Source organism: Bosea vaviloviae, from assembly GCF_001741865.1.
In the GTDB taxonomy this organism is placed as follows: Bacteria; Pseudomonadota; Alphaproteobacteria; order Rhizobiales; family Beijerinckiaceae; genus Allobosea; species Allobosea vaviloviae.
This window is the reverse complement of sequence record NZ_CP017147.1, coordinates 3,462,007-3,519,677: the sequence shown is the minus strand read 5'-3', so window position 1 is coordinate 3,519,677 and position 57,671 is coordinate 3,462,007. Positions and strand designations below refer to the sequence as shown.

Here is a 57,671-nt window from a genome sequence, read left to right as displayed (position 1 = left end):
GCGAAGGACTACTTTTTAGCGAGCGGCCGCTGGGACAATGTCGTGCTGGTGATCGATCTCGACAAAGCGATCGACCCCGCCAATGACGGCACGCCGAAGGCGGTGGTGAACCGCTTGCGCGTCACGCCCGATATCGTGGTCGATGGCAAGACGGTGATTTCGAGCGGCCAGCCTATCTCCATCGCGATCGCGCCCGACAACAAGCGCGCCTATGTCGTCAACCATTCCGGCCGCTCGACGCCCGCAGCTGCGGCCGCCTTCCAGCACGGCCACGCCGGGACGGTGACCGTCATCGACCTGATCAAAGGGCTCGATCCGGCCAGCAACGGCACGCTCGCCGCCGTCGCGGGCTATATCGAAACGGAAGGCTTCGGGCCGACCGGCTTCGCGATAGCGGCGGACGGCAAGCACGCGGTGCTTGCCCATGCCGAGCGCGAAGGCGACGAGGATGGCGGCCGGCATCTCAGCATCGTCGACCTCGCCACCAACACGGTGATCCGTAGGGTCGAGCAGGCCTATGGCAAGCCCGGCTTCCCCTGCCCGCCCGATCCGGTGCCGCATCGCGCGCCGGACCCGAAATTCGGCTGCTTCCCCGACACCAATGGCGTGACGATCAGCCCGCTCGGCGGCGGCACGATCTTCGGGGCCAATGGCGGCACCGACGACATCACGGTGATGAGCCTGCAGAAAGCGATCACTGGTGCGGCCGGCGCGGAGCTTGCGCGCATCCCGGTGCAGGCCGGCGGCTTTGGCATTTCGGTGAGCCCGGACGGCAAGCTGGTCGCCCACGCCTCCCGCGAAAGCGCCCAGACCGACATCCCAGGCAACACGGTCTCGATCATCGATGTCGAGAAAGCCTTGTCCGACCCCGCCAAGGCCGAGGTCGCGCGCGTCCTGGTCGGCACCGACGACAAGGCCACGCCGACCCGGCCGTTCGTGGCCGCCTTCCTGCCGGACGGAAAGCGCATCCTCTCGACGCATTTCCGCGCCAACAACATCGACATCATCGATGTCGCCAAGGCGATCGCGGGTGTGCCCGCGACGATCCGGCGGATCGAACTGAAGACGCCGGGCGGCGAGCCCTCGCGCCCGCGCGGCATCGCGATCACGCCCGACGGCAAATACGCCGCGATCACAGGCGCACCCAAGGGCAAACCGAACTCCAGCATCGTCTGGATCGTCGATCTCGCAAGCTATGAGGTGAAGGGCCGTGTCACCGAAATCGGCAATGAAAGCTACATGATCGGCGCGTTCCAGGCGCCGTAGCCCCTGGTTTCCTAGCTCTTTTCGACGCCTGGACAGGCGGGGCGCGACCGATCGCGCCTTTGCGCTTGCCGTCTTCTGCGATCCCGGCCACATGTCAGAGGCTTCATCCACCAGAGCGCCTCATGCTGGCTCCGCACGCCCCCTACGGTTTCCTGGAGAATGGCGGCGAGATCGGCGCGCTCATCCGGCAATTCGACTGGTCGCGGACGCCGTTGGGGCCGATCGAGAGCTGGCCGCAGAGCCTGCGCACCACGACGGCGCTGGCGCTCAGCTCGCCGCTGCCGGTCATGATGCTGTGGGGGCCAGACGGTACGCTGATCTACAATGACGGCTATGCCGCCTTTGCCGGCGAACGACACCCTGCCCTGCTCGGTGCCAAGGTGCAGGAGGGCTGGCCGGAAGCGGCCGAACTCAACGCCCGCGTGCTCGACACCGTGCTCGCCGGCGGCACGCTCTCGCTGCGCGAGCAGCGCCTCGCCATGAACCGCCGCGGCGTGCCGGAGGATTGCTGGCTCGACCTCGACTACATGCCGATCCTCGGCGAGGACGGCAGCCCGGCCGGCGTCTTCGCCGTGGTCATCGAGATCACCGAGCGGGTCCGCACCGAACAGCGGCTCAAGATCGCGCAGGAGGCCGGCGGCGTCGGCGTCTTCGAATGGTATCCCGAAAGCGGCCTGCTCGACGTCTCCGACGAATATCGTCGCATCTGGGGCATGCCGCCGGATGTCCAAGTCACCGACGATCTGCTCGTCAGCCTGCTGCATCCCGATGATCGCGCCTTGTCGGGGCCGGAGCGCCTGACCGAGGCCAATCCCCTCGCCTATACGGAATATCGCCGCTTCGACCCCGCCACCGGCGAGACCCGCTGGATCGCGCGACAGGGCGAGGCGGTCTCGACGCCCGAGAGCGGGCAGCGCCGTTTCGTCGGCGTCTGCTTCGACATCACGCCGCGCAAGGCGGCCGAGGAGGCGCTGCGCGCCAGCGAGGCGCGCTGGCGCAATCTGTTCGAGCAGATGCAGGAGGGGTTCTTCATCGCCGAGGCGGTGCGCGACGCCGCCGGGACGATGGTCGATTTCCGCTTCGTCGAGATGAATCCCGCCTTCGAGGCGCGCACCGACGTCAGGATGGTCGATGCGATCGGCCGCAATGTCAGCGAGATCATCCCGAACCTGCCGCCGGAGCTGATCACGACCTATGCCATCGTGCTCGAGACCGGCAAGCCGGCGCGCTACGAGATCAATGTTCCGTCGATGAAGCATCGCTGGTTCGAGGCGCGGGCAAGGCGCATCGGGCCGGACCGCTTCTCGGTGCTGTTCCTCGACATCACCGGGCGCAAGCAGGCGGAAGCCGCACTCAGGGAAAGCGAGGCGCGCTTCCGCACGCTCTCGCAATCCATGCCGAACCATGTCTGGACCGCCAGGCCCGATGGACAGCTCGACTGGTTCAACGAGCGCATCTACGCCTTCACCGGAGCGGCCCCGGGCACGCTCGACGGCGAAGCCTGGATGGCGGTGGTCCATCCCGAGGATGCGGCGAGCGCCGCCGCCTCATGGGAGAATGCGCGGCGCGACGGTATTCCCTACGAGACAGAATTCAGGCTTCGCCGCCAGGACGGCACATTCCGCTGGCACATCGCTCGCGCCGTGCCCGCCCATGACGAGCGCGGCGCGATCACGCGCTGGGTCGGCACCAACACCGACATCGACGCGCAGAAGACGGCGGAAGCCGCGCTCGCGGACCTCGCCGATACGCTGGAGGAGCGCGTCGCCGCCCGCACCGCAGAACTCGCCAAGGCCGAGGAGGCGCTGCGCCACAGCCAGAAGATGGAAGCCATCGGCAACCTGACCGGCGGCATCGCCCACGACTTCAACAATCTGCTGCAGGTCATCAGCGGCAACCTGCAATTGCTGTCGCGGGAAATCGCCGGCGACGAGAAGGCCGAAAAACGCGTCGACAACGCCATGGCGGGCGTCGCGCGCGGCTCCAAGCTCGCAGCTCAGCTGCTCGCCTTCGGCCGCCGCCAGCCGCTGGAGCCCAAGGTCGTCAATGTCGGCCGCCTGATCCGGGACATGGACGACCTGCTGCGGCGCACGCTGGGCGACGCGATCGAGATCGAGAGCATCGTCGCCGGCGGGCTGTGGCACACGCTGGTCGACCCGGCCAATGTCGAGAATGCCATCCTCAACCTCGCGATCAACTCGCGCGACGCCATGGATGGCCAGGGCCGATTGACGATCGAGGCCGGCAACGCCTCCCTCGACGACGCCTATAGCGGCGCCCATCGCGACGTCACGGCGGGGCAATATGTCCAGATCTCGGTCTCCGACACCGGCTCTGGCATGAGCCGCGAGGTGATGGACCAGATCTTCGAGCCGTTCTTCTCGACCAAGCCGCAGGGCAAGGGCACCGGGCTCGGGCTGTCCATGGTCTATGGCTTCGTCAAGCAGTCCGGCGGCCATGTGAAGGTCTATAGCGAGCCCGGCCAGGGCACGACGATCAAGCTCTATCTGCCGCGCTCGCTCCAGGCCGAGGACATGCTGGTCGAGAAGGAGGCCGGCCCGGTCACCGGCGGCAGCGAGACCATCCTCGTCGTCGAGGATGACGAGGCGGTGCGCGAGACCGTGATCGCGCTGCTGGGCGAGCTCGGCTATCGCGTGCTGAAGGCGCCCGACGCCCAGAGTGCGCTCGCGGTCATAGAGAGCGGGGTCGCGATCGACCTGCTCTTCACCGATGTGGTCATGCCCGGCCCGCTGAAGAGCCCGGAGCTGGCGCGCAAGGCCAAGGAGCGGCTGCCCCAGCTCAGCGTCCTGTTCACCTCCGGCTATACCGAGAACTCGATCGTCCATGGCGGTCGGCTGGACGAGGGCGTCAGCCTGCTCTCGAAGCCCTATGGGCGCGAGGCGCTGGCGCGGAAGATCCGCCAGGTCCTGGTGCAGGACGGCAAGACCCCGTCCTATGAGACCGTCCGGCCCCAGCCGAAAAGCGCGGCGCAGAAGGCGGCTTTGCAGGCTGCGGCCGCCCCGGTGCCCGAACCGGCGCGGCGGAGCAACCTGACCGTGCTCGTCTGCGAGGACGACGCCATCATCCGCATGGACACCGCCGATATGGTCCAGGATCTCGGCCATGTCGCCATCGAGGCGGAGAACGGGCTGAAGGCGCTCGAGATCGCGACGGGTCGCAACGTCGACATCCTGCTTACGGATATCGGCCTGCCCGATATTTCGGGCAGTGAACTGGCGCACCGCCTGCGCGCCTTGAAGCCCGAGCTCGCCATCATCTTCGCCACCGGCCGCGATCAGGTCGAGGGTTTCGAGGGCGCGGCCCGCACCGCGCTGCTGAGAAAGCCCTATCGGCTGCACGCGCTGGAGAAGATCCTCGGCTCGATCCTGGATTGAGAAGCGCCTTCCGGGCCGGGCGGTCGCTTGCGTTTGCAGCGCCCGTCGCGTGCAGGCTTGCGCATGGCCAGGCATGCTGCGCTGCGGCTAGACTTGGCGGAGACGCAAACGGACTCTGCTCCATTCCAAGCCCTGCTCCATTCAAGGCGACCCCACCACGATGAGCCAGCTCTTCAGCCCCTACACGCTCGGCGAACTCACCCTCGCCAACCGCATCGTCATTGCCCCGATGTGCCAGTATTCTGCCGAGGACGGCCGCGCGACCGACTGGCACATCATCCATCTCGGCCATCTCGCTCTGTCGGGCGCCGGGCTGCTCTTTCTCGAAGCGACGGCAGTCGAGCCGGAAGGACGGATCAGCCCGTTCGATCTCGGCCTCTGGTCGGATGAGACCGAAGCCGCCCTGGCGAAGGCGCTCGCCGCCGTGCGCGCGCATTCCGACATGCCGATCGGCATCCAGCTCGGCCATGCCGGCCGCAAGGCCTCGGTGGCGCAGCCATGGGCCGGCGGTGGCCAGCTCGGCCTCGACCAGGGCGGCTGGCAGACGCTCGCCCCCTCGGCCGTGGCTTTTGAGGGCCACGCCCGGGCTCCCCACGCCCTGACAGCCGATGAGATCGCCCGGCTCGTCGAGAGCTTCGCGCTTGCCGCCAAGCGCTCGGTCAGGCTCGGCCTCGATGCAATCGAGCTGCACGGGGCCCATGGCTATCTGCTGCACCAGTTCCTGTCGCCGCTCTCCAACCGGCGCGAGGACGCCTATGGCGGCTCGCTGGAGAACCGCATGCGCTTCCCGCTCGCGGTGTTCGAGGCGGTCAAGGCGGCGGTGCCGTCTTCCTTTCCCGTCGGGATCCGCGTCTCCGGCACGGATTGGGTCGAGGGCGGCTGGGATATCGAACAGACGCTCACCTTCGCCTCCGCCTTGCAGGCGCGCGGCTGCAGCTTCATCGACGTCTCCGGCGGCGGCCTCTCGGCCGCGCAGAAAATCCCACTCGGCCCGAGCTACCAGGTGCCGATGGCGCGCGCCGTGAAGCAGGCGACCGGCCTGCCGACCATGGCGGTCGGGCTGATCACGGAAGCCGACCAGGCCGAGGCGATCATCGGCACGGGCGACGCCGACTTCGTCGCTTTGGCGCGCGGCATGCTCTACGACCCGCGCTGGCCTTGGCACGCCGCCGCCCAGCTCGGCGCAACCGTGAAGCCGCCCTCGCAATATCTGCGCTCGCAGCCGCGCCAACTCCGCAACCTGTTCGGCTGAGCGCATCCGCCTTTCTCGAGAGAACTCCCCAATGACCGCCTATTCCGAGCTTGCCAATCATTTCGGCCGCGTCGCCGCATTGTCCAACGCCATCGGCATCCTGAGCTGGGACAATGCCGCGATGATGCCGACCGGGGCAGCGGCGACGCGGGCCGAGAGCATGGCGCTGCTCGACGTGCTGCGCCATGGCATGGCGGTCGAGCCGCGCATCGGGGACTGGCTGGGCGCTGCCGAGGCCGATGACGGCCTCGGCCCCTGGGAGCGCGCCAATCTGCGCGAGATCCGGCGGCTCTGGACGGTTCAGACCGCGCTTCCCGCCGATCTGGTGGAGGCGTCGAGCAAGGCGATCTCGGTCTGCGAGATGCGTTGGCGGCAGGCGCGCACGGATTCCGATTTCGCCGGGCTTCTGCCGTTCCTGAGCGAGGTCTTGAACCTGCAGCGCCAGATCGGCCAGGCGAAGGGCGAAAAGCTCGGTCTTTCCCCCTATGACGCGCTCTTGAACGACTACGAGCCCGGCGGGCGCTCGGAGAAGATCGACGCCTTGTTCGACGATCTCGCCACCTTCCTGCCCGGCTTCACGCAGGAGGTCCTGGCGCTCCAGGCCCGCCGGCCCAAAACGCCGGAGCCGCAGGGCCCTTTCGCGATCGAGAAGCAGCGGGCGCTCGGCCTCAAGATGATGGCGGCGCTGGGCTATGATTTCGAGCGCGGCCGGCTCGACGTCTCCACGCACCCGTTCTGCGGCGGGGCCGACAACGATGTCCGCATCACCACGCGCTATGACGAGAGCGATTTCGCCAAGGCCTTGATGGGCGTGCTGCACGAGACCGGCCATGCGCTCTACGAGCAGGGCCGGCCGCAAGCCTATATGAGCCAGCCTGTCGGTCAGGCGCGCGGCATGAGCCTGCATGAAAGCCAGTCGCTCCTGGTCGAGATGCAGGCCTGCCGCTCCGCCGCGTTCATCCGCTTCGCCGCGCCCTTGATGCGCGAGGCTTTTGGCGGCTCAGGCCTGGCCTGGGAGCAGGAGGCCTTGCTGGCGCGCTACACCAGGGTCGAGGCCGGCTTCATCCGCGTCGATGCCGACGAGGTGACCTATCCGGCCCATGTCATCCTGCGCTACCGGCTGGAGAAGGCGCTGATCGCCGACGAGATGCCGCTCTCGGAACTGCCCTTCGCCTGGAACGCCGGCATGAAGGCGCTGCTCGGCGTGACGCCGCCCGACGACCGGCGCGGCTGCCTGCAGGACGTGCATTGGCCCAGCGGCGGCTGGGGCTATTTCCCGACCTATACGCTGGGCGCGATGACGGCGGCGCAGATTTTCGAGGCCGCCTGCAAGGCCGAGCCCGAGATCCTGCCCTCGATCGGGCGCGGCGACTTCTCGCCCCTGGTCGGCTGGCTGCGCAGCCACATCCATAGCCAGGCCAGCCTCTACGAGACCGACGAACTGCTGACCCACGCCACCGGCCGCCCGCTCGACGCCGGCGTGTTCAAGGCGCATCTGCGCCGGCGCTATGGCGGCGAAGGCTAGCCTTCGCTCAAGCAGCAACACCGCGTCATCCTGGACAAGCGGCGAAGCCGCGCAGCTCCGGGATCCATCGGAGGGCACTGCGCTCTCCGATGGATCCCTGAGACGAGCTTCGCTCGCCCAGGATGACGCAGCGGTTCCGAGAACAGACAGGCTGCGTTAGCCCTCATCTCCCGACAGCACCGGCATCGGAAAGCCGCCGAACGCCTGCTCATAGGCCGCCCCCAGCGCCAGCAGGCGATCGTCGCTGCCTTGCGGCCCGATCAGCTGGAAGCCGATCGGCATGCCGTCCCGGTCCGGCTTGCCCGGCAAGGTCAGCCCCGGCAGGCCCAGCGCATTGGCGAAGGCGGTGAAGACCGCGTGGCCGCGCGGACCGACCAATTGACCGTCGATTACATCGGGGTGCGTCTGGCCGACCGGCCAGGGTTGCGCCGCCGTCGCCGGCATCAGCAGCAGGTCGAAGCGGGAGAAGAGCGCGTCGAACGCCTCGCCGGCCGCCTCGAGCGTCCGCAGCATGCCGAGATAATCGCTGGCCGAATGGCCACGGCCGCGTTCGGCCATGGCGGCAATCCCGGGCTGTACGGGTGCGTCCCGCCCGAGCCCGAGATGTGCGTCGAGCAACCAGGCCACGCCGGTTTCGCTGACGATCGACCAGATCGCGTTGACCGGCTCGACCAGGGTGTAATCGTCCAGGCGCTCGACGGCATGGCCGAGTCCGGCGAAGCGCTCGGCCGCTTCAGCGACGCTCGCAGCGATCGCCGGATCGACCGGCGCCTCGCCAAAGCGTGGAATGAAGGCTATCCGTTTTGCGGTGGGCGGCGCAGCCGCCGCCTCTGCGCCGGCGATGATGCGCAGCATCGCGCGGACATCGCCGACGCAGCGCCCGATCGGCCCCACCACCTCGAAATTGTCGAGGATCGCGGGAAAGCCATGCCGGCGCGGCACCAGCCCGCGCGAGGGCTTGAGGCCGACCAGCCCCGCATGCGCCGCCGGCCGGCGGATCGAGCCGCCGCCATCGGTGCACAGCGCCAGCGGCCCGATGCCCGACGCCACGGCCGCAACCGCCCCGCCGCTCGACCCGCCAGGCGTCAGGCCCGGGTTCCACGGGTTGCGCGTCGGGCCGAAGAGCGCGTTGTCGGTGACGCCCTGCACGGTGAACTCAGGCACATTGGTCTTGCCGAGGATGACGGCGCCGGCCGCGCGCAGACGAGCGACCGGCGTCTCGTCGAGCTCCGGCACGAAATCGGCATAGCAGGCGCTGCCCCAGGTGCTGCGCAGCCCGGCAGTCAGGATGTTGTCCTTGATCGTCAGCGGAACGCCGTCGAGCAGCCCGAGCGCCTCGCCGCGCGCCCAGCGACCGGCGCTGGCCTGCGCCGCCACCTGCGCGCCCGCCCGGTCGAGCGTGACGACAGCGTTGAGACGCGGATTGACCGCGTCATGGCGCGCCAGGACCGCTTCCAACGCCTGGACCGGCGTGGCGCTACCCGCCGCGAAAGCCTGCGCGAGTTGCCCGGCGGTCAGGGCCCAGAGTGGCTGGTCGTTCATTGGAAACGCACTCCGTGATCATCATGCCCGCATGGCGCGCCCCAACTGGGAAACGCCGTCATTCCAACCGCTAAGCCATGGCTGCTCATCCGACAACGGGGCTTGAAACGGGGCGCAATTAGGATTTGAATCAAGTTCCCGCTCTGGGCCATGCTAGGGAGAACGCAATGCTGAGGACTTTGATAGTCGCATCTGCTTCCGCCATCGCCGTCGCAGCCGTCTTCGCCACGCCGGCCTCGGCGCTGACGATGAAGGAATGCAGCACGAAGTATCAGGATGCCAAGAAGGCCAATACGCTGAAGGGCCAGAAGTGGAACGATTTCCGCAAGGCCCAATGCGGCGACGACGACGCCTCCGACAACGATGCCGCAGCAGCCGTGACGGACCCCGCACCGGCGCCGGCGGCCACGCCCGCCGCAACGGCGCCTGGGCAGAAGCCGGCGGCAGCGCCCGCCCGCGCCAAGGCTGCGGTCTTCCCCAGGGCCGTCGCGCCGAAATACTCCGAGGAATCGCCCGGCAAGGCCCGGTTGAAGACCTGCGTCGACCAGTACAACGCCAACAAGACGGCCAATGCCAATGGCGAGCTGAAATGGATCGAGAAGGGCGGCGGCTACTGGAGCCAGTGCAACACCAAGCTCAAGAGCTGAACAGAGCCATCACGCGAAACAGCTCGGCCCCGGATCCTGTCCGGGGCCGATTTTTATGCCAATGCGCCAGGCATCCGGCGCTCACACCTATTGAGTCGCGTAGATCCGTTCGCCCACGCGGATGAAATGGGTGGGATCGCTGGGCTCGCCATTGATGCGCGTCTCGTAATGCAGATGCGGGCCCGTCGAGCGCCCGGTGCTGCCGACCAGCCCGACCACCGTGCCGAGCGCGACGGGCTGGCCCACAGTGACGTTGATCGCCGACAAATGGCCGTAGCGTGTGGTGATGCCGTTGCCATGGTCGATGACGACGAGATTGCCGTAGCCGCCGCCGATGCCCGCCGTCTGCACGACGCCTGATCCACCGGCATGGACGGGAACGCCGATCGGCGAACGGAAATCCGTACCGGCATGGAAACGCGCCTCACCGGTGAACGGATCGGAGCGCGAGCCATAGGAGCTGGTCATCAACCCGGCGCTGCCCGCGATCGGCCGGAAGAACGGTACCGCGTTCGCAGCCGTCCTGAGCCGGCCCAGGACTGAAAGCGTGCGCCTGATCTGCGCGACATTGCTCTCGAAGGGACCGCCGCCGAAATCCTTGGTCTCCGGCAGCAGATTGGCGACCTGCCCGCGCACGAGCGCTGCGGTCGGCACGAATTTCTCGGCGTCGAGCCCGACCTCGGAGAAGGCCGAGCGCAATTGCAGCAGGGTCGATTGCGAGCGCTGCGTCAGGCCGTTGAGCGAACCCAGCTGCACCTTCTCGAAACGGTCGATCGCATGTTCGAGATAGGTCACGCGCTCGGGTGCGGGATAGCTCGGATCGAGGATGGTGAAGGTCGATCGCGGCGCGGCGCGCTGCACCGAGGCCGCCTTGATCGGCGCCCCGCCGGCCTCGCCGAACTTCACCGGGCTCGCGCCGTCGGGCACGCGGGTCTGGTCGGCCAGCGCGGTCAGCATCGCCTGGCGCGCCTCCAGCGCCGCCTGGCGCAGCATCAGGTCGGCGATACGCCCCTCGACGCCGTCACGCTCCAATCGGGTCTGCCGGGCGAACCGGTCGAGCTGGGTGCGGAAGACCACGAGCTTCTGCTCATAGGCAAACTGCATGTCGCTCTGCTGTGCGACGAGGCGGGCCGAGAGCTTGTCGCCGAAGATCAGGGCGCTGGTCGCGATCGCACCCCAGCCGGCCAGCAGGGCGAAGGCGACGAGGACAAGCGCGATCGTCGCCGGCCCAACCGTCATGGTCCAGCGCGGACGGCCCGGTCGCGAGAGCTTTACCGCCTTGTCGCGCTTGCCGGCCTTGTCCGTTTTGCCGTCGCCCTCGGTCGCGGGTTCGGCCTTGCGCAGCTGCGCCTGGGCCTTCGCCTCGGCGGCAGCAGCCTTCGCCTCGGCGGCAGCTCTTGCCTCCGCGGCCTTTGCCGCCTTCATCCGGGCAGCAACGCGCTCGGCCGCTGTCTGCGGTTTGGACGGGGCGGAACTCAAGGCCGGGCTCCTCCAAGCATGTCCTGGAATCCAAGCAAGTCCTGGAAAACGGCGCGCGCGATTCTCTGCCGAGCCGGGCGAAAGTCAACGCTGCAACGACGCTTCAGGCCGGGCGCCCCACCACCTACCGAAAGGGAGGTGCGGCCTAGTTCCTTACACAGAATGATCTTTGACTTCACGCAACGCAAAGGCAATCTGCCGCAATAGCCTCGCCGAGATATCGACGATTGTCGATTCGGGGCGCGAATTGTCAATCAATTACGTAATTGACATGACAGGCGTCCCGTTGAAACACTCGAAGCCAGCAATCTTTCTCTGGAGCAGGATGCGAAAAGTGGGAACCGGCTTTTCACATCGATCCTGCTCTCTTTGATGAGAGTCAGCCTTGTCATCACCTTGCGACATCACCGTGATCCCCCGGCATGCGAGGCGGCCCGGAGCGGCATGATCCGGCGCCGGGGATTAAGGACCAAGTCACGTGCAACGCCGAGAGGCACGTCAGATATGCGAATGAATTCAGGGCACTACAGGAGAAAAACCTCTGAATGGACCTAGAATCTCTTGGCCTCTCATCGCCTTCCGCCGCAAGGAGCCCTGCCATGACCTCGACCCTGCCTCCCGAACAATCCGCCCTCGACCGCGAGATCCTCGACGCGTTGTTCGAGATCGTGCCTGACGAATGGGACGCTTTCCTGCTTTCGGTCGAGCCGCGCAAGCTCGATGGCGATGGGCAGATCGTGACCATCGTCAACCCGGACGTCGCGGGGGCAGAAATCCCCGCGACAGAGGCGATCCGCGTCTGCGTCGCCAAGCTCGCGGCCTTTTTCGCCCGCGAAAAGCGCGGCTGGGAGCGCCTGACCTATGCCGCTTTCGCCGACGAGGCCGGCACCTGGCGCGTCAAGATCACGGCGCCGCTGCCGCCCCCCACAGCACCGGCCGCATGAGCGCACTGGGACTAGCCGTGGTCAAGATTAGGCACGCGGCGCTTTCGTGCTTGTTCCGCCCCGTTGCGCCACGTTACGATGCGTGAGCGTGGCTGAAACAAAGTTTGCCGGCTGCGTGACGAAGCGGGATGCGCCGCTTACGCCTTGATCTGGAATCATGACGATGGCTCGAAGGCTCGGCGATGTCTTGGAACAGTAAGGTCGTCTGGGGCGAAGGACTTTTTCTGCGGCCGCATCATCTGCAGCAGGCGGACCGCTATCTCGAAAACCTCGTCGATGCGCGCACGCGCTTCATCACGCCTTACCCCTGGGGCTTTTCGACCCTGGAAATCGACCGCGACCTCGCCCAGCAGAGCCGCTTCGGCCTGCGTCGCGCCTCGGGCATCCTGCCCGACGGCACGCCCTTCGACATTCCCGCCCACAGCCCCCTGCCCGCGCCCATCGACGTGCCGGATGCCGCCGCCAAGCAATTGCTCTGGCTGACCATGCCGGTCGCGGCGGCCAATACGCGCGAGGTCGACGAGCCGACGAGCGCCACCGCCAGTCGCTATGTCACCGCCAGCGAGACGCTGATCGACTCGACTGCCGCCATGCGCGTCGAGGAGGAGATCGACGTCGCCTATCCCCGGCTCGGCTTCGATCTGCGCAAGACCGCCAAGCCCGGCTATGTCAGCATGCCGATCGCTCGCATCGTCGAGGTGCGCGACAAGACCATCGTCTTCGACGACAAGTTCGTCCCACCGGTGCTGATCACCTCGGCCTATCCCGCGATCGACGGCTGGATCGACCGCGCCATCGGCTGGATCGAGGCCAAGCTCGAGGAGTTGGCGCGCTATGCGGCGGACCCGACCGCCGGCGGCGGCCTGCAGAGCGCCGACTTCTTCGTGCTGCAGCTGCTCAACCGGCACCTGCCGGTGCTGCAGCATTTCCGGCATTCGCGCTATATCCATCCCGAGCGGCTCTATGAGGAGTTCGTGCGGATGGTCGGTGAACTCGCGACCTTCGCCACGCCGGAGCGCCGGACGCGGACCTATCCGCGCTACGACCACGACAATCTCGAGCTCGTCTTCGAGCCGATCCTGCGCGACCTGCAGGATTTCCTCAGCGCCAGGCTCGGCCGCCGCGCCATCCGGCTCGAACTGATCGAGCGCGCGCCCAACGCCTTCGTCTCGACGATCCGCGACCGCAGCCTGTTCCGCAACGCCAATTTCGTGCTGGAAGTCGCGGCGCGCCGGCCCCTGATCGAGATCCAGCTGCAATTCCCGCAGCTCTTCAAGATCGGCCCGAATACGAAGATGAACGACATCGTCAACGCCCATCTGCCGGGCGTCGGGCTCAATCACATTCCGACCCCGCCGTCGCAGATCCGCGCGGTCGCGGACCATGTCTACTTCCTGCTGGACAAGAACTCTCCACTCTGGCCTGAATTCAGCACGGCAAACGCGATCGGCCTGCATTTCTCGGGCGACTGGCCGGAACTGCAGCTCGATCTCTGGGCGATCCTCGGAGACAGGCGATGACCGAGCCCAAAGACCCGTTCGAACCTGCCTACAACCCCAATGAGCGCACGGTCGTGCGGCCCAATCCCGGTGGCAGGCGCCCGCTCGCGCCGAGCCCGCCGACCCAGCAACCCGAGCAGCCGGGCCCGTTCACGCCGTCAGCCTATCCGCCTCCCCCCGCCTCCTATCATCCGGCCTCGGGCTACCAGCCGCCGCCGAGCTATCCGCAGGCAGACCCCAACGCCGCCGCGCAGGACGCCTGGGCCGATGCGCCGGGCCAGAGCTATCCGCAGCCGGCCCCGCCGCCCTACCAGCCGCCCCCGGCGCAGAGCTACGCTCCCCCGCCCCAGCCCGTGCCGCAGCCGCAAGCACCGGGCTCCGTGCCCCAGGTCGCGCCGCGCGAGATGCCGGTGGCGCCCAATGACAATCCGATCATGAGCGCGGCCGCGCCGATCCTCTCGATCCTCGGACGCCTGCGCGTGGCCCTGGCCTATGCCTCGTTCAGCCAGTTGATGGACCAGGTCGCCGGCGCGATCCAGCGCTTCGAGGCCGACGTCACCGGCGCCGGCATCGGCCAGGACCAGGCCAAGCAGGCGAAGTACACGCTCTGCGCCACTGCCGACGACATCGTCCAGAACATCCCGGCGCAGGATCGCCAGCTCTGGACGCAGTACAGCATGCTGAGCCGCTTCTTCGGCGAGCGCACCGGCGGCATCCGCTTCTTCGAGGAGCTCGACCGGGCCAAGCAAGACCCGATCCTGAACTACAATGTGCTGGAGCTGCAGCATGCCTGCCTGGCGCTGGGTTTCCAGGGCGTGCACCGGACCTCGGCCGGCGGCCCGGCGACCTTGCAGACGATCCAGCGCAATCTCTACGAGACGCTGCGGCGCGTGAAGCAGCGCGTCAATCAGGAGCTCTCGCCGCGCTGGCAGGGCCAGGACATGACGGCACGCGGCACGACCGTGCGCATCCCGTTCTGGGCGATGGCCTCGCTTGCGGGCGTCCTGCTGCTCGCGATGTACCTGACCCTGCGTTCGCTTTTGAGCTCCGGCAGCGACGCGGTGATCGACGATGTCGGCCGCATCTTCCCGACGACCGACGTCTCGATCGAGCGGCGCGTCGTCCAGCCGGTGAAGCCCACGCCTCCGCCGCCGATCAAGACAACCCAGCTCGAACGCATCCGCGCGGCGCTGGCGACCGAGATCGGCGAGCAGAAGCTGGCGGTGGATTCCGTCTCGACCGGCATCATCGTGCGCGTCAACAGCTTCGCCTCCTTCGAGCCCGGCAAGGCGACGGTGATCGACGCCTTCCGCCCGCTCGCCAAGCGCATCGCACAGACGCTGGAGAAGGAGCCCGGCCAGATCAAGGTCACCGGCCATTCCGACAACACGCCGATCAAGACGGTGCGCTTCGCCAACAACTACGAATTGTCGGTCGAGCGCGCCAAAGCCGTCGGGGCCCTCCTCACCGAGGATCTCAGCGACAAGAAGCGTATCCTCGCCGACGGCAAGGGCGACACCGCCCCGATCGCCTCGAACGATACGATCGAAGGTCGCGCGCGCAACCGGCGCGTCGACGTGCAGATCCCGCATGAACGCTGACCTGAGGCGGAGGCGCTCGTGACCCTGGCAATCTGGTTGCGCATCATCATCAGTCTGATCGGGCTGGCCGCCTTCGGCGCGCTGGTCTGGTTCGCCAGCCCGTTGATCTCGGTCGCCGGGATCTATCCGTTCGATTCCGAATGGGTGCGCTTCGCCATCATCGCGGTGGTCTCGCTCGTCGTGTTCGGCCTGCTGGTCTGGGGCATCATCCGGCGCAGGCGCGAGGCTGCGGCGCTCGAGCAGGGCCTGGCCGATGCCGCCATCGACGAAGGCGATGGCGACGTGCTCGGCGAGCGCATGGCCGACGCGCTGCTGACGCTGAAGAAATCCGCGGGCTCGAGCGCGACTTATCTCTACGAGCTGCCCTGGTATGTGCTGATCGGCCCGCCGGGCTCCGGCAAGACCACGGCCCTGGTCAATTCGGGGCTGAAGTTCCCGCTCGCCAAGGGCGGCGCGCCCTCCGCCGTCGCCGGCGTCGGCGGCACCCGCTATTGCGACTGGTGGTTCACCGACGACGCCGTGCTGATCGACACGGCCGGCCGCTACACCACGCAGGATTCCGACGCCTCGGCCGACCGCAAGAGCTGGCTCTCCTTCCTCGACCTGCTCAAGAAGAACCGGCCGAACCAGCCGATCAACGGCGTCATGCTGGCGATCAGCATCGAGGATGTGCTGACCGCGTCGCCGGCCGAACTCAACGCCCATTCCGATGCGATCCGGGCGCGATTGACCGAGTTGCACGACAATCTCAAGGTCGATTTCCCGGTCTATGCGCTGTTCACCAAGATGGACCTCGTCTCCGGGTTCATGGAGTATTTCCAGCATCTGAACGAGGCCTCGCGGCGCGTGGTCTGGGGCCATACCTTCCAGACCGACGACAAGACGCTGAACATGATCAGCGAGGTGCCCGACGAGTTCGACGCGCTGGTGGAGCGCCTCAACTCCGAATTGCCCGACCGGCTCCAGGAAGAGCCCACGCCCAGCGCCCGCGTGCAGATCTTCGGCTTCCCGACCCAGATGGCGGCGGTGAAGAACCCGATCATCGAGTTCCTCAACCGCATCTTCGAACCGACGCGCTATCATTCGCGCGCGACCTTGCGCGGCTTCTATTTCACCTCGGGCACGCAGCAGGGCACGCCGATCGACCAGCTGATCGGCGCGATGGCGCGCAATTTCGGCGCGAACCAGGTCGCGGCCGCGGCGATGTCGGGCTCGGGCAAGAGCTTCTTCCTCACCGATCTGATCACCAAGGTGGTGATCGGCGAATCCGCCTGGGTCTCGACCGATCGCAGGGCGGTGCGGCGCGCCTTCGCCTTGAAGGCGGCCGCCTATAGCGTGCTCGCTCTGGTGACGCTGGGTGGGGCGGCGGCGTGGTGGACGAGCTACAACCGCAATGTCGATCTGATTGCCGACACCAACGACCAGACCAAGACCTTCGTAGCGACCGCGGCCCCGATCATCCAGGAGCCGACCGTCGCCGACCGCGACCTGGAGAAGGTCGTGCCGCTGCTCGACGCGCTGCGCGCCCTGCCAGCCGGCTATGCGCAGACGGGCGTCTCGCCGCCCATGCGGGCGACTTTCGGCCTGAGCCAATGGGACCGGATCGGCTCGTCCTCGGAGGCGGTCTACAAGACCGGGCTGGAGCGCCTGCTGCGCTCGCGCCTGATCTTCCGCATGGAAGAGCTGATCGAGGCCAACCGCTCGCGGCCCGATTTCATCTACGAGGCGCTCAAGGTCTATCTCATCCTCGGCGGCCGTCAGAAGATGGACGAGGATCTGATCCTGCTGTGGATGCGGCGCGACTGGGTCGACAACCTCTATCAGGGCGCCGCCAATGCGCGCCTGCGCGAGGAGCTCAGCCAGCACCTGACGGCGATGCTGCGCCTGCCCGATTCCGGCGGCGCCGGCACGCTGACGCTCAACGAGCCGTTGATCGAGGAGGCGCAGAAGACGCTGGCCCGGTTGAGCCTGGCCGAGCGCGCCTATCAATTGCTGCGCGTCCAGGCGCGCGCCTCGCCAGGCAAGCCCGACTGGACGGCGGCCACCAAGGGCGGCGCCGATGCCAAGCTCGTCTTCGAAGGGCCCCGCGGCGGCGAGCTCGAGAATGTCCGCGTCCCGTTCTTCTATACCTATGCCGGCTTCCATGAAGGCTTCATCGGCCGCCTGCGCGACGTCGCCAAGCAGATCGAGGAGGAGCGCTGGGTGCTGGGCACGGCTGGCGACCAGACCGCCGTCTCGGATCAGTACGAGGCGCTGCCGCGCGCCTTGCTGGAGCTCTACGCCAAGGATTTCATCGCCTCCTGGCAGGGCACGATGGCGGCGCTGCGCTTCCGGCCGCTGCTTGCCAACAAGCCGCAATATCCGGCGCTGAGCGCGGCCTCGGCCGTCACCTCGCCCCTGAAGCAGGTGCTGGAATCGATCCGCGACGAGACCAAGCTCACCCGCGAGCGCCCGGCCCCGGCCGGGCAGGCCGCCACGCAATCGGCGGCCGGCTCCTTGAGCCAGGCCCAGCAGGCGCAGAACCTGGCGCAACGGCTCGGCGTCAGCACGGGCAGCTCCTCGACGACGCTCTCGCGCATGGATATCGCGCTCAAGGCGATGGAGAAGCCCAACACCGCCAGCGGCGAACAGGCCCCGGGCGCGACCATCGAGGCGGCCTTCAAGCCGTTCCACCAATTATTCGAGGGCGAGCAGGGCCGCCGGCCGATCGACCAGGTGCTGCTCGCCTTCTCCGAGGTGAACCAGAATCTGCGCCTGCTCGCGACCAACCCGGCGCTGGCGCCGCAGGTCAACGCCACCTTGCCCGCGCAGATCCAGACTTTGCGCAACAGCGCCAACCTGATCCCGCAGCCCTTCTCCAACCTGATCCAGACCGCCGCCACGAGCTTCGAGAATGAATTGACCGGCAGTTCCGTCTCGCAGCTCCTGCAGGATCTGCGCTCGCAGGTCACCGCGACCTGCAACCTGATCGTCACCAACCGCTACCCCTTCGCGCGCGGCAGCGACCGCGACGTGCCGCTGGCCGATTTCGGCCGGCTCTTCGGCACGGGCGGCATCATGGACAAGTTCTACACCACCAATCTCGCGCCGCTGGTCGATACGTCCAAGCCCGAATGGGCCTTCAAGCAGAACATCAGCGTGGCGCGCTCGCTGCCGCCCGCCGCGCTCAAGGAGTTCCAGCGCGCCACCGACATCAAGGACGCGTTCTTCGGCACCGGCGGCAACATGCCGTCCTTCACCATGGCGATCACGCCGCAGCCGGCGGCGAGTTCCGGCTCCGCGCCGACGATCAAGCTCGACATCAGCGGCGTCGCCGTGGTGGCGCAGGCCGGCGGCGGGCCGACGCCAGTGGTCTGGCCAGGCCCCGCCGGGCTCGACCGCACGGTGATTTCGAGCCAGACGACGAGCACGGGGCTGTTTGGCGGCGTGACCAGCAGCCCACCCGTCTTCGGGCCGGAAAAGCGCGGCCCCTGGGCCTTCTTCCGCTTCCTCGATCTCGGCTCGGTGACGAAGCGCGGCGAAGCCCTGGTCGCCAGCTACTCCGTCGGCGGCCAGTCGATTTCCTACCAGATCAATGTATCGTCCCTGAAGAACCCGCTGACATTGCCGGCCCTGCGGGAATTCAGATGTCCGGGAGGCTGAGGCAGGATGCACTGCGCCCTTTTCGGCAAGCTACCGGCCAAGCGCGATTTCATCGCGGTGAACATGCCGCGCGAACTCCTGCGCTTCTGGGAGATCTGGCTGCAGGGCGGCATGGCGGCCAGCATCCAGGCGCTCGGGCCGGGCTGGAAGGAGGCCTATCTCAGCGCGCCGATCTGGCGCTTCTGGCTCGGCCGCTCGCATCTCGGCAGCGAGGTACTCGGCGCCTTCATGCCTTCGCTCGACGGCGTCGGCCGCTATTTTCCGCTCGCTGTGCTGGCGATGGCGCCGGAAGGGCAGGCCTTCGCCGCGCCGACCGAGAACGCGCAGGCCGCCTGGTTCGAGAGCGCGGAAGCCTTCCTGCTCGATACGCTGGAGCCCGACGCCGTCTATGAGACGACACTGGCCGCGCTCGAAAGCCTGCCCTTGCCCGAGAGCGTCGCGCGCGACACGCTGCCTGCGATCGTCGCCTCCAATCGGGGGCTGCTCGGCGTGAGCGACGACGCCACGACCGAGATTCCGGCCTTGCTGGCGCGGCTCGAACGGTCGGACAAAGCCGCCCGCCAAGCTGCCGGCTCCTGGTGGTGGAGCATCGGCGGCGATCGGTTTCCGGCGCTTGCGCTCTGTGCCGAGCGGCTGCCGGAGGCGCAGCAATTCACGTTGCTGCTGACGGGGCCGGCCGTCAGTCCGGAAAGCGGCGGCGCTGACGAGAGCGCACAACCGGCCAGGATCGGAGTCGAGCCCTGATGGACAGCACCCTTCCGCCCCCGTCCATGCGCGCGAGCAACGATCCGCTCGCCATGCTTGCCGGCGCGCTCGACCAGCAGGCGAGCTTCCGCTTCGAGACCGGAGCGACCACCGATGTCGGCAAGGTGCGCAGCGAGAACGAGGACAGCTACATCGTTCACGCCGATGCCGGCCTCTGGTGCGTCGCCGACGGCATGGGCGGCTATGAGGCCGGCAAGCTCGCCTCCTCCACCGTCGTCGAGGCGCTGCGCACGATCGGCCAGGCGGCCTCGCCGGCGGACCTTCTCGCGCGGTTCCAGGACCGGGTGCTGCAGGCCAATATCGGCCTGCGCAAGGCCGGCGAGGAACGCGGCCTCACGACCTTCGGCACCACCGTCGTCGCGCTCCTGATCTATGAGCGCTTCTTCGCCTGCTGCTGGGCCGGCGACAGCCGGACCTACCGCGTCAGGCAAGGCAGGCTGTCGCAGGTCTCGCGCGACCATACCGAGGTGCAGGACCTCGTCGACCAGGGCCAGTTGACCCCGGAGGAAGCCAAGCGCTGGCCGGGGCGCAACATCATCACCCGTGCCATCGGCGTGAGCGACCTCCCCGATCTCGACCTGATTCAGGGCGTGGTGGAAGATGGGGACGTTTTCGTGCTATGCAGCGATGGCCTGACCGGCCATGTCTCGGATGCCGAAATCCTGGCCGGCGTGGCCGGGCGCGCACCGCAGGCGGCCTGCGACCATCTGGTCCAGCTCACTCTTGCGCGCGGCGCGAGCGACAACGTCACGGTGATCGTCGTGGCCTGCGAGCCGAAGGACGCGGAAGCGCCAGTCTCCCCCTCGCCGGCCAGAAGCGACGCCGACGGGCGCGGGGCCTGAAGCGATGCGGCGGCATGAAACAGGGATGACGGAGACGTGGCGGCCTTGCCGTCGCCTTGTCCGCGCCCTGTCGGCCGCCGGCTCCGGCGAAGGCCGCGCGCCATGAGCGACAACGGCGCCACCGTCATCATTCCGCGCGCCCGCGTCGCCGTCGGGACGACGCTGAACGGGATCTATCGGATCGACCACCCCATCGCCGCCGGCGGCATGGGCGAGATCTACAAGGGCTACGCCATCCAGACCGGCGATGCGGTGGCGATCAAGATGATCCGCTCCGATCTCGCCGAGAACGAAAGCGCGCTCGCTTTGTTCCGCAAGGAAGCCTCCTCGCTGCACAACCTGCAGCACGAGGCGATCGTCCGTTATTATCTGTTCTCGATCGATCCGCAGCTCGGCCGCGCCTATCTGGCGATGGAGTTTGTCGACGGCACCTCGCTGAAGGACCATCTCGTCCGCGGACCATTGTCCTTCGAGGACACCTGCATCCTGCAGCAGCGGATCGCGTCCGGCCTGCATTCGGCCCACAAGCTCGGCATCATCCATCGCGACGTCGCCCCCGACAACGTCATCCTGCCCGGGGCCGATGTGGCCTTGGCCAAGATCCTCGATTTCGGCATCGCGCGCTCGACGCGGGCCGGCGAGCAGACGATCATCGGCAGCGGCTTCGCCGGCAAGTACAACTATGTCTCGCCCGAGCAGCTTGGCCTGTTCGGCGGTGACGTCACCCCGAAATCGGACATCTACAGCTTCGGCCTGGTCCTGGCGGAGTGCCTCCAGGGCCGCCCCATCGACATGAACGGCTCGCAGGTCGAGGTGATCGACAAACGCCGTGTCGTGCCCGACCTGTCGAAGATCGATCCGCGCTTCCGGCCGCTGCTCGAAAAGATGCTGCAGCCCCTGCCGGAGAACCGCCCGGCGACGATGGCGGAGGTCGCGGCCTGGCAACCTGCTGTCGGCAAGCCGGCCAAGGCCAAAGCCACGACGGCAGGTGGCGGCAGCGGCAAGACGGGCATGGCGATCGCGGCCGGCCTCGGTGCCGTCGCGCTGCTCGGCGGCGGGCTCTATTTCGGCACCGACCTGCTGAAGGGCGGCGGCACCCCGGCCCAGATCGCCAGTACCGGCCCGGCGCGCCTGGCCGATGAGGAGGCGCTTGCCGCCCAGGCGGCGCGGCGCGCCAGCGAGGATGCGCGCGCCCGGCAGATCCAGGAGCGCGCCGAGCAGGAGCAGCGTGCAGCGCAAGAGCGTGCCCAGCAGGAGAAGGCGGCGAGCGAGAAGCTGGCGCGCGAGCTCGAAGAGACGCGTCGCCAGGCCGAGGCCAGAGCTGCCGCCGACAAGGCTGCCGACGACGCCCGCAAACTGGCGGAAGCCAGGGCGGCCGAGGAGGCGCGCCGGGTCACTGAGGCCAAAGCCGCCGAAGAGCGCCGTGTCGCGGAGGCCAAAGCCGCTGACGATGCGCGCAAGCTCGCCGAGGCGAAGGCGGCGGAAGATGCGCGCCGTGCGGCGGAAGCCAAGGCCGCCGAAGAGCGCCGCGTCGCGGATGCCAAAGCCGCTGACGATGCGCGCAAGCTCGCAGAGGCGAAGGCGGCGGACGATGCGCGCCGTGCGGCAGAAGCGAAGGCCGCAGAAGAGCGTCGCGTCGCGGAGGCCAAAGCCGCTGACGATGCGCGCAAGCTCGCCGAGGCGAAGGCGGCCGAGGACGCGCGCCGCGTCGCGGAGGCGAAAGCCGCCGAGGAGGCTCGCAAGCTGGCGGAGGCCAAAGCTGCGGAGGAACGCCGGATCGCCGCCGAAGTGAGAGCGGTTGAGGATGCACGCAAGCTCGCTGAGGCCAAGACTGCCGACGATGTGCGCCGCTTGACCGAGGCGAAGGTCACCGAGGATCGCAGGCTCGCGGCCGAGGCGAAGGTCGCGGAAGCAAAGGCCGCCGAGGAAGCGCGCCGCGCGGCCGACGCCAAGGCCGCCGAGGAACGCCGGATCGCAGCCGAAGCGAAAGCGGCCGAGGACGCCCGCAAGCTCGCCGAGGCCAAGGCCGCGGAGGAGGCGCGCAAACAGGCCCTCGCCAAGGCGGCCGAGGACAAGCGCCTCGCGGCCGAGGCGAAAGCGGCCGAAGAGGCGCGCAAGCTCGCCGAGGCCAAGGCTGAGGCGGAGACCCGCAAGCAGGCACTCGCCAAGGCAGCCGAGGACAAGCGCCTCGCGGCTGAAGCGAAAGCGGCCGAGGACGCCCGCAAGCTCGCTGAAGCCAAGGCTGAGGAGGAGACCCGCAAGCAGGCTCTCGCCAAGGCTGCCGAGGAACGCCGCCTCGCCGCGGAAGCGAAAGCGGCGGAGAACGCTCGCAAGCTCGCCGAGGCCAAGGCCGAGGAAGACGCGCGCAAGCAGGCCCAGGCCGCCAAGCTCGCAGAGGAGCGCCGGCAGGCGGCTGAAGCCAAGGCGGCCGAGGACGCCCGCAAGATAGCCGAGGCGAAGGCCGCCGAAGAGGCGCGCAAGCAAGCCCAGGCAAAGGCGATCGAGGATAAGCGCCTCGCCGCAGAGGCCAAGACGGCTGAAGACGCGCGCAAAATCGCGGAGGCCAAGGCCGCGGAGGAGATGCGCAAACAGGCCGAGCTTCAGGCTGCGGAGGCCCGCCGCTTCGCCGAGGAGCAAAGCGCCAGGGCAACTGCCGACGCGGAGGCCAACCGTGTCGCCGCCTTGCGCGCCGACGAGGAGGCGAAGCGCAAGATCGACAGCGCCACCGCGGAAACGCGGGCCACCGCAGAGGATGCGCAGATCACCGACCGCCAGCGCATCGCGCTCGAACAGGCGCAGGCGCGCTGGCTGACAGAAGAGGCCGAGGCCATGCGCCGCGCCGGCGTGACCGCGCCGCGCCAATCCATCGAAGAGGTCGAGCAGCGCAACGCCGCCGCCCGGGAACAGGGCATGCAGGTCGCCCTGGCGGATCCCACCCTGCTCACCCCCAAGCCCTTGGCCGATCCGCGGCCGCCGCGCCCGGTCCCGACCGACCCCGCAGCGCTGGCGCGCGAAACGCAGGAGGAATTGACGCGGATCGGCTGCTATGCCGGCCGGATCAGCGGCAATCTCAATGTCGCGACGCGCGAAGCGCTGCGCGTCTACCGCCAGCGCATCGGCGCGGCGCCCGAACCAGCCGCGATCACGCCCGAGCAACTGCTCGATCTGCGCGAGCGGCCTGCCCCAACCTGTCCCCCGACCAATGTCGCCCCTGCGCCGGGCAAGCAGGCCCCTGCCATCGTGCGTCGCCCGCAGCGCACCGAGCCGGTGCAGCGGGCCCAGCAACCCCAGCGCGAGCGCGCCGCCGAAACCAAGCCGGCTCGGGCCGCCCCTGCCGCTGCGGCGGCGCCCGCGGCAGCCGCACCCAGGCGCGTCACGCCAGGTCTCGGATTGGGGTTCTAGAGTATTTCCGCGTTTCTCCGAACCGCGGAAATACTCTAGCTCCTTGTTTTAACGCGTTTTCTTCACGCGAACCGGTGTCCACTTCGCTCGAAAACGCTCTAGAGCCTCATCTGTCTGGAGCTCCAGCCCTCACCCCGAGAGCCTGACCTGAAATGGAATCAAGGATTTCAATGGCTCTGCCTTGACCACCTCTGCGCCGTCATTCCGGACGCAGCAAAGCGGAGATCCGGAATCCATCGTAGAGTTCCGGAGCCCTCCGATGGATTCCGGAGCTGCGCCGCTGGCGCGGCTTGTCCGGAATGACGGTGCGGGTGATGGCAGCGAACGGAGGTCCTTGATATCGCTCGTTTCATTTCCGGCAGGCTCTGAGGAGCCGCCGCACGCGGCGTCTCGAAGGATGCTCCAGCTTGCAGGGGAGCCTCCTGGAGCATGCTCCTCAGGATGAGGGCTCGCGGAGTTTCCAATCGGGCTCTAAGCCCGGAACGAGAGGGGGCGCCCGAACGCAATCGAGCGACGCAAGTCTTGCGTCGCTCGTATCACTCGCTTGTCGATGGCGTCCGTCGCGGGAGGTTCAGTAGACGTTGCCGATCCAGATCAGACTGGGCCGCGCGGAGAAAGAGGTATAGGCCTCGGCACGACGCGGCGGCCGCGCCGTCTCGGCATAAGCCACGCGCTGGGGCGCCAGGGCGGCGCGCACCGGCCTGACCGACGCCGAGCGCACGGTCCGGGGACGCGTCTCCGCATTACGCAAAGGCGGCAACGGCGCGACGACCAGATGCGGCTCGTCTTGCACTTCCGAGACCAGAAAAGCGCCGGGGACGATCACGTCCTGCGCCAATGCAGGCGTCAGCCCGGTGAGTGCGAGCGCCGTTCCGAAAGCCATGGATCGCGCAGTCGAAAGGCCGAAGGTCATCGCCTTGCTCCATTCTGTACGAAAGCACCATATCATGATTGTGCCAATGCGCCAACATCCGGAAGGTTCCACCGAACGGGTGAAGAATGTCCAAACTCTGTTGGAAAGATCGGATCGAAGCCGGATTCAGGCCATTCTTGGCACTCTCCTCGCCTGCCGCCTCCGCTTCCCGCGTCAGCCCGGGCGGCGTTGCAGGAGCTTCAAGCCATGGTCGATGCAGATCGTCAGCCTGGCGCGGCGCTCCTGAGTCGCGTTCCGAGCCAGGGCGATCAGGACTGCCGCGCGGATCGCCTTGGCCGTCAGATGCGACGGGGCTATCACCGGAACGTGGGGGTTGTCGGCCATATCGCCGCCGGACCAGGCGGCGCCCAGTGCTAGCCAGGTGCTGGCGTCGGCACGCACGCCGGCAAAGCCAATGCGCAGGGCCTCGATCCGGCGCGACTGCTGCGGATCCTTGACCCAGAGTTCAGCGGCCTGGAAAGCCCGGTTCTGCTCGATCTGCTGGCGCTCGCGCTCATCGGCGAGCCCGCGCACGCAGGAGCAGCCCCACCAGACCGCCTCGCGCCTCGGCAGGAGATAGGCGCAGAAGCTGATCGCGTCCTCCGGCGTCTTGCTGTCGATCAGCCCGACGAGGAAATCGTGCGGTGTGGCGTCACTGGGGGCAGCCTCGATATCCTCTCCCGCAGTCGGAAAAGCCTCGAAGACATCGCGCGCTGTGAGAAAGCGGTCTTGGCGCATGGCGTTAGTTGATCTTCACCAAGCCGCCCGTGATCGTCAGGACCGCGCTGCCCTTGAGCTGCGTCGTCGTGCCTTTCATGTCGAGATCCGCAGAAGCCTCGACTTTGATGGTGATCGCTTTCAAGGTGATGCTCTGTTGGTCCATCACGATCGTCGAACCACCCACCTTGAGCGTGATCTTCTGGCCCGCCTTGATCAGGATTTCCTTATTGACATCGACAACCTGGTTGCCGGTCTCGACCTTGAGGTTGTCATCGCCCTTCTTGAGAGTGATGTTGCGCGAGGCCTCGCCTTTTTCGCTCGAAAAATCCTCGCCGATATTGCGGGTCTCGGTGTCCCGGACCAGTGTGTCGAGAAACTTCTCGGCGCGGAATTCGACCTTTTCGGCCTTCTTGGTGTCGTCGAAAGTCAGCTGGTTATAGCCATTGCCGCCCGTCGTCGTGTCCGATTTGATGCCGTTGATGTTCTTGTTGGCCTTGGTGCCGAACGGCATCTTGTGCTTACCGTTATAGACGGTGCCGACGACCAGCGGGCGGTCGATGTCGCCCTCCAGGAACTCGACGATCACCTCCTGGTCGATGCGCGGGATGAAGGAACCGCCCCAGGAATCTCCGGCCCAGACCTGCGCGACGCGGACCCGGTAGAGATGCTCGTCGTCGCGATCCCAATGGAATTTGACGAGGATGCGGCCCTGATCGTCGACATCGATTTCCTCGCCCTTCTCGCCGACGACGCGCGCCGTCTGCGGGCCGAAGATCGTCGGCTTGTCCGTGAGCTGCGGCGGCTTGAACGGCCGGTCGGCGAGCTGGAACTCGTATTGCCCGGAATAGTCGTGCTCGCCGCCATTCGTGCCGGAGCGATAGGCTTGCAGAGAGACGAAGGAATGCGTCGCCCTGACGACGAGGAACTGCTTGTTCTCGCTGTCGGCGCGATGGCGCTCCAGCGTGGTCAAGCCGCCGGGATAGAGCGTCACGGCATCGCCAGAGGCAATCCGGCGCCGGTCCGCGGCCTGTTCTGATTCGAGCTTGACCTTGGCCAGCGTCTTGCCGTCGCCATTCTTGAGATAGCGGCCGGGATAGTCGTAAACCTCCAGCTTGGAGTGCTGATAGGTTTCCGAGGTCTGCTCCTCCGCCTGCATGTCCGCGTCGGGCTTCTCGTAATTATAGTCGCGAAAGGTGATCTTGCCGGTGCGGAAACGGCGCTCGACCATCCAATGCTCGATATGCTCGAACTCGTGCCGGTTGTTGGCCTCCTGCGACGGCCGGAACGGAATGGTTTCCGTCCCCTGGATCGGCTTATGCGACGACGCCTGATCGGCCAGCACCAGCCGATGGCTCCCGGCCTCATGCTCGAAATAGTAGCAGATGCCGTATTCCTCCATCAGCCTGTTGACGAAGGCGAGGTTCGTCTCCCGATACTGAACGCAGTATTCGAGTTTCGGATAGGATTTGATGTCGAGCCTGAGCTCGCCCAGCTGTCCGTCGCGCAGGACCTTCTCGATGATCTTGTCGACCATCTGGTTGTGGAAGATCTTGCAATTGGCGGTCTGCCCCAGCAACCAGAGCCAGGGCCGCAACGTCAGGCGGTAGAGATATAAATCCTCCTGCATGCCGAGCCATTGCGCCTCGACCAGGATGCCGCTGAAGTAACGCTTCTTCTTGCGCGTTACGATACTGCCTTTGTACTCGGCAACATTGATCTCAAGATGGCATTGCTGGCCGAGCGCAGTGTCGAAGTCCAGATTGTCCTTCGTGCTCAAGGCCTCGATACGATATTCGAACAGCTCGCTCAGCCCCTCATTGGCGTCGAGCCGATGGAAGACCAGGACATCACCGCCGAACGGCGTCTTCAGGATCGCAGGTCGGTTGGCCTGGCTAGGATGTCGGCTCATGACGGCTCGCATGTCCAATATGGCGGTCGCTAACCAGGCGAAACCTATAGTCCGCCAGCGTGATGGTCTAGCACAGAGACCGGCTGACCAAAAGCAATCCGATGCTCCCGTCAATTCAACCGGCATGACACCGCAATTCATCCTGGTTCTTAGCCGAGACGCGATTGATCTCGATCCACCATAAAGCCAGGTGATCATTGTAAGATCGCGCAACGCGTGGGAAACAAGGCGCTCATGGACGCCTTGTCACATATCGACGCTACGGCATGATCAGGAACGCCGATGCGGCAGGGCGACCGGCTTAGGGACAAGGATCGGGGAGATCGGGATGACAGTGGACCTCGCCACGGCCCTGGGCGAAGCGATCGAGGAGGACGCACCCTGCGGCCCCGACCTCGACCTCGCCTACGACCCCGATTACAGCCTGTTCGTCGCGCGGGCAGAGGGTCTGCTCCCGGAGAAATCCTTCTTCGACTTCGATCGCGCCAAGAACGACCTGACGAAAGAAAGCAGCGCCGTCGAGGCCCTGCTGGGGCGCACCCGCGATCTGCGCCTGCTCGTCCTGCTCGCGAAGCTGCGCATCCTCAACCGCGAGCTCGGCGGCTTCGTCGCGGCCCTGACGGCGATGGCGGCCTTGCTGCGCGCGCGCTGGGAGCATGTCCACCCCGCCGCCGAGGAGGGCGATTTCGGCCTGCGCATCGTGGTCATCGAATCGCTCGACGACACGACGAGCATCATCATGCCCTTGCTGCACGCGCCGTTGACGGTCAGCCGGCGCATCGGACCGGTCAACTACCGGATGGTCCAGATCGCGCAGGGCGAGGCCACCGCCCGCGAGGGCGAGCCGGCGCCGGATCTGCAGGCGGTGGAAACGGCCTTCAGCGACGGCGACATGGCCGGGCTGATCCAGAACCGCGACCTGGTCGTCGCGGCGCTAGCCGCGCTGGCCGAGATGGAAGCCTGCGTCGAGGAGCAGAATGCCGGCAGCCTCAGCCTCGGAAGACTCAAGCCCACGCTCGACAAGATCAAAGCCGCGCTCGACGGCGCCATCGTCAAGCGCGATCCGGGCGCCGCGCTGGCGCCGCAGGCCACGGGCAGCGCGGAGGCAAACGGCGCAGCCCCGGACGCCGCGGGCCCCACGCCCGCCATGCCGCTCGACACGTCGGCCGGCGTCCGCCGCGCCCTGCTCGTCGCCGAGCTCTACTTCCGGACCCGCGAGCCATCGAGCCCGGCGCTTCTCCTGGTCGCCCAGGCGCGCCAGCTCGTCGGCAAGGGGCTCGCTGAAAGCGTTCAGCTCCTAGTTCCCGAGCATGCCGGCGATGCGACCATCAATGTCGGCGGCCGCATGGTCTTCGATCTCCCGATCGAGCGCCTGGCCACCTTGGTCGAGGCGGGAAACGACAGCGAGACGGCCGCCGAGGAGGCCGATCCGCCTGCGGCAGGCAGCCGGCGCGAAGCGCTCGACATCCTTCAGCAAGTCGCGACGCATCTGCGCGCACGCGAACCGTCAAGCGCCATTCCCTTGCTGTGCGAGCGTGCTCGTTCGATGGCCGAACGCGATTTCATGTCACTTTTAAGAGAAATGCTACCGGAGCGCGCATTTCGGAACCTGGATGAAAGTTGATCATGGAGTTGACCTAACGGCCGTTTTGAAATGTAGTGTTGCTGCTTCATTTCCATAGCGAAGCAGCCTCGGGGGTTGACATGTCCGACAGCGGCCAGAAGTTCATCCGACGAAACCGAGCGCCTCGGGTTCACATCAGTTACGATGACCCGTACGACGCCAACCGTAAGATCGAGATTCCGTTCGTCATGGGCGTAATGGCGGATCTGTCCGGAAACTATGCCGGCGCAGAAAAACCCGATGTGGCGGATCGCGGTTTCCTCGACATCGACATGGACAACTTCGAGAACCGCATGGCGGCGATCGAGCCCGGCGTCACCTTCCGGGTCGACAACAAGCTCGGCGAGACGCCATCGGGCGAAAAGCTCCAGGTCGCGCTGCGTTTCTCGAAGATGGCCGATTTCAGCCCCGCCGCCGTGGCGCGTCAGGTGCCGGCCGTCGCCAAGCTGCTGGAGGCGCGCGAGCAACTCGCCAACCTCAAGAGCTACATGGACGGGAAAGCCGGCGCGGAAGCCAAGCTGCGTGAATTGCTGAGCGATCCGAAACTGATGGCGGCGCTGAGCGAGCGCACCAAACCAGCCTCCGAAGACGAGAAATCCTAAGCACGTTCAAAATCCTAGGCACGCCCAATCCTAGGCACGCCTACGACGCGCCACTTCGCTTTTTGGAACGGTAATCATGGCTACCGAGCTCAAATCCGCTACCCAGACCGGGCAGACCGAAACGCGCGATGTCGATGAGTTCGCCTCGCTGTTGAAGCAGAGCTTCAAACCGCGCAGCGAACGCGCCGCGACCGAGGTCGAGAACGCGGTCTCGACGCTGGTCCAGCAGGCGCTGGCCGATCAGTCGCTGGTCAAGGACGACGTTCTCGACACGATCGAGGAGATGATCGCGCAGCTCGACAAGAAGCTCTCCGAGCAGGTCAACGCGATCATCCACGCGCCGGAATTCCAGCAGATCGAGAGCGCCTGGCGCGGGCTGAACTATCTCGTGATGAACACCGAGACGGACGTTACGCTCAAGATCCGCGTGATGAACATCTCGAAGAACGAGTTGTCGCGCACGCTGAAGCTCTATCCCGGCGCGAAATGGGACCAGAGCCCGCTGTTCAAGAAAGTCTACGAGCATGAATTCGGCCAGCTCGGCGGCGAGCCCTATGGCTGCCTGATCGGCGACTATTATTTCAGCCATCTACCGCAGGACGTGCAGCTGCTGCGCGACATCAGCAAGGTCGCGGCCTCCGCGCATGCGCCATTCTTCGCGGCCGCCGGCCCGACATTGATGGGCATGGATTCGTGGAACGAGCTCGCCAATCCGCGCGATCTCGGCAAAATCTTCGAGACGCCCGATTACGCCGCCTGGCGCTCGCTGCGGGATTCCGACGATTCCTGCTATGCTGGCCTGTGCATGCCGCGCGTGCTGTCTCGCCTGCCCTATGGCGCGAAATCCGAGCCGGTCGAGGAATTCGGCTTCGAGGAGGACACCGACGGCCATACCGGTTCGAACTATGCCTGGATGAACGCCTCCTATGCGATGGCGGTGAACATCAACCGGGCCTTCAAGGAATGGGGCTGGTGCACGCGCATTCGCGGCGTCCAGTCGGGCGGCGAAGTCGTCAACCTGCCGACGCACACCTTCCCGAGCGATGATGGCGGCATCGACCTGAAATGCCCCACCGAAATCGCGATCAGCGACCGGCGCGAGGCCGAGCTCGCCAAGGCCGGCCTGATCCCGCTGATCCACAGGAAGAATTCCGACAAGGCAGCCTTCATCGGCGCGCAGTCGCTCTACAAGCCGAAGAAATACGACAACAACGTCGATGCGACGGCGTCGTCGAACCTTCGCTCGCGCCTGCCATACATGTTCGCGGTCTCGCGTTTCGCGCATTATCTGAAATGCATGGTGCGCGACAAGATCGGCGCGACGATGGAAGAAGAGCAGCTCACCCTGTGGCTGCAGGACTGGATCAATCAATATGTCGATGGTGCGCCGGCGACATCGACCGAACAGACCAAGGCGCGCAAGCCGCTGGCCGCGGCCAGCGTGCAGATTCGTCCCGATGAGGAAAACCCCGGCTACTACTCGGCCCGCTTCCTATTGCGCCCCCATTATCAGCTCGAGGGCATGGATGTGAGCCTGAGTCTGGTCTCGCGACTTCCGCAGAAATCCTGAGCTACGACGAATATATCCCCCTCCCGCTGGCCGAGCGGCCAGAAAAACTCAGTTTGCGTAGAGAAGCACGGCACCGGAAATCTCGGCGAGTCCTAGTGAATGTCCTGATAGAAAACTGGAGGAATTATTATGGCCGAAGACATCTTTCTCAAGATCGAATCCGACAAAGTCGACGGCGAGTCGGCCGACAAGGGGCACAAGGGCGAACTTGAGATCCAAAGCTGGAGTTGGGGCGTCTCCAACGCCGGCAGCGCTCATAGAGGTACTGGAGCGGGAACAGGCAAGGCTTCGTTCTCGGACGCCTCGTTCATGATGACGATGGACAAGGCAGCTCCCATTCTGATGCAGAGCTCTGGAACGGGCGTCCACCACAAGAAATGCACGCTGACGCAGCGAAGGGCCGGCGGTAAGGAGCAGGTGGAATTTATCAAATTGACGATGGAGGACGTGCTCGTCAGTTCGGTCCAGCTGAGCAGTTCATCGCAGGACGCGATGGTGAGCTTCACGCTCAACTTTGCCAAATTCAAGATCGAGTATACGCCGCAGGCTGCATCGGGCGGTAAGGACGCAAAGACTGAATTCAGCTATAACATTGCCGAGAACGCCACGGCCTGACCGAAGCCGCCGCGATGCCAGCTCCGGCCTGGCCGGCCGGAGTCGATGACAGATGCCGCGGCCCGCGGCCACCTGAGACGCGCGGGGGCTCGTCGTGATGAGTCGCAAGAAATCGGTCAGCCTGCGGATTCCGCTGATGTCGGCCTTTCGCGCCGCAGCGGAGGCAAAGGACACCAGGAAGGCCGTCGATCTGCGCGATGAGGCCGGTGAACGCGTCCTGGCCGGGCGGCTCGTGACCGGCCGCGCCGCGATCTCGGAAAGCCGGTTGCGCAGCGAATTGTCGCGCGATCTCGGCACGCTCTTGAACACCGTCAACCTGGAATCATCCTTCGATTTCGGTCCCAACGAGGCCGTTCGCCGGTCGATTCTCAATTACGGCCTGCCCGACATCTCGCATCGCACGATCGACGAGGCGGGCATCGAGAATATCGACCAGGAGATCAAGGACGCGCTGCTGCTCTATGAGCCGCGGCTCGTCCGGCAGTCGCTGCATGTCGAGCGCGACACGTCGATCGCGGTGCATGAACTGGCGATCCGCTTCATCGTGCGCGCCGACATGGTGGCGGACCCGGTCAATGTCCCCGTCGAGTTCTTCGCCGAGATGCAGGCGGGCTCGGGCAAGATCATGGTCAGCCGCCTCTAGGGCAGCGCCTATCCATTCAGGTTACCGGCAAGTGAGTTCGTTTCGACCTTCGGGAATATGCGCATGACGCCCTCAGACATCATCCCGGCCCGCTCCGGCGCTCATCGCAGCATGAGGGCATGATGTCGCCCAGGGATCGGCTTCCGCGTTTCGATACGACAGCCTAGCCATGGATCGCGAATTCCTCGATCTCTACAACCGCGAACTGGATCTGCTCTACCAGCAGGCCAAGGAGTTCGGCGACGAATATCCCGGCATTGCCGACCGCCTCGGCGGCCTGGTGCGTGACCGCATCGACCCGATGGTGTCCGGGCTGCTGGAGGGCACCGCCTTTCTCGCGGCGCGCGTACAGCTCAAGCTCAAGCATGAATTCCCCGAATTCACCTCCAATCTGCTCGAACAGCTGGTGCCGAATTATCTGGCGCCGACGCCGTCCTGCATCCTGGCCCGTTTCCAGCCCGCCTTCGGCGACACGGCACTGCGCGAAGGCAAGGCCATCGCGAAGGGCAGCTATATCGACGCGACCTATCAGCAGCGCGGCCGCCGCGTCGCCTGCCGCTATCGGCTCGCTTCCGATGTCACGCTCTGGCCCTTCGAGATCACCGGCGCGGAGTATTTCGCCACGCCCGCCGCCCTGCAGGGCCTTGGCATCCCGATCGACCGGCGGGCGCTGGCAGGCCTGCGCATCGGCCTGACCCACCGCACCACGCCACGCCGCGACGACGAACCTTCCGACACTGAGGCCAAGGCGAAGCCCGAATGCTGGTTTTCCGGCACGAAGCTCGAGACGCTGCCCTTCTATCTCACCGGCGCGGAGCCGGACGCCCACGTGCTCTATGAGCACATCATGGCGCGCTGCATCGGCGTGTTCCTGCGCTATCTCGACCCGTTCGGGGATCCGGTCGCCGTGCCCTTGCCGCAGGATTGCCTGCGGCAGATCGGCATGGATGAGGAGGAGGCGCTGTTGCCGCATGACGCCCGGATCTTCCGGGGCTTCGACCTGCTGCGTGAATATTTCATGTTCCCGCGCAAATTCCTCGGCTTCACGCTGGGTGGGCTGAAAGCCGCCCGCCCGTCGCTCGCGGCGCGCAACATCGAGATCGTCATGGTCTTCGACGAGGCGAGCCCGCGGCTCGGCAGCATCGTCGATGGCAACGCCTTCTCGCTCTACACCAGCCCCGCGGTGAACCTGTTCGAGATGGGCACTGACCGCATTCCGATGAAGACCAATGTCCACGAGCACCATGTCGTGCCGGACCGCAGCCGCTATCTCGAATTCGAACCGCACCGCATCGTCGAGGTCTTCGCGCATTTCGCCGGCGGGCGGGAGAAGGTGCCGGTGCGCCCGCTCTACTCCTCCTCGCTCGAAAGTGGCGATGAATCCGGGCTGTTCTACACCATCCGCCGCCTGCCCCGGCGCCGCTCGATCGAGGAGAAGCAGCGCGGCGCGGCCTCAGACTATATCGGCACGGACATGTTCATCTCGCTGACCGAGAAGCCGGGCACGGATCTCGTCGCGCGCGTCGTCGAGCTCAGCATCCGCGCCTTCTGCAGCAACCGGCATCTGGCCGAGCAATTGCCGGTCGGCAGCAGCGGCGCCGATTTCCGCCTGCCCGAGGACCAGACGCTCGACATCGTCTGCACGGCGGGGCCGACGCCGCCGCGCGAGCCCGTCGCCTCCTATCTGCGCAGCCGCGGCGAGACCGCCCATACCGGGACCGTGACCTGGCGCTTGATCAACATGCTCAGCCTCAACCATCTCGGCCTGCTCGAGCGCGGCGGCGGCAAGGACGGGCGGGCGCTGCGCGAGACGCTCGCCCTCTTCGCCGACCTCGCGGACGCCGCCACCGAACGGCGTATCCGCGGGACGCGTTCGCTTGACAGCCGCCCCGTGGTCAGGCGCGTGCGCCATCGCGCGGGGCTGGGCGCGGCGCGCGGCACCGAGGTCACCGTGACGCTGGACGAGAAGGCCTTCGAGGGCTCGGGCGCCTTCCTGCTAGGAGCCATCCTCGACCGCTTCTTCGCCGAATATGCCGGCATGAACCACTTCACCCAGACCGTGATCCGCACGGTCGAGCGCGGCGAGATCGCGCGCTGGCCGCCTCGCGCCGGATCGAGGAGGGTGCTGTGAGCTTCCTCGAGGATCTGACCCAGGAGCCCTGGCGCTTCGATTTCTACGAGACGCTGCGGCGGCTGGAGCGCGCCAATCCCAAGCAACCCCGCATCGGCGATTCCAGCGCGACGCGCGAGGACTATGTCGCGCTGGGCCAAGACCCCTATATGGATTTCCCGGCTTCGACCCTGGCCAAGGCCGGGGCGGACGCGACCGGGCGCATGCGCATCCTGGTCAAGTTCCTCGGCCTGCTCGGCCCGCAAGGCGCCCTGCCCTATGCCACGACCGAGGAAGTCCATGCCTGGCTCATCGCTGGCGACGACGCCTTTCCGCGCTTTCTCGACCTGTTCCAGAACCGCTTCCTGCAATTGTTCTTCCGCAGCTGGGCCGACGCCAGGCCCGTCGCCCAGCATGACAGCCTCGACCATGACCGCTTCTTCGATTTCGTCGGCTCCGGCATCGGGCTGGGCAGCGCGCCCTATCGTGGCCTCGACGCCACCCCGGATGCGCTCAAGGCCAGCTTTTCCGGCCTGCTCGGCGCACAGGCGAAATCGGCGGCGCGCCTGCGCGGCTTTCTCGAGGGCATGTTCGATCTCAAGGTCGAGATCGACGAATTCGTCGGCATGAAGATCGAGTTCGAGGAAAGCGACCGCTCCAGCCTTGGCGGCCGCCATGCCCGGCTCGGCGTCGACATGTTGATCGGCGCCGGCGTCTTCAGCATCGAGGACAAGATCGTGGTGCGTCTGCATACCGCCGACCTCGACGAATACCGGCGCTTCCTGCCGAGCGGCGACATCTGCCAGGTCCTGAACGACGCGATCTTCTTCGTCGTCGGCCACGAGATCACCTGGGATATCGAACTCTCCATCCCCGCCAGCAAGATCGAGCCGATGCGCCTGTCGCGCTCGGGACAGCTCGGCTGGACCTCATGGCTCTCGCCGAAACGCGATGTGGATGCCGACGAGATCCGCTGCGATGCGCGCTTCCAACCGGGGCAGAAGACCGCCCCGCAGTCGAAAAAACCGCAGAAAACCAACAAGACGAAGGGGCCGTCATGAGCGAGATCAGTCTGGAGGCCATTACCGGCAAGCTCAACCGCCTGGGCTACGACGCCTTCATCCAGGCGCTGCGCGGGGCCAAGCGCAGCGGCAACCGCAATGTCGAGGTGGCGCACTGGCTGCTTCACCTGCTCCAGAACGATAAATCCGACATCGCGATCACCATCGACCATTACAAGCTCGACCGCGCCCGCATGCTCACCGAGATCGGCGCGGTCGTGAACGGCTTCAAGCGCAACGAAACCGAGATGCCCGGCGTCTCGAACCAGGTCACCGACCTGCTCGATCGCGGCTGGCACTATGCGACACTGTTCTTCGGCGAGACCCAGATCCGCTCCGGCCATGTCCTGGTCGCGGCGCTGAAATCGCTCGATGTCCGCCGCGCCTTGGTCGACGCCTCCAAGGAATTCGCGAAAATCCCGGTCGACACGCTGGCCGGCGAGCACCGTACCGTCTGGGCCCAGTCGGACGAGGAATCGCTGCAGCCGATGGACGGCTCGGGATTGCGCGCGGCCGGCACGCCGGGCGCGGAGGCCGCGCCCGGAGCCAGAGGTTCGACCGCGCTCGACCGCTTCTCGATCGACCTCACCGCCAAGGCGGCATCGGGGACGATGGACCCGATCACCGGCCGCGACGACGAGATCCGCCAGATCATCGACGTGCTGATGCGCCGGCGCCAGAACAACCCGATCCTCACCGGCGAGGCCGGCGTCGGCAAGACCGCCGTGGTCGAGGGCTTTGCCCAGCGCATCGCGTCGGGCGACGTGCCGCCGCCTTTGCGCGGCGTCAGATTGTGCTCGCTCGATATCGGCCTGATGCAGGCCGGCGCCTCGATGAAGGGCGAGTTCGAGCAGCGCCTGCGCTCGGTCATCGACGAGGTGCAATCCTCGCCGACGCCGGTGATCCTGTTCATCGACGAGGCGCATACGCTGATCGGCGCGGGCGGAGCCGCCGGCACGGGCGATGCCGCCAACCTGCTGAAGCCGGCCCTGGCGCGCGGCACCTTGCGCACCATCGCGGCGACGACCTGGGCCGAGTACCGGCTCTATTTCGAGAAGGATCCGGCGCTGACGCGGCGCTTCCAGCCCGTGCAGATCGACGAGCCCGACATCGCCCGCTGCTGCACCATGCTGCGCGGCATTCTCGGGCCGATGGAGAAGCACCATGGCGTGCGCATCTCGGATGCGGCGATCGTCGCGGCGGTGAGCCTGTCGCATCGCTACATCCCGGCGCGGCAATTGCCCGACAAGGCGGTGAGCCTGCTCGACACGGCCTGCGCCCGCGTCGCGATCAGCCAGACGACGACGCCGGCCTCGATCGAGGATACGCGCATCGCCATTGCCGCGCTCGACAAGGAAAAGACCGCGCTGGAAACCGATCGCGACATCGGCACCGACGCCGGCGAGCGCCTCGCCGAGATCGCGGTCGAGACCGCGACGCTGCAGGAGAAGCTGGCAAAACTCGAAGCCGAATGGGCCTCCGAGAAGGCGATCGTCGACGAGATCAAGGCGCTGCGCGCGAAGATCGCCAAGACTGCAGCCGACAAGGCAGCAGCGGCCAAGGCCGCTCCCGCCACCGGCACGGACGCCGACAATGACGCCGCTGCCAATGATGACGCCGCCAATGACGACACAGCACCCGCCGCCGCACCGATCGGCGAGGATGCGGAAGCGGCTCCTGCCGATGCGGAAGCCGATTTCGCCGCGCTGAAGGACCGGAACGCTTCGCTCGAATCCTTGAACCCCGACGAGCGCAAGATCTACGCCCATGTCGACGAGCAGGCTGTCGCCGCGATCGTCTCGGACTGGACCGGCATTCCCGTCGGCCGGATGGTCAAGGACGAGATCGAGACCATCCTCAACCTGGCCGAGACCCTGAACAAGCGCGTCGTCGGCCAGGCCCATGGGCTGGCGATGATCGCCAAGCGCATCGAGACCAACCGCGCCAAGCTCGACAACCCCAACAAGCCGATCGGCGTGTTCATGCTCTGCGGACCCTCAGGCGTCGGCAAGACCGAGACGGCGCTGGCGCTGGCGGAGGCGCTCTATGGCGGCGAGCAGAACATCATCACCATCAATATGAGCGAGTTCCAGGAGGCGCACACGGTCTCGACGCTCAAAGGCGCGCCTCCCGGTTATGTCGGCTATGGCGAGGGCGGCCGCCTGACCGAGGCCGTGCGCCGCAAGCCCTATTCGGTGGTGCTGCTCGACGAAGTCGAGAAGGCGCACCCGGATGTGCATGAGCTGTTCTTCCAGGTCTTCGACAAGGGCCAGATGGAGGACGGCACCGGCCGCCGGATCGATTTCAAGAACACGCTGATCATCCTGACCTCGAATGTCGGCACCGATGTCATCATGGACATGGCGCGCGACCCCGCCGCCAAGCCCGATGCCGAGACGCTTTCGGCGGCGCTGCGCCCGTCGCTGCTGCAGGTCTTCCCGCCGGCCCTGATCGGCCGCCTCGTCACGATCCCCTATTACCCGCTCTCGCCCGACATGCTGGGCGGCATCGTGCGCCTCCAGCTCGACCGTATCGGCAAGCGCATCCGCGAGAACCACAACGCCGCGTTCCTCTACGATCAAGCGGTGGTCGACCACATCGTCTCCCGCTGCAACGATCCGGATTCCGGCGGGCGCATGATCGACAACATCATCACCAACACGCTGCTGCCAGCGCTCTCGCGCGCCTTCCTCAACAAGGCGATCGAGAAAACCGACGTGAAGAGCGCCAAGGTCGCGATCGCGGAGGGGCAGTTCGCCTATGAGGTCGCGTAGAGCGGATCAGGCACCGCTCTCCCCTCGCGGGCGAGAAAGCGAAGTGCCGGATGAAGGGCGCGGGGAACCCTTCTCCCGGATGGGAGAAGGGTTCCCGCGCCTGTCTCATTCGTCACCGCCCGCTGGAAAGCCTTCAATGAACGGAGCTTTTCAATCGGGCGCTCGCGGCGAACCGGACAGCCGTGGGTCAAGCCCGAGAATGACGCTCTACGATGGATCCTGGGTCTGCGCGGAGCTGCGTCCTTGGACCAGCGGAAGGCCGGACCCGAGGGCTACGCCTGGGAATGAGCACTGGAATGTCCAAACGGGCGCTCAGCCGCCGATAATCACCGTCGGGCAGCCCATCATGATCTTGTTGGGCGGCCCGAGCGCCTCGACGATGGTGTCGCCCATGCGGCATGCCGGCAGGCCGTTGATCATCACCGTCGTCGAGCCATCGACAACGACGCCGGGCCCATGCGGCGGGACCGGCAGGGGCGTGGCGCAGATATGGATGTCGACCCCGCCGCCGCCTGCAGCCGCGCCGGTGATGGTTGCGCTCATCGCAGTGGACGCCGCCGTCTTGGCGGTCTCCTCGGCCAAAATCGCTGCCGGGGCACCGGGCGTGCCCGCCGCAGCCACCTTGGCGGTCTCCGCCGCCTTGAGCGTGGCATCAGACGCCTGCTTTGCGGCCTTCACAGCAGCCGCACCGGACCCGCCGATGCCGCGCCAGGCCGGCCGGCCGCCGATCAGGACATTGGCGCTACCCGGCCCTGGTTGCAGGATCGGCGGCAGCGGGTGCAGCACGGGATCGAATACGCGGGCAGCCGGTCCGGTCGGCATGGCTCACCCCCTGTTGATGACCTAGAGGAAACTCTAGATCGCGCCGAGCAGGCCCGCAAGGCAGCTCAGGAGCGCAGCTTGCTCGCCAGCCTGTCGTAGCATTCCGAAAAATACAGCATAAAGGCATCGACCAGGCCGTTATCGTGGCGCTCGGTCTTGGCCTTCCAGCGCGTGACGAAATGGTCCCAGAGCTTGGCCTTGCGCGAGCTCATCAGGCCGCCGAGCCCGCCTTCCTTGTCCGTAGCCGCTTCGATGATAGCGGGGTCCAGATCCGCGACCACCATCTTCAGCGCCTGCTGCATGGCGGAGTAGGTGTTCATCTGATGGGTCTTCAGATCCCTGAAGCTGTCTTCGAGCGCCCGCCTGGCGTCGAGATAGCTCGTCGTGCTGGGACCGAACATGATCCGCAGCGCGTCCTCGACAGTCGGCGAGAATTTGAGCGGATTGTTCTCCAGCGCCTGGATCATGGTCTGGTTGGTGCTGCGCACGAGGCCCTTGGTCTCGGCCCGCGCCTGCAGCATCTGCTTGACGTTCTCGCAGGTGATCCGCAGCAGCAGGCCGGCGAGTTCGGCCATCTCCTCGGGCGAACGGCGGTTGAAGATCTCCTCGCTGACGCCGGCGCCGCGCGCCATCCTTGCTGCGAGCTGATTGCCGATCTGGGCCTGGGCCGGAGCCTTGACCGGGGTCGGCGGAGCAGCCGGCGGCGGCTCGGGAGCCGCGGCGACGGCGGCGGCGGCCGGGCGCGCGGGTTTGGCGGCCAGGATCGCGGCCGGCGGCGAGGTCATGTAACCGCCCAACGGCACGGGCTCGGGCGAAGGCTGTGCCGGCTCGGGCGTATCGGGAATGGGGTGGATCGACCAGTCGCCGCGCGGCGCCGGCAGCGGCGCGGTCATCGGTGGCAAGGCCTCGAAGCCCGGCGCATCAGCGTTCGGTGCCGGCGGCGGAACAGGCGGAGGCGCAGCAGGGGCAGAGGCGGTGCTCCGGTCCGGCGGCAGCCAGGCCGGTTCGTTGCTGCGTGCCGGCTCGTCGATCTCCGGGATATCGACATACCAGTTCATCAAGTCGTTCTGCTCGGCCGCCGGGCGCGGCGGCCTGAGCTCTGAGGCCGGGATCGGCGGCGCCGTCGAGGCGCTCTCCCACATCTCGTCCGGCCGGGCGGAGGATGGCGCGGCAGGCTCGGGCGCCGTCTCCGACGCGCCTTCGCTGTCGACGCTCGCCCCGATGATGTAGTGGCCGATCTCGAGCCGGTCGCCATCCTTGAGGCGGTGCGGCCCCGACATCCGCAATTCGCTGCCATTGACGAAGGTGCCGTTGCTCGACACGTCGTGCAGCCAATAGGCGCCGTCGCGGAAACGCACCTCGCAGTGCCGACTGGAGACGATCCGGCCAGGGTCGGGCAAGGTCCAGTCGAGATACTGGTCGCGGCCGATATCAAGCCCGCGCTGGCCCTTGATGGTGATCTGGAGCGGGCCGCCATCGGGCAGCCTGTCCATGTTCTGTATCGACAGCGTAAGCGACGGCACGCGCAGTTTCCCGTTCACACAAAGCCCGGCCGTAATCCTACGCAAGTATCGTACGGCTCGACGGGAAAATCATAGTGCGACGTAAGGAAAGGTCAAAGAATCCTTGCGTCCAAGGCAAGCATTGCGACGGCGGGATCGCACGGCCCGCAGAGCTGGCGGCGCCCCGCCGTTCCGGCGCAGGACAGACCGGCGCGGCCGCCGCCGCGAAACGGGGTCTTGGAGCGCTCTCTGAGATGTTCCTCAACCCTCTTCGGCCGTCATTGCGAGCGCCGCGAAGCAATCCGGGGGGACGTCGAGCGAGCCCTTCTGGATTGCGTCGCTGCGCTCGCAATGACGAGGGAGCAGCGGTGAGGTTACGGGCCAAGCGCTCCTCGCGATAAGATGTCACAAATCACTTGTGAAATCTCACAAACCATTCCAGATTGCCGGCCATGCTCGACACCTCCTCGCCCTTCGCCCCGTCTGCCACCCTGCCCGCCACTGAGGCGCGGATGGATGTCGCGACCCGGCGTCTGCGCAAGGCGGTGATCGCCTGCGAACTCGCACCGGGTGATTTCATCCATGAGGCTGCCCTGGCCGAGCGCTTCAGCCTCGGTCGCGCCGGCATCCGCGTCGCGCTGACCGCCTTGTCGGGCGAGGGCTTCGTCAGCCGGCACGCCAGGCAGGGCTGGCGCATCGCCCCGGTGGACGGCGCGCTGATCGAGGCGATGCTGGACGGCCGCCGCAGGCTGGAGCCGTCGCTCGCGGCGCAGCGCCTCAATGGGCAGGCACGCGACCTGCTGATTTCGCTGCTCGGCGTGATGGAATCGGTCTTTGGCCGCAGCGAGCCCGCCGCGTTGGCGACCGCGCGTCTGGCCGAGCGGCAACTGCGTGATCTGCTTGTCAGCAGTACCGGCAGCTTCGCCCGGCGCTGGCTCGGGGAGATCTGGGACCATGCCGACCGCATCCTGCGCCTGCTCGATCTCGCCGGCCACCTCGTCGCGCCGCCCGACCGGCGCGCGCTTGCGGCCGCGCTGATCGCGGGCGATGCGGACGCCGCCCGCTTCGCGATCACGCAGGAGAACGAGCGCTTCGCCGGTGCCCTCGCCCATGGTTTCCTGGCGGTGTCGTCGCGATTGGCGCAGCCGGCGGCCCGCTCGGCGCGCCGGCGCAGGGCGCGGCCCACGACCGCAACCACGGACACTCCGATCCCTCTCCCGATCCCCCTCTCGAAGGAGCAGCAGTGATGAGCATTCTCTCGCGGACCACTCATGTCGCGGCCGCCTTGGTCGCCGTGCTCGCAGCCACGCTCGCATTCGGCGCTGCTCCGGCCCAGGCCTCGAAGGAGCGGCTCGTCGTCGACCTCGTCAACGAGCCGTCTTCGCTCGATCCACAGGTGCAGTGGAACCCCGACAGCTACTATGTCTACCGCAATATCTTCGACAATCTCGTTACCCGCGACGACAAGGGCGAGATCGTCCCGCAGGTCGCAGCCAGCTGGAAATATCTCTCCGACACCGAGATCGAGTTCGAGCTGCGGCCCGACATCACCTTCCATGACGGCTCGAAGCTGACGGCCGATGACGTCGCCTACAGCGTCAAGCGCATCACCGATCCGAAATTCGGCAGCCCGCAGCTCGGCCAGTTCGACAAGATCACCGACGCGACCGCGCTCTCGCCGAGCAAGGTCAAGCTCACCACCAACGGCGCCTATCCGGCCCTGCTCGCCCAGCTGGTCAAGCTCTCGATCGTACCGAAGGCCATCGTCGAGGCGGTTGGCAAGGACGCCTTCAACCTGAAGCCCGTCGGCAGCGGGCCCTATAAATTCGAGGCCTGGCAGCGCGGCGTGCAGGTCTCGCTTGTGCGCAACGACGCCTATTGGGGCGACAAGGGCCCCTTCCCGGCCGTGATCTTCCGCGCCGTGCCGGACGGGGCGACGCGGCTCGCCAATCTGCAGGCCGGGACCAGCGATCTCGGCGTGACGCTCGATTCAGACCAGGCCGGCCAGCTCAAATCCGCGACCAGGGCCAAGGCCCTGATCGGCCTGACCGAGCGCGTCGCCTATCTGCGCCTCAACACGGTCAAGCCGCCCTTCGACAACGTCAAGCTCAGGCTGGCGGCGGCCTATGCCATCGACAAGGAAGGGCTGGTCGACGGCCTGCTCGGCGGCTTCGACAAGCCGGTCTCGCAATTGCTGACTCCGGTCAGCTTCGGCTGGATCGAGGGCCTGAAGGGGCCAAGCTACGACCTCGCCAAGGCCAAGGCCCTGGTCGCGGAGGCCGGCCCGGCGGCGAAAGCCGAGATCGAGCTCTCGACCGCGCCCGTCTTCGACCAGCGCATCGTCCAGGCGATCCAGCAGCAGCTCAACGATGCCGGTCTCAACGTCAAGATCGCGATGTCGGACATGGCGAGCTACCTCAAGCGCTCGCAGGCCGGGCCCGAGGCGACCTCGACGCTGAGCTTCGGCCGCTGGTCCTGCGCCTGCCAGGATGCAGACGGCGTGCTCTTCCCGCTGATCCACAAGAGCAGCGGCTGGTCGGCCTATCGCAACTCCAAGGCCGACAGCCTGCTCGAAGAGGCGCGCCAGACGCTCGACAAGGACAAGCGGCTTGCCGCCTACAAGCAGGTTCACGAGATCATCGCCGCGGAAGCCCCGCTGGTACCGCTCTATCAGGCGGCCGTGATCTACGGCGCGACCAAGAACCTGCAGTTCAAGCCGACGCCGAATGAAAGCATGTTCCTCAACCGCATGAGCTGGACGGACTGAGGCTTCATGCAAGGCTTCCTGCTCAGGCGTGCCGGACAGGCACTCGCCACCATCATCGGGGTGGTGACGCTGATCTTCTTCGTCCAGCGCCTGACCGGCGACCCGACCTATCTGCTGGTGCCGGAGACCGCGACCAAGGCCGATGTCGATGCGCTGCGCCATGCGATGGGCTTCGACCGGCCGCTGCCGGTCCAGTATCTCGACTTCCTCGCCGATCTCGCCCGCTTCGACCTCGGTCAGTCCGTCGTGCAACGCGTGCCGGTGATGACGATCATCGCCTCGCGCCTGCCCTATACGCTGATGCTGGCGGCGGGCGCGCTCCTCGTTGCCTGCGGCATCGGCGTGCCGATCGGCATCCTGCTCGCGGTCTTCCGCGACAAGGCGATCGCCAAGCTCGCGGCCGGCTTCGTGCTCGCAGCCCAGAGCATGCCGACCTTCTGGAGCGGCATCCTGATGATCCTGGTCTTCTCGGTGCTGCTCGGCTGGCTGCCGCCCTCCTCGACCGGCGACCTCTCGCATCTGGTGATGCCGTCCTTCGCGCTCGGCCTGCTCTCGATGGCGACCTTCGCGCGGATCACGCGCTCGGCCCTGCTCGACGAATTGTCGAAGGATTATGCCCGCACCGCCCGCTCGCGCGGCGTCCGCACCGGGCGCCTGCTCGTCCGCCACATCGCCCGCAACGCCTCGATCCCGCTGATCACGGTCGCAGCGCTCGAAATCTCGAACCTGCTCGCCGGCGCCGTCATCGTCGAAACGGTCTTCGCCTGGCCCGGCATCGGGCAGGTCACCGTGCAGGCGATCCTGGCGCGCGATTTCATGATCGTGCAGGGCGTCGTGCTGATGGGCGCCTTCGTCACCGTGGCATTGAACCTGATCTCGGACCTGCTCTACAGCCTGGTCGATCCGCGCATCGTGCTGGATGGCGGGCGATGAGCGCTGTTGCCGCCTCGCCTGCGCGCCGCAAGCGCCAGCTCTGGCGCTGGTGGCCGCTGGCGATCGTCGCTCTGGTGGCGCTGGCCGCGATCCTGGCGCCCTGGCTCGCACCCTATGATCCCAATGCCCAGAACCTGACCGGGCGCCTGAAGCCGCCGGGCACGATCTCGCGCAGCTTCCATTACTGGCTCGGCAGCGACGAGCTCGGCCGCGACCTGCTCAGTCGCATCATCCATGGCGCGCGCGTCTCGCTGATCGTCGCCTTCGCCTCGGTCATCCTGTCGGGCACGGTCGGCACCACGCTCGGCATGATCGCGGGCTACCGGCGCGGCTGGATCGAGGTCGCGGTGATGCGCGTCGTCGACGTCTTCCTCTCGATCCCGGCCGTGCTGCTGGCGATCATCACCGTCGCGGTGCTGGGGCCGAGCCTCGTCAATGTCGTCCTGGTGCTCGCCTTGACGCGCTGGCCGCGCTACGCCCGCGTCGCCTATAGCCAGACGCTCTCGATCGCGACCATGCCTTATGTCCGGCTTGCGGCGCTGATGGGCGCCAGCGCACCGCGCGTCCTCTTCCGCCATCTCCTGCCCAACATCATCGGCGCGGTTTCGGTCGTCGCGACGCTCGAATTCGGGCTGATGGTGCTGTTCGAGGCCGGGCTTTCCTTCCTGGGCCTGGGCGTCCAGCCCCCGACGGCGAGCTGGGGCGCAATGCTTTCGACTGGCCGCAACTACGTCGCCACCGCCTGGTGGGCAGCGACCCTGCCGGGGCTTTGCCTGTTCGTGCTCGTGCTTGCCGTCAACCTGACCGGCGACGCCGTGCGCGACCGCCTCGACCCCCGTTTCCGCTGAGAATGCGCCAACCATTCGAACTTTGAGGACCATGACCATGTTCGACGACATCAAGGGAAAGCGCGCGCTCGTCACCGGTGCCTGCGGCGTGATCGGGCGCTGGATCGCTGAGACGTTGCACGAGGCCGGCGCGACGCTCGCTCTGACCGACGCGAAAGCCGGCGAGCTCGACGCCTTGGCTGCATCGCTTAACCTTGGTCCCGACAGCTTCACCAAGCCCGCCGACCTGACCGACGAGGCCTCGATCAAGGCACTCGCCAACGAGATCGGCCAGCGCTGGGGCGCGGTCGACATCCTCGTCAACAATGCCGGGATCTATCCCAGCGGCTTCCTGCTCGACACTTCGACGGAGGAGTTCGACCGGATCTTCTCGGTCAATCTGCGTGCGCCCTTCATCCTGACCCGCGAGATCGCGACGCAGATGGTGCGCAAGGGCGTCAAGGGCTCGATCATCAACATCTCCTCGGGAGCCTCGCGCAAGATGCGCCGCACAGCCGCGGTCTATTCGACCTCCAAGACGGCACTCGACCGATTGACCAAGGGTTTTGGCGTCGAGCTCGCCGAGTACGGCATCCGCTCGAATGCGCTCGAACCGGGCTTCGCCGCCGGCAGCAAGGTCAGCGGCCTGACCGAGGCGCATATCCAGAGCACGATCTCGCAGATCCCGCTCGGCCGGCCATCCTCGCGCGAGGATGTCGGCAACGCCTTGCTCTATCTCGCCAGCGATCTCTCATCCTACGTCACCGGCGCGACGCTGACGGTCGATGGCGGCAATTCGATCGGCTCGCTCGCGGTGCATCAGGACAAGAAGAGCGCGCTTTGAAGGAGGCGTCGATGACCCCCGCGACCTTCCCCCGCGCCGGCTATGACTGGCCTGCCGGCAAAACCAGCGCCTTCTGCTTCAGCATCGATGTCGATGCAGAGAGCCCCTATCAATGGAACCTGGCTCCCGACGCCCCCGCCACGCTCGGGCAGATCGAGCAGCGGCTGTTCGGCCCGCGCATCGGCATCTGGCGCATCCTCGATCTGCTCGATCGCTACAGCATCAAGGCGACGATGTTCGTGCCGGGCCTGGTGGCGAAAAACCATCCCGAATTGCTGCCGGCCTTCGTCGAACGCGGCCACGAGGTCGGCCTGCACGGCTATTTCCATGAGATCGCGACCGAGGCGGGCCCGGACGAATTCGCCCGCGCGCTCGATGAATCGCTTGCCCTGTTCAAAGCCCAAGCCGGTATCGTGCCGAAAGGCTTCCGCTCGCCGGCCTGGGAGATGACGCCGGCCATGCTGGCGGAGGTGAAGCGGCGCGGGCTCTACGATTCCTCGCTGATGGGCTTCGACCATCCCTATACGATCGACGGCGTCACCCAGGTGCCGGTGCTCTGGGCGGTCGACGACGCGATCTATTTCCGCTTCACCGGCAGCCCGACCGACCGCGCCCCGCCCTCCCCGCAAGGCGGCATCCTCGAAGCCTGGCTCGACGAATGGCAGGTGCTGCACCGAGAGGGCCGGATGATGATGCTGACGATCCATGACTGGATCTCCGGCCGGGCCGGCCGGGTCCGGATGCTGGAAAAACTGCTCGACGCCGTCACCACCTCGGAAGGGGTCTGGATCGCCACCGTCGGCGAGCTCGCCGCCCATCATGCCGCGAGCGCCAATGCCGAGCGCTTCAGCGTGACGCTGCGGCTGCCCGAGCCCAGCGGCCCGCTTCGCTTCAAGGCCCCGCGCTGATGCAGACCTTCACCGTCCAGAGGCCCGCCGTCCATTCGCCCCATGGACTCGTCGCCGCCCAGAACCGTCACGCGGCCGAGGCCGGAGCCGCCGTGCTCTCGCGCGGCGGCAATGCGATGGATGCGGCGATCGTCACCGCGCTGGTGCTGAGCACCGTCGAGCCCTGGCTGTCAGGGGTCGGCGGCGGCGGCTTTCTCGTCCATGCCGATGGCCGGACGGGCGCGACCGAGACCCTCGACTTCAACGTCCGCACTGCGGCCGGGCTCGATCCGGCCGATTATCCGCTGACCGACGGTCAGAGCGGCAACTGGTTCGCCTGGCCGGCCGTCATCGACGAGCGCAATGTCTCCGGTTATGGCGCGATCTGCGTTCCCGGCGCGATCGCCGGCTTTGAAGCCGCGCTCGCACGCCATGGCACGCTCTCCTGGGAGGAGGCGCTGCAGCCGGCGATCGAACATGCCGAGCGTGGCCTCGAGATCGACTGGTTCGCGGCGCTCTGCATCGCGATCGACGCTGCGGGCCTCTCCCGTGATCCGGCTTCAGCGGCGCTGCTATTGGATGACGGGCACCCGCCCAAGGCCGGGGCCGATACGCGGCGGTTCAAGCCGATGGCGCGCAAGGCCGCCTTGCTGCGACGGCTGGCCAAGGCCGGCGCGCGTGACTTCTATGAGGGCGAGAGCGCCCGCATGATCGCGGCCGATCTCGAAGCCGGCGGCTCGCCGATCCGCGCCGGCGATCTTGCCGCCTATGAGGTCGCCTGGGCGCCGGCGCTCGCCGGCCGCTATCGCGATTTCGACATTGCGGCACTTCCCGGCCTGAGCGGCGGGCCGAGCTTTCTCGACGCAGCCAACAGGCTCGAAAGCGGCCCGCTCTCGCGCGAGACCACGCCGGCCCAGACCGCCCTGCTCTACGCCAGCGCCATCCGCGAGGCCTATGCGACGCGCCTGACCACGCTCGGCCATGCCGCGACGCCGCAGGCCGGCTGCACCTCCCATGTCAGCGTGGTCGATCGCGACGGCACCATGGTCTCCTTGACCAACACGCTGCTCTCGCGGTTTGGGGCCAAGGTCGCGCTGCCCAATGCCGGCATCTTCATGAACAACGGCATGATGTGGTTCGATCCTCGCCCCGGCCAGCCCAACAGCATCGCGGCCGGCCAAAAGCCGCTCGCCAATATGTGCCCGCTTGTGCTGAGCCGGAACGGCCGCCCAGTGCTCGCCATCGGGGCTGCGGGCGGGCGCACCATCTTCCCCACAGTGCTGCAATTGATCTCCGGCCTTGCCGATTTCGGCCTCTCGCTCGAGGAGGTTTTCCATCGCCCGCGCATCGACGCCTCGACGCCGCGCATCAAGATCGACGCGCGCGCCGAAGCCGATGTCGCCGCGACCGTCGCAACCGCCTTCCCCATCGAGATCGTCGAGGACACGCTCTATCCAGTGAATTTCTCGATTCCATCGGCCGTGATGGCGGCTCCGGACGGCGGCTTCATCGGCATGGCTCATCCGACCAGCCCCTGGGCCGCCGTGGTCGCGGCGACGGCATGATGACGATCGACGCCCCCGTCCTGGCGATCGACGAGCTCGTCATCGAGATCGACGGCAACCGCATCGTCGACCATGTCTCGCTTGCGGTCGGCTCTGGCCGCATCCTCGCCATCGTCGGCGAATCCGGCTGCGGCAAGAGCCTGACGGCGCTCTCCGTGCTCGGCCTGTTGCCGAAGGCGGCACGGATCAAGCAGGGCGCGATCCGCTTGAACGGGCGCGACCTAGCCGGCCTTGGCGAGGCCGCCCTGTCGGAGGTGCGGGGCAATGAGGCGACGATCATCTTCCAGGAGCCGGTCGCTTCGCTGAACCCGCTGATGCGCGTCGGCGAGCAGGTCGAGGAGGCGCTGATCCTGCATCGCGGTCTCCCGGGGAAAGTCGCGCGCACGGAGGCCATCGCGATGATGACCCGTGTCGGCATTCCCGATGCGGCGAGGCGGGCGCGGCAATATCCGTTCGAGCTCTCCGGCGGCATGTGCCAGCGCATCATGATCGCCTCGGCCCTGATCTGCCGCCCGGCCCTGCTGATCGCCGACGAGCCGACGACCGCGCTCGACGTGACGATCCAGGCGCAGATCCTCGATCTGATGCGCCGCCTGCGCGAGGAGGTCGGCACCGCGATCGTGCTGATCACCCATGACATGGGCGTCGTCGCCGATCTCGCCGACGATGTCTGCGTGATGTATGGCGGCCGCATCGTCGAGAGCGGGCCGGTCGAGCCGATCTTCGCCGCGCCGCGCCACCCCTATACCAAGCTGCTGCTGGCGACGATCCCGACCTTGCAGGGGCAGCGCAAGGCGATGCTTCGCACCATCGAGGGCATGGTTCCGAGCGCCGGCGCCTGGCCAGAAGGCTGCCGCTTCCGCACGCGCTGCCCGCTCGCCGACGAGGCCTGCCTTGAGCCGCCGCCTCTGGCGCTGGTCGAGGCCGGCCATGCTGCAGCCTGCTGGCATTCGGCCCGTGTCGAGGCCTTGGCATGAGCGCGCCGCTGCTGCAGGTCCGCGACCTCAAGGTCCATTTCAAGCTGCGCCAGGGCGTCGGCGCGCGCGGCGGCGTGGTCAAGGCGGTGGACGGCGTCTCCTTCGACGTCCATGCCGGCCGCACGCTCGCGCTGGTCGGCGAATCCGGCTGCGGCAAGTCGACCACGGCCTATGCCGTGATCGGGCTGGAGCAGGCGACCGGCGGCACGATCCTGTTCGACGGGCGCGACGTCACCGGGCTGAAAGGCAGCGACAGGGCGGCCTTGGCGCAGGAGATCCAGATCGTCTTCCAGGATCCCAGCGCCGCGCTCGACCCGAAGATGAGTATCTGCGACAGCATCGCCGAGCCGCTCGCCATTGCCGGCTGGTCGCGCAACGACCGGCGCAAACGGGTGTTCGAGTTGCTCGACCGGGTCGGCCTGCCCGCGGCCTTCAGCGAGCGCCTGCCGAGCGCGCTTTCGGGCGGCCAGCGCCAGCGCGTCGTCATCGCGCGCGCGCTCGCCTTGTCGCCGCGCCTCCTGATCCTCGACGAGCCGGTTTCGGCGCTCGACGTCTCGATCCGCTCGCAGGTCCTGAACCTGTTGCTGGAGCTGCAGCGCGAGCTCGATCTCGCCTATCTCTTCATCTCGCATGATCTCTCGGTGGTGCGTCACATCGCCGACGAGGCGATGGTGCTCTATCTCGGCACGGTTGCGGAAAGTGGGCCGATCGACGCGATGTTCGAGGCGCCGCGGCACCCCTATACGCAGGCGCTGCTCTCGGCGATCCCGCTGCCGGACCCGGTCCTGCAGCGCCGCCGCGAAAAGATCATCCTGACCGGCGACCTGCCGAGCCCGCTCTCGCCGCCCCCGGGCTGCCCCTTCATCAGCCGCTGCCCGATCCGCGTCGATATCTGTGCGACGGCGCGCCCTGCCCTGAAAGACGCGCAGTCTGGAACCCAGGCCGCCTGCTTCGTCAGGGCGGCGTGAGCGTCTCGATATTGTTTATCCTCGGAACCGCGCCGTCATCCTGGGCGGAGCGCCGTCTGACACCTTGCAAGCGTGAGCCGAACATCTCTTGCCGAATAACCCTTTTCTCGCCGAGACAAGCGCGGGGAACCCTCTCCTGTAAGGAGAGGGCAGGGAGAGGTGTCGGCCGTTTGACGCTTTGGCCGTGACCTCACTGCTGCCCATCGTCATTGCGAGCGCAGCGAAGCAATCCATGTGTGGACGGCCCCTTATTTGCAAGATGGAAGCTGTGGTTGGTCTGGTCGCTTGCGGTCATGTGTCCGGCCTGTTTGTGCGGGGTTTCCGCTGGCCAAGATGGTTTCCGCGGCGAGGGAGCCAAACAGGATAGCGACCTGTGACGGCCACTGGATTGCGCGGCATCGCCCTCGTCGAGGATCGACCGATCCCACCATCTGCTCCTTGTCTTGCAAGCTCGGCTCGCCGGCGCGGCGGAGGTTGGTGTCCGCGCCGGGATCTCGGTCAGGCAGCGGCCGGGCAGGCCTCTGGCCGCGCGTCGCTCGTGCGATAGCGTCCGCCCCTCGCCAGGAGGGCCCAGGCGATGCGGGCGAGCTTGTTGGCGAGTGCGATCGCGGCGAGCTTGGGTGGCTTGCGGGCGAGCAGGCTCGTGAGCCAGGGCATCGGCCGCCGGGCCTTGCCGCGCCGCACCTGCCAGACGACCGCCGTCGCGCCGACCACGAGGAGGCTGCGCAAGGTCTCGTCGCCGGCCCGCGTGATCCGGCCGAGGCGGGTTTTGCCGGCGGTCGAGTGGTCCTTCGGCGTCAGTCCGATCCAGGCCGCGAAATCCCGCCCCGACCGGAAGGCTTCGGGATGGGGCGTCTTCATCACGAGCGTGGTGGCGATGATCGGGCCGATCCCCGGCACCTCGGCCAGCCGGCGCGAGGCCTCGTTCGCAAGATGCCAGGCCTTCAGCCGCACCTCGATGGCACAAAGGCGCTCTTCGAGCTCGGCGAGTTCGAGGGCGAGCTCGGCGAACATCTCTCGGGCCAGGGGCGGGATCTCCGGATCGTCCTGCACCGTCTCCAGGAGCGGGCGCACATGCGCGGCGCCTTTGGCTCCCACATGGCCGAACTCGGCCCCATAGCCCCGGATCGTGTTGGCGAGCTGCGTCCGCCGCCGCCCCAGCCGTTCCCGCATCCCGGCCAACATCAGGTCGGCCTGCTGCCCGGCGCTCTTCATCGGCACGAAGCGCATGCTCGGCCGCCCGGCCGCCTCGCACAAGGCCTCCGCATCGGCCGCGTCGTTCTTGCCACGCTTCACATAGGGCTTGGCGAGCTGCGGCGCGATCAGCCGCACATCGTGACCCATCGCCGTCAGCACCCTGGCCCAGTGATGCGAGGCCCCGCACGCCTCCAGGACCACCAACGTCGGCGGAAGACGGGCGAAGAACGCCTCCATCGCCGACCGGCTCAGCTTGCGCTTCAGCACCACTCGCTCCGCCGCGTCGACCCCGTGCAGTTGAAAAAGACGCTTCGACGTATCCAACCCAATGCGTATAACCTGATCCATGGACGGCCTCCTCAGATGGTGTTTCGACAACCTCATCTTGGCACACAGATGCCGATCGGGGGCCGTCCACCCCAACAGGAGGGCTCGCTCTACGTCCCCTGGATTGCTTCGCTGCGCTCGCAATGACGGCAAGGTTGTCACGCAACTGGTCCAGGGGCCTACACCTCACCCCTGCCCCTCTCCTTACAGGAGAGGGGTTCCCCGCGCCTTGCTTGTCGAGGTTCAGGATGGATCCAGGGTCTGCGCGGAGCCTGTCCTTGGGCCGATCGACGATCGGACCCGATGGCTACGCCCGGAATGACGGTGTGGCTCCGATGCATAAGCAACAGGATCCAAACACCACACCCACGGGCATCGCTCATCGTCACGCATGCGCGATCCAGCCGCGCCATGTGAAGGCGGCAAAGAACAGCGTCACATCCGCGAAACCGGCCTCGCGCAGGATCGCCTCGTCCTGCTCCGGGCTGAGCATGCTCACGCTGGTGTCGATCGCCGTTCGGGCTGCATTCGCCTGGTCGGGGTCGACACCCGATGCGATCGCGAAGGCCGCATAGCGCGACAACCAGAGCGCCCGCTCGTCTTGCCGTTGTCCTTGTCCCTGCCCTTGCGGAAAACTGCCATGGGCCGCCACGAACGGTGCGCCCGGCTTGAGCCGGCGTCGCACATCGCTCGCCGTCCGCCGCCGCTCGTCGGAAGCGAGGAAATGCAGCGTCAGCAAGCAGGTCGCCGCGTCGAACGGCCCTGCCGGCGCATCCTCGATATAGCCCTGAACCAGCTCCACGCGCGCGCCCAGCGGACCAAGCGTATGGGCCGCCAACCCCAGCATTTCCGCGGATGGGTCGACGCCGACGAAGCTCCATTCCGGATGGGCCTCCGCCAGAGCCTTCAGCTCCAGCCCGCCGCCTGCCCCCAGGACGAGAACCCTGGCATCTCGCGGCGCGCGCTCCGCGAGCAGTATCCCGGTCATGCGGTGAAGATCGGCGAGACCGGGCACATAGCGACGGGGACCATCCGCATAGCGGGCGACGCGCTCCGGATCGGAGAAGACGTCCAAGAAGTGCTGGGCGCCAGCCTTAGTGGGCATGATCGACCTCCGTTCGGAAGGAACCCGAGCGCGCGGTCAGACGGACGTGGAAATCGGCGCTCAGCGCGGCGAGCGTGACGTCGCCCAGGCGGGACAGCAGAAGCGCCTCCGCGTCTCGAAAGGCCGTGTCGAGGGCTGCATTGACAGCCTGCTCGACAAGGCAGCCCGGCGCCTCCGTGCGGTTGCCCATCGCCAGCAGCGTGGGGCGGCCAAGCGCATCATAGATATCGCGCAGCGTGATCTCGGCCAGATCCCGCGCGATCGTCCAACCGCCGCCATGCCCCTTCTCCGAGCGCACATAGCCCTGCTCGCGCAAGCCGGCCATGACCCTGCGGACCACGACCGGATTGGTGCCCATCGCTCTCGCCAGCACGTCTGACGTCACCGGGCCATCCTGCTCCGCCATGTGCAACAGCACGTGGAGCACACCTGACAATCGACTATCTCGCTTCATGTAACTTCAAATAGTGCGTGATGTGAGACTCGTCAACGGCCGCAGCGAACATGCCCCCGCCCCGCAACTGGCGAGTACACGGCGCAAGCGGTTGCCGACTGCTCGCGCTGAAGGCAGCCCAAACAGATCGGCCAAAAGTTCAAGCGCTCTTGAGCAGCATTGCAGCAGGTTGGGTGCTTGCGTTCTTTCGCCTTCGATTGCATCACTGGATACAGTGATGCAATCGAGCGCCACCACCGTTGGCGGCGCTCTCGCAGGGAGCCAGTCCATGAGCTTTGGACGGACATGAGCTTTGGACGGACACCTTCGGCCGCCACGGCGCAGGAGGAGGCCTATCGCGCGATTCTCCAGGCCATCCGCGTCGGGCGTTATCAGCCGGGCGAGCGGCTGATCCCGGAGACGATCGCGCAGGAGCTGGCGATGAGCCGCATGCCGGTGCGCGAAGCGTTCCAGCGCCTCGCCAATGAAGGGCTCGTCATGATCCGGCCCAACCGCGGCTGTGTGGTGTCCGGCCTGACCATCGACGAGATCTTCGAGACCTTCGAGATGCGCTCGGTGCTCGAGGGGCTGGCGGTCCGCCTCGCCATGCCGCGCGTCGATGCCGCGGTGCTGGCCGAACTCGACAGCTTCATGCAGCGGATGGAGCGCAGCGGCGAAGCCGGCGGCGGCGATTGGCTGAGCCATCACCAGGCCTTCCACGAATATATCTGCGGGCTCAGCGGCCGGCCGAAGCTCGTGCGGCAGATCTCGGCGCTGCATATCGCCGTCGAGCCCTATATGCGCGTCTGGCTCCACCATATCGACCGGCCGCGCACCGCCACCCAGACCCAGGATGTCGTGGTCGAGGCGATGAAGACCGGCGATGCCGCCTTCGCCGAGCAGACCATGCGCGACCACGTCATGCGCACGGCGCTGCGCCTCGCCGAGTTCCTGCGCAGCGGCAATCTCGCGACCGGCACGCCGCGCCGCGCCGGCCAAGTGGCTTCGAGCGCACTGCAACTGCCTTAGCCAAAACTGCCTTAGCCAAGCATCGGGAGGGATGCGCCAAGGCGATCCGATTTCAGGCGCGACAAGGGTCCGCAGCGGCCTGCACGCCGAGCACAAGACATCAATAACAGGGGAATGACATGGACAGACGCCAGTTTCTGAAAGCCTCCGCCGCCGCAACCTTCCTGCCCGCGGCGCCGCATGTCGCGCTTGCGCAGGAGGCCAAGACCCTGCGCTTCGTGCCCTATTCCGACGTCGCGATCATCGACCCGATCTGGACGACCGGCTATTCGACCCGCACCCATGCGCTCCTGGTCTGGGACACGCTCTACGGCCTCGACGAGACCCTACAGCCGCACCCGCAAATGGTCGAGGGCCACATCGTCGATGATGACGGCAAGCGCTGGACCCTGACGCTGCGGCCGGGCCTGGTCTTCCATGACGGAGCCAAGGTGCTGGCGCGCGACGCCGTCGCCTCGATCAAGCGCTGGGGCGCGCGCGACGCCTTCGGCCAGGCGCTGATGGCGGTGACCGACGAGCTCTCGGCACCCGACGACCGCACCATCGTCTTCCGGCTCAAGAAGCCGTTCCCGCTGCTGCCGGCCGCGCTGGCGCGCCCGAGCGCGCTGGTCGCCGCGATCATGCCCGAGCGCCTGGCCGAGACCGACCCGTTCAAGCAGATCCCGGAGGCGATCGGCTCGGGCCCGTTCCGCTATGTCAAGGAGGAGCGCGTCTCGGGCGCCCGCCATGTCTATGCCCGTCATCAAGGCTATGTGCCGCGCGCCAGCGGCACGCCGAGCTTCACCGCGGGGCCGCGCACGCCCTATCTCGACCGCGTCGAGTTCAATGTCATGCCGGACGCCGCGACCGCGGTCTCGGCGCTCCAGACCGGAGCTGTGGACTGGATCGAGCAGCCGCTGATCGACCTGCTGCCGCTGCTGCGGAAGGACCCCAACATCGTCGTCGAGGTCAAGGATGCGAGCGGCATGGCCGGCCAATTGCGCCTCAACCATACCCAGGCGCCGTTCAACAACCCGGCCATCCGACGCGTGATCCTCAAGGCCCTCGACCAGCAGGCCTGCATGGACGCAGTCTGCGGCGGCGATCCCAAGGTCGAGCGCAGCAGCATGGGTTTCTTTCCCAGCAACTCGCCGATGGCGTCGGACGCTGTGGCCTCGGCACTGAAAGGGCCGAAGGATTTCGGAAAGCTCAAGCAGGAGCTGACTGACGCGGGCTATAAGGGCGAGCGCATCGTCTTCCTCGCGGCCCAGGACGTGCCGCGCATCTCGCTGGTTTGCGATGTTGCGGCCGACGCCTTGCGTCAGATCGGTGCGAATGTCGACTTCCTCGCGGCCGACTGGGGCACGGTTCTGCAGCGCATCACCAACCGCAACCCGATCGAGCAGGGTGGCTGGAGCTGCTACGTCACCTACTGGTCGGGACTCGATCTCGGCTCGCCGGCGACGAGCTCGCCCTTGCGCGGCAATGGTCCCAAAGCCGGCCCCGGCTGGCCCGAAAGCCCGCAGATCGAGGCGCTGCGCGCCCGCTGGCTCGAGGCGGGTACTCTCGCAGAGCAGAAAGCGATCGCCCGCGAGATCGAACTGCAGGCGATGCAGGACGTGCCCTATGTCCCGGCGGGGCAGTATTTCCAGCCCGTCGCCTATCGCAAGAGCTTGACCGGCATGCTGAACGGCGTTCCCGTCTTCACCAATCTGCGCAAGGGCTGACAACGCAGGCCCGGACGGCAGCAACGCTGCCTTCCGGGCGAGCCCGCAATGATGAACCCACCGCCGTCGGCGCCCATGCCTGCGGCCAACCAAGATCAGGCCTGCCATGCGTGATTTCGAGCTTCCCGGACGTTCCCTCACTATTGGCCGCGAGGCCATGGCCGCCACCTCGCATCCGGCGGCGACGCTCGTCGCCATCGATATCCTGCGCGCCGGCGGCAATGCGGTCGATGCGGCCGTCGGCGCCTGCGCCGTGCAATGCGTCGTCGAGGCAGGCTCGACCGGCATTGGCGGCGACTGTTTCGCCCTGATCTCGAAAGGCGGCAGCACCGATATCCGCGGCTATAACGGCTCGGGCCGCACGCCCGCCACCGCCACACTCGACTGGTACCGCGCAGCCGGAATCACCACGATCGAACGGCACTCGCCCCATGCCGTGACGGTACCGGGCGCCGTCGACGCCTGGACGCGGCTGGTCAAGGATCATGGCCGGATGCCGCTCGCCGAGATCCTGCAGCCGGCGGTCAAGCTCGCCCGCGACGGTTACGCGATCACGCCGCGCGTCGCCTATGATCTCGGCAACCAGCGCGACCTGCTGCGGCAGGATGCCAATGCGGCCGCGACCTTCCTCGTCGGGAGCGAGGCGCCGGCGGCCGGCACGGTCCAGCACCAGCCGGCTTTGGCCACGACGCTGGAGGCGATCGGCCGCGAGGGGCGCGATGCCTTCTATCGCGGCGAGATCGCCGCCGAGACGGTCGACTATCTCAAGGCGGCTGGAGGCCTGCACACGCTGGAGGATTTCGCCACGGCCGCCGGCGAATATGTCACGCCGATCAGCACGCAGTTCCGCGGTCGAACGGTCTACGAGATCCCGCCCAACGGCCAGGGCATCGTCGCCCTGATGATCATGAAGATCCTGGAGCGCTTCACGCCGAAGCCCGATCCGCTCGCCGTGGAGAACCTGCATATCGAGGTCGAGGCGACGCGCCTGGCCTATGCCGCGCGCGACCAGTTCGTCGCCGACATGGCGCTCAGCCATGTGCCGGTCGACTATCTGCTCTCGGACGCGCTTGCCGATGAGCTCGCCGCCCGGATCGACCCGGCGCGCGCGACCGCGCCGCTGCCGGCCCTCACAGGTGGCGCCGAGCATCGCGACACGGTCTACATCAGCGTCGTCGACAAGGACCGCAATGCGGTCAGCTTCATCAACTCGATCTTCCATCCCTATGGCAGCGGGTTGCTGACGCCGAAATCGGGCGTGCTTCTCCATAATCGCGGCCAGAGCTTCGTGCTCGAACAGGACCACCCGAACGCGGTCGGCCCAGGCAAGCGTCCGATGCACACGATCATCCCCGCCATGCTCGCGCAGGATGGCCGGGTCTGCCTGTCCTTCGGCGTGATGGGCGGCCATTATCAGGCGATGGGCCATGCCCATTTCCT

General features: G+C 66.9%; 42 protein-coding genes (2 of these 42 only partly in view). 32 read left to right on the top strand and 10 right to left on the bottom strand.

What is annotated here, in order from left to right:
- The 4 genes from BHK69_RS16230 to BHK69_RS16215 all read left to right on the top strand — a co-directional run.
- Nucleotides 1-1,266, top strand: partial view of a beta-propeller fold lactonase family protein gene (locus tag BHK69_RS16230; protein WP_148663458.1) — the 3' portion only. 3 nt of this gene lie to the left of the window's left edge; 1,266 of the gene's 1,269 nt are visible here — the last part of the coding sequence; the start codon falls outside the window, past its left edge; the stop codon is at nt 1,264-1,266.
- 122 nt (nt 1,267-1,388) lie between these two features.
- Entirely contained in the window at nt 1,389-4,661 is a 3,273-nt protein-coding gene (locus BHK69_RS16225) for a hybrid sensor histidine kinase/response regulator (protein ID WP_069691000.1), read from the top strand.
- Between the two features lie 160 nt (nt 4,662-4,821).
- Complete coding sequence (locus tag BHK69_RS16220) at nt 4,822-5,913, top strand: NADH:flavin oxidoreductase/NADH oxidase (protein WP_069690999.1); 1,092 nt, start codon at nt 4,822-4,824, stop codon at nt 5,911-5,913.
- A gap of 31 nt (nt 5,914-5,944) precedes the next feature.
- The gene (locus BHK69_RS16215) at nt 5,945-7,438 is read left to right on the top strand and encodes a carboxypeptidase M32 (protein WP_069690998.1); all 1,494 of its coding nucleotides are present in this window, start codon (nt 5,945-5,947) and stop codon (nt 7,436-7,438) included.
- A 156-nt stretch (nt 7,439-7,594) separates the two neighbouring features.
- On the opposite strand, the gene BHK69_RS16210 is transcribed toward BHK69_RS16215, so the two are convergent.
- Nucleotides 7,595-8,980: an amidase gene (locus BHK69_RS16210; protein ID WP_069690997.1), complete on the bottom strand. Its 1,386-nt coding sequence runs from the start codon at nt 8,978-8,980 to the stop codon at nt 7,595-7,597.
- Between the two features lie 167 nt (nt 8,981-9,147).
- Between BHK69_RS16210 and BHK69_RS16205 the strand changes: the two genes are divergently transcribed.
- Nucleotides 9,148-9,627 (top strand): hypothetical protein, encoded by a 480-nt coding sequence (locus BHK69_RS16205; RefSeq protein WP_069690996.1) that lies wholly within the window; start codon nt 9,148-9,150, stop codon nt 9,625-9,627.
- Nucleotides 9,628-9,714: 87 nt separating this feature from the next.
- Here the strand turns inward: BHK69_RS16205 and BHK69_RS16200 are convergent, their stop codons facing one another.
- Complete coding sequence (locus BHK69_RS16200; RefSeq protein WP_148663457.1) at nt 9,715-11,106, bottom strand: M23 family metallopeptidase; 1,392 nt, start codon at nt 11,104-11,106, stop codon at nt 9,715-9,717.
- A 599-nt stretch (nt 11,107-11,705) separates the two neighbouring features.
- Between BHK69_RS16200 and BHK69_RS16195 the strand changes: the two genes are divergently transcribed.
- From BHK69_RS16195 to BHK69_RS33500, 7 genes are all read left to right on the top strand, one after another.
- A complete protein-coding gene (locus BHK69_RS16195) occupies nt 11,706-12,050 on the top strand; it encodes a hypothetical protein (RefSeq protein ID WP_069690995.1) in 345 nt (114 codons plus the stop codon).
- A 182-nt stretch (nt 12,051-12,232) separates the two neighbouring features.
- A complete protein-coding gene (gene tssK / locus BHK69_RS16190) occupies nt 12,233-13,570 on the top strand; it encodes a type VI secretion system baseplate subunit TssK (RefSeq protein WP_069690994.1) in 1,338 nt (445 codons plus the stop codon).
- Nucleotides 13,567-15,150, top strand: coding sequence for a type VI secretion system protein TssL, long form (gene tssL, locus BHK69_RS16185; RefSeq protein ID WP_069690993.1), 1,584 nt, complete (start codon nt 13,567-13,569; stop codon nt 15,148-15,150). The genes tssK and tssL overlap by 4 nt, the downstream gene beginning before the upstream one ends.
- 18 nt (nt 15,151-15,168) lie before the next feature.
- A complete protein-coding gene (gene tssM, locus BHK69_RS16180) occupies nt 15,169-18,792 on the top strand; it encodes a type VI secretion system membrane subunit TssM (protein WP_069690992.1) in 3,624 nt (1,207 codons plus the stop codon).
- Nucleotides 18,793-18,798: 6 nt separating this feature from the next.
- A complete protein-coding gene (gene tagF / locus BHK69_RS16175) occupies nt 18,799-19,536 on the top strand; it encodes a type VI secretion system-associated protein TagF (protein WP_069690991.1) in 738 nt (245 codons plus the stop codon).
- A complete protein-coding gene (locus BHK69_RS16170; protein ID WP_244548218.1) occupies nt 19,536-20,399 on the top strand; it encodes a PP2C family protein-serine/threonine phosphatase in 864 nt (287 codons plus the stop codon). The genes tagF and BHK69_RS16170 overlap by 1 nt, the downstream gene beginning before the upstream one ends.
- A 102-nt stretch (nt 20,400-20,501) precedes the next feature.
- Nucleotides 20,502-23,801, top strand: coding sequence for a protein kinase domain-containing protein (locus tag BHK69_RS33500; RefSeq protein ID WP_199578904.1), 3,300 nt, complete (start codon nt 20,502-20,504; stop codon nt 23,799-23,801).
- A 571-nt stretch (nt 23,802-24,372) separates the two neighbouring features.
- On the opposite strand, the gene BHK69_RS16160 is transcribed toward BHK69_RS33500, so the two are convergent.
- The 3 genes from BHK69_RS16160 to BHK69_RS16150 form a co-directional block, all read right to left on the bottom strand.
- On the bottom strand, nt 24,373-24,714 hold the full coding sequence (locus BHK69_RS16160) for a hypothetical protein (RefSeq protein ID WP_069690990.1): 342 nt from the start codon (nt 24,712-24,714) through the stop codon (nt 24,373-24,375).
- A 174-nt stretch (nt 24,715-24,888) separates the two neighbouring features.
- Nucleotides 24,889-25,452 carry a DUF6931 family protein gene (locus BHK69_RS16155; protein WP_069690989.1) on the bottom strand — a complete coding sequence of 188 codons (564 nt, stop codon included), beginning with the start codon at nt 25,450-25,452 and terminating at the stop codon, nt 24,889-24,891.
- Nucleotides 25,453-25,456: 4 nt separating this feature from the next.
- Nucleotides 25,457-27,343 carry a type VI secretion system Vgr family protein gene (locus BHK69_RS16150; protein ID WP_069690988.1) on the bottom strand — a complete coding sequence of 629 codons (1,887 nt, stop codon included), beginning with the start codon at nt 27,341-27,343 and terminating at the stop codon, nt 25,457-25,459.
- A 328-nt stretch (nt 27,344-27,671) separates the two neighbouring features.
- Between BHK69_RS16150 and BHK69_RS16145 the strand changes: the two genes are divergently transcribed.
- From BHK69_RS16145 to tssH, 8 genes are all read left to right on the top strand, one after another.
- On the top strand, nt 27,672-28,967 hold the full coding sequence (locus BHK69_RS16145; RefSeq protein ID WP_069690987.1) for a type VI secretion system protein TssA: 1,296 nt from the start codon (nt 27,672-27,674) through the stop codon (nt 28,965-28,967).
- A gap of 80 nt (nt 28,968-29,047) precedes the next feature.
- The gene (gene tssB, locus BHK69_RS16140) at nt 29,048-29,569 is read left to right on the top strand and encodes a type VI secretion system contractile sheath small subunit (RefSeq protein WP_069693710.1); all 522 of its coding nucleotides are present in this window, start codon (nt 29,048-29,050) and stop codon (nt 29,567-29,569) included.
- A gap of 76 nt (nt 29,570-29,645) precedes the next feature.
- A complete protein-coding gene (gene tssC, locus BHK69_RS16135; protein WP_069690986.1) occupies nt 29,646-31,139 on the top strand; it encodes a type VI secretion system contractile sheath large subunit in 1,494 nt (497 codons plus the stop codon).
- Between the two features lie 129 nt (nt 31,140-31,268).
- Nucleotides 31,269-31,754, top strand: coding sequence for an Hcp family type VI secretion system effector (locus BHK69_RS16130; protein ID WP_069690985.1), 486 nt, complete (start codon nt 31,269-31,271; stop codon nt 31,752-31,754).
- Between the two features lie 97 nt (nt 31,755-31,851).
- Nucleotides 31,852-32,397, top strand: a complete 546-nt coding sequence (tssE, locus tag BHK69_RS16125; protein ID WP_244548217.1) for a type VI secretion system baseplate subunit TssE — start codon at nt 31,852-31,854, stop codon at nt 32,395-32,397.
- A 169-nt stretch (nt 32,398-32,566) separates the two neighbouring features.
- The gene (gene tssF / locus BHK69_RS16120; protein WP_069690984.1) at nt 32,567-34,528 is read left to right on the top strand and encodes a type VI secretion system baseplate subunit TssF; all 1,962 of its coding nucleotides are present in this window, start codon (nt 32,567-32,569) and stop codon (nt 34,526-34,528) included.
- Entirely contained in the window at nt 34,525-35,568 is a 1,044-nt protein-coding gene (gene tssG, locus BHK69_RS16115; RefSeq protein ID WP_244548216.1) for a type VI secretion system baseplate subunit TssG, read from the top strand. Before tssF ends, tssG begins: the two co-directional genes overlap by 4 nt.
- On the top strand, nt 35,565-38,342 hold the full coding sequence (gene tssH, locus BHK69_RS16110; RefSeq protein ID WP_069690982.1) for a type VI secretion system ATPase TssH: 2,778 nt from the start codon (nt 35,565-35,567) through the stop codon (nt 38,340-38,342). Before tssG ends, tssH begins: the two co-directional genes overlap by 4 nt.
- Nucleotides 38,343-38,654: 312 nt before the next feature.
- On the opposite strand, the gene BHK69_RS16105 is transcribed toward tssH, so the two are convergent.
- Nucleotides 38,655-39,164: a PAAR domain-containing protein gene (locus BHK69_RS16105; RefSeq protein ID WP_069690981.1), complete on the bottom strand. Its 510-nt coding sequence runs from the start codon at nt 39,162-39,164 to the stop codon at nt 38,655-38,657.
- A 65-nt stretch (nt 39,165-39,229) separates the two neighbouring features.
- Entirely contained in the window at nt 39,230-40,687 is a 1,458-nt protein-coding gene (tagH, locus tag BHK69_RS16100) for a type VI secretion system-associated FHA domain protein TagH (RefSeq protein WP_148663456.1), read from the bottom strand.
- A gap of 431 nt (nt 40,688-41,118) precedes the next feature.
- Between tagH and BHK69_RS16095 the strand changes: the two genes are divergently transcribed.
- From BHK69_RS16095 to BHK69_RS16055, 9 genes are read left to right on the top strand one after another with little or no spacing between them, the layout of a single operon-like run.
- Nucleotides 41,119-41,913, top strand: a complete 795-nt coding sequence (locus BHK69_RS16095) for a GntR family transcriptional regulator (RefSeq protein WP_069690979.1) — start codon at nt 41,119-41,121, stop codon at nt 41,911-41,913.
- Nucleotides 41,913-43,433: an ABC transporter substrate-binding protein gene (locus BHK69_RS16090; RefSeq protein WP_069690978.1), complete on the top strand. Its 1,521-nt coding sequence runs from the start codon at nt 41,913-41,915 to the stop codon at nt 43,431-43,433. The genes BHK69_RS16095 and BHK69_RS16090 overlap by 1 nt, the downstream gene beginning before the upstream one ends.
- Nucleotides 43,434-43,439: 6 nt before the next feature.
- A complete protein-coding gene (locus BHK69_RS16085) occupies nt 43,440-44,366 on the top strand; it encodes an ABC transporter permease (protein ID WP_069690977.1) in 927 nt (308 codons plus the stop codon).
- Nucleotides 44,363-45,214, top strand: coding sequence for a nickel transporter permease (nikC, locus tag BHK69_RS16080; RefSeq protein WP_069690976.1), 852 nt, complete (start codon nt 44,363-44,365; stop codon nt 45,212-45,214). Before BHK69_RS16085 ends, nikC begins: the two co-directional genes overlap by 4 nt.
- Before the next feature lie 37 nt (nt 45,215-45,251).
- Nucleotides 45,252-46,037 (top strand): SDR family NAD(P)-dependent oxidoreductase, encoded by a 786-nt coding sequence (locus BHK69_RS16075; RefSeq protein ID WP_069693708.1) that lies wholly within the window; start codon nt 45,252-45,254, stop codon nt 46,035-46,037.
- An 11-nt stretch (nt 46,038-46,048) separates the two neighbouring features.
- Nucleotides 46,049-46,945, top strand: a complete 897-nt coding sequence (locus BHK69_RS16070) for a polysaccharide deacetylase family protein (protein WP_069690975.1) — start codon at nt 46,049-46,051, stop codon at nt 46,943-46,945.
- Nucleotides 46,945-48,489, top strand: coding sequence for a gamma-glutamyltransferase family protein (locus BHK69_RS16065; RefSeq protein ID WP_148663455.1), 1,545 nt, complete (start codon nt 46,945-46,947; stop codon nt 48,487-48,489). Before BHK69_RS16070 ends, BHK69_RS16065 begins: the two co-directional genes overlap by 1 nt.
- Complete coding sequence (locus BHK69_RS16060) at nt 48,489-49,466, top strand: ABC transporter ATP-binding protein (RefSeq protein ID WP_244548215.1); 978 nt, start codon at nt 48,489-48,491, stop codon at nt 49,464-49,466. The genes BHK69_RS16065 and BHK69_RS16060 overlap by 1 nt, the downstream gene beginning before the upstream one ends.
- On the top strand, nt 49,463-50,434 hold the full coding sequence (locus BHK69_RS16055) for an ABC transporter ATP-binding protein (RefSeq protein WP_069690973.1): 972 nt from the start codon (nt 49,463-49,465) through the stop codon (nt 50,432-50,434). Before BHK69_RS16060 ends, BHK69_RS16055 begins: the two co-directional genes overlap by 4 nt.
- A gap of 498 nt (nt 50,435-50,932) precedes the next feature.
- Here BHK69_RS16055 and BHK69_RS16050 read toward each other — a convergent pair whose 3' ends face one another.
- From BHK69_RS16050 to BHK69_RS16040, 3 genes are all read right to left on the bottom strand, one after another.
- On the bottom strand, nt 50,933-51,979 hold the full coding sequence (locus BHK69_RS16050; protein ID WP_069690292.1) for an IS110 family RNA-guided transposase: 1,047 nt from the start codon (nt 51,977-51,979) through the stop codon (nt 50,933-50,935).
- Between the two features lie 364 nt (nt 51,980-52,343).
- Nucleotides 52,344-53,063 carry a class I SAM-dependent methyltransferase gene (locus BHK69_RS16045; RefSeq protein WP_069690972.1) on the bottom strand — a complete coding sequence of 240 codons (720 nt, stop codon included), beginning with the start codon at nt 53,061-53,063 and terminating at the stop codon, nt 52,344-52,346.
- Entirely contained in the window at nt 53,053-53,517 is a 465-nt protein-coding gene (locus BHK69_RS16040; RefSeq protein ID WP_069690971.1) for an RrF2 family transcriptional regulator, read from the bottom strand. Before BHK69_RS16040 ends, BHK69_RS16045 begins: the two co-directional genes overlap by 11 nt.
- A gap of 285 nt (nt 53,518-53,802) precedes the next feature.
- Between BHK69_RS16040 and BHK69_RS16035 the strand changes: the two genes are divergently transcribed.
- From BHK69_RS16035 to ggt, 3 genes are all read left to right on the top strand, one after another.
- Nucleotides 53,803-54,525: a GntR family transcriptional regulator gene (locus tag BHK69_RS16035; RefSeq protein ID WP_069690970.1), complete on the top strand. Its 723-nt coding sequence runs from the start codon at nt 53,803-53,805 to the stop codon at nt 54,523-54,525.
- Between the two features lie 119 nt (nt 54,526-54,644).
- The gene (locus tag BHK69_RS16030; protein WP_069690969.1) at nt 54,645-56,231 is read left to right on the top strand and encodes an ABC transporter substrate-binding protein; all 1,587 of its coding nucleotides are present in this window, start codon (nt 54,645-54,647) and stop codon (nt 56,229-56,231) included.
- A 106-nt stretch (nt 56,232-56,337) separates the two neighbouring features.
- Nucleotides 56,338-57,671: the 5' portion of a gamma-glutamyltransferase gene (gene ggt / locus BHK69_RS16025; protein WP_069690968.1), read on the top strand. 262 nt of this gene lie beyond the right edge of the window; the window shows 1,334 of its 1,596 coding nt (coding positions 1-1,334); it begins with the start codon at nt 56,338-56,340; its stop codon lies beyond the right edge, outside the window.

Coding starts and splice junctions, on each gene's coding strand:
- BHK69_RS16225 (WP_069691000.1), top strand. CDS start 1,389: ATGCTGGCTCCGCACGCCCCCTACGGTTTCCTGGAGAATGGCGGCGAG.
- BHK69_RS16220 (WP_069690999.1), top strand. CDS start 4,822: ATGAGCCAGCTCTTCAGCCCCTACACGCTCGGCGAACTCACCCTCGCC.
- BHK69_RS16215 (WP_069690998.1), top strand. CDS start 5,945: ATGACCGCCTATTCCGAGCTTGCCAATCATTTCGGCCGCGTCGCCGCA.
- BHK69_RS16210 (WP_069690997.1), bottom strand. CDS start 8,980: ATGAACGACCAGCCACTCTGGGCCCTGACCGCCGGGCAACTCGCGCAG.
- BHK69_RS16205 (WP_069690996.1), top strand. CDS start 9,148: ATGCTGAGGACTTTGATAGTCGCATCTGCTTCCGCCATCGCCGTCGCA.
- BHK69_RS16195 (WP_069690995.1), top strand. CDS start 11,706: ATGACCTCGACCCTGCCTCCCGAACAATCCGCCCTCGACCGCGAGATC.
- tssK (WP_069690994.1), top strand. CDS start 12,233: ATGTCTTGGAACAGTAAGGTCGTCTGGGGCGAAGGACTTTTTCTGCGG.
- tssL (WP_069690993.1), top strand. CDS start 13,567: ATGACCGAGCCCAAAGACCCGTTCGAACCTGCCTACAACCCCAATGAG.
- tagF (WP_069690991.1), top strand. CDS start 18,799: ATGCACTGCGCCCTTTTCGGCAAGCTACCGGCCAAGCGCGATTTCATC.
- BHK69_RS16170 (WP_244548218.1), top strand. CDS start 19,536: ATGGACAGCACCCTTCCGCCCCCGTCCATGCGCGCGAGCAACGATCCG.
- BHK69_RS33500 (WP_199578904.1), top strand. CDS start 20,502: ATGAGCGACAACGGCGCCACCGTCATCATTCCGCGCGCCCGCGTCGCC.
- BHK69_RS16160 (WP_069690990.1), bottom strand. CDS start 24,714: ATGACCTTCGGCCTTTCGACTGCGCGATCCATGGCTTTCGGAACGGCG.
- BHK69_RS16155 (WP_069690989.1), bottom strand. CDS start 25,452: ATGCGCCAAGACCGCTTTCTCACAGCGCGCGATGTCTTCGAGGCTTTT.
- BHK69_RS16150 (WP_069690988.1), bottom strand. CDS start 27,343: ATGAGCCGACATCCTAGCCAGGCCAACCGACCTGCGATCCTGAAGACG.
- BHK69_RS16145 (WP_069690987.1), top strand. CDS start 27,672: ATGACAGTGGACCTCGCCACGGCCCTGGGCGAAGCGATCGAGGAGGAC.
- tssB (WP_069693710.1), top strand. CDS start 29,048: ATGTCCGACAGCGGCCAGAAGTTCATCCGACGAAACCGAGCGCCTCGG.
- tssC (WP_069690986.1), top strand. CDS start 29,646: ATGGCTACCGAGCTCAAATCCGCTACCCAGACCGGGCAGACCGAAACG.
- BHK69_RS16130 (WP_069690985.1), top strand. CDS start 31,269: ATGGCCGAAGACATCTTTCTCAAGATCGAATCCGACAAAGTCGACGGC.
- tssE (WP_244548217.1), top strand. CDS start 31,852: ATGAGTCGCAAGAAATCGGTCAGCCTGCGGATTCCGCTGATGTCGGCC.
- tssF (WP_069690984.1), top strand. CDS start 32,567: ATGGATCGCGAATTCCTCGATCTCTACAACCGCGAACTGGATCTGCTC.
- tssH (WP_069690982.1), top strand. CDS start 35,565: ATGAGCGAGATCAGTCTGGAGGCCATTACCGGCAAGCTCAACCGCCTG.
- BHK69_RS16105 (WP_069690981.1), bottom strand. CDS start 39,164: ATGCCGACCGGACCGGCTGCCCGCGTATTCGATCCCGTGCTGCACCCG.
- BHK69_RS16095 (WP_069690979.1), top strand. CDS start 41,119: ATGCTCGACACCTCCTCGCCCTTCGCCCCGTCTGCCACCCTGCCCGCC.
- BHK69_RS16090 (WP_069690978.1), top strand. CDS start 41,913: ATGAGCATTCTCTCGCGGACCACTCATGTCGCGGCCGCCTTGGTCGCC.
- BHK69_RS16085 (WP_069690977.1), top strand. CDS start 43,440: ATGCAAGGCTTCCTGCTCAGGCGTGCCGGACAGGCACTCGCCACCATC.
- nikC (WP_069690976.1), top strand. CDS start 44,363: ATGAGCGCTGTTGCCGCCTCGCCTGCGCGCCGCAAGCGCCAGCTCTGG.
- BHK69_RS16075 (WP_069693708.1), top strand. CDS start 45,252: ATGTTCGACGACATCAAGGGAAAGCGCGCGCTCGTCACCGGTGCCTGC.
- BHK69_RS16070 (WP_069690975.1), top strand. CDS start 46,049: ATGACCCCCGCGACCTTCCCCCGCGCCGGCTATGACTGGCCTGCCGGC.
- BHK69_RS16065 (WP_148663455.1), top strand. CDS start 46,945: ATGCAGACCTTCACCGTCCAGAGGCCCGCCGTCCATTCGCCCCATGGA.
- BHK69_RS16060 (WP_244548215.1), top strand. CDS start 48,489: ATGACGATCGACGCCCCCGTCCTGGCGATCGACGAGCTCGTCATCGAG.
- BHK69_RS16055 (WP_069690973.1), top strand. CDS start 49,463: ATGAGCGCGCCGCTGCTGCAGGTCCGCGACCTCAAGGTCCATTTCAAG.
- BHK69_RS16050 (WP_069690292.1), bottom strand. CDS start 51,979: ATGGATCAGGTTATACGCATTGGGTTGGATACGTCGAAGCGTCTTTTT.
- BHK69_RS16045 (WP_069690972.1), bottom strand. CDS start 53,063: ATGCCCACTAAGGCTGGCGCCCAGCACTTCTTGGACGTCTTCTCCGAT.
- BHK69_RS16040 (WP_069690971.1), bottom strand. CDS start 53,517: ATGAAGCGAGATAGTCGATTGTCAGGTGTGCTCCACGTGCTGTTGCAC.
- BHK69_RS16035 (WP_069690970.1), top strand. CDS start 53,803: ATGAGCTTTGGACGGACACCTTCGGCCGCCACGGCGCAGGAGGAGGCC.
- BHK69_RS16030 (WP_069690969.1), top strand. CDS start 54,645: ATGGACAGACGCCAGTTTCTGAAAGCCTCCGCCGCCGCAACCTTCCTG.